A 48,805-nucleotide genomic window follows, 5' to 3' on the forward strand; every position below is an offset into this window, starting at 1 on the left:
GTAGACAGATGGTTTTATCGCCAGGAGTGCCCCGTTGCTTTCGTTGAGCCATCGTACGAATCCTCCATAATGTCTACTTCTAGGATAGGAGAAGAGTAAAGGGGGAGGCCGTTTATGAAGAAACACAAACTAAATTAGGATCAGGGATGTTCAGGGTCAACCAGCTCAACTGCAGAGTTGATGAAGGCACAGCCGCAAAAGTCAGGCTGAGAGAACCATTTTTGGAGGGCGTCGAACATGGCGAGGAGGCGTTCTTGAGGGGCCGTTGCCAACGCTTCTACCCTATGCTGAAACCAGTCACGCCAGTTGTGGTCGCGCTGCTGCAGCCAGGCGGCAATCAGGGCGTCTTTGGATTTGAAGTGGTTGTACAACGACATTTTTGCCACACCCAACTCGGCGATAATGCGGTCAATGCCGACGTTTTGCACGCCCTTTTGATAAAACAAGGTGGACGCCGCCTGCATGATGCGATCGCGCCCGACGGCTTTGAAGTTCAAGTCAACCAAACCTTTGGCAACTGTCCCAAATATATCCAAGCGCGGCAGTTCGAGCTCGCTGCTTTTGACCCCACTGCGGCCAGGCCTGTGGGTGCAGACTTTCCGGACTCGGTTCAGCGGACTAAATGGAATTCACAACATCCAGCAACAAGCAGAGATTGAATGATTGATCCCTTCGGTCGCTCGTCGCTGCTCCGCACGTCCTGCAACCTACACCCCAACCAAGCCTATCGGCTATGGTTGGAGCACTGCGACGAATCTTGGCAGAATTTCGGAGTCTGCCCATGCTTGAGCTTCATCGATACCTGCAGCACCGATCTCCAGAGCATAGGCGAGAGCTTGTGCCTTAGAGCTACTCACTCATGCACCCTCAACCGAAGTCCACGGGCGCGGGCACCGCAAGGCGCCTGCGTGGCGTTAGGCATGATGCATTGAGATACGCGCAAGAAGCTCATAGACGCGCTGACCTTCCTCTTTCTTTCGTTCCTTTGCACGATGCAATGCAGTCAGGCCCATCCACCCCCTAATTGTTGGATCCGCGCCTGCATCAACTAGCAACTGCGCCATTTGTAACGAACACCTTGCTGCAATGTCCCCAAGGGGCGTGTTGCTAATTGTCTGCTCGTGGTAAGCGTTGGCGTTTGCTCCATGGGCTAAGAGATACCTTGCGACCTTGAAGTGCTCCTTCTCCGCTGCATAGTGAAGTGGCGTCTTACCGATTTCATCAAATGCGTCGACATCAAGGCCGGCCTTGACAAGGTGCTCGACACGCGCCAAGTCGCCGCTCTGAGCGGCAAAGTGCAATTGCTCCTTCTGGTACCAATCGTCGTTCACGGTGGTCGTCGTGCCTAAGGTGGTTTCTGCACAAGAATATACCACTCGTCCCCTTGATTTAGGTTATCTTGTTCCAAAGCAAAATTTTGGAGCCCATTCTTGAGTCAAGCTGTTTCCTCACATCAACTCCTGAACCCGGACCAAATCGCCGATATCGGCCCTTAAGTAAGCATGGACCAGGATCCCATGCTAAAGCTGAAATCCTTTCTATAGAGATGTGCATCCGGCCAGGGGCTAGCCCACTCCTACAGGAAAAGATAATGAATTTTGTTTGACGAGACGATGTAGCGAACCGGCCCGATGGCTTCCACCTGTTCAGCTAATCCCTCTGTCAGCGCGACTGGAGACCATGCCCAGACCGCTAGCGATGTTTATTATAAAGTGGTCAGCTCTAGACATTATGGATGACTTTAATCGTTAGAGGAAGCTATGAGCGAGTACCAATACTATGAATTTCAAACGGTGGATCGTTTGTTGACGACTAAGGAGCAAGCCGAACTTAAGCGGCTGTCAAGTCGCGCTCAAGTTAACGCCAGTCAAGCCGTTTTTGTCTATCACTATGGTGACTTTCGCGGTGACCCAGAAAGCATCCTAACCCAGTATTTTGACGCAATGTTTTACGTCGCCAATTGGGGCACCTGGCAATTAATCTTCCGATTTCCCAGGACTGCTGTCGATTCGCAATGGTTTGAGCCTTATGAAATCCCAGATTTTATCACCGTTTCAACATCGGCGAAGTCTCTCATTTTGAATATCAATATTCATCAAGAGGAATATGGCGGCTGGGCCGAGGGAGAAGGGTGGCTTTCACGTCTGATCTCCCTGCGGGAAGAATTGATGACCGGCGATCGCCGCCTGCTGTACTTAGCTTGGCTGCGCATTGCTCCCACCCTTACAGATCATATTGAAGAAGACCTGATTGAGCCTCCGGTGCCGCCGAATCTGGGTCAGCTATCCCCTGCACTTAAGGCTTTTATTGAGTGGGTCGAACTGGATCCCGATTGGGTCGATGCTGCAGCCCAAATCAGTGAGCAACAGAAAGTAAAAGCCAAACCCAATCTAGACCGCTACTTAACCCAATTATCGAATGCGGAAAAAGATCAGTTTCTACTCAAACTTCTCCATCGAGAACCTCATGTTGATTTGGAATTGCTCAGTCGATTGCAGGAGTTAGCCGGAAAACCAGTCTCAAACTTAGAGGGGAAGCCAGGTCTGCGAGGCTTTTCTGAAATCGAGGCGATCGCACAGCAGCTCAAAACTCAACGCCAGCAAAAGCAAGCAACTATTGCTAAACGGAAACGCACTCAGTACCTTAAAGCGTTAGTATCTAAAGAGGAAGACCTCTGGAGGCAAATTTCAGCGCTAATTGAACTAAAGCAAGCGAGACCCTATGACGAAGCCACAATTCTGCTTAAAGACTTAAAGGATCTGGCCGAATCCCAAAATTCTTTGCCAAAGTTTAACAAACGATTTGAAGCCCTCAAAGCAACTTACGGTAATCGTCCAGCCTTAATGAAACGCTTCAAAACTCTCTAAATCCAAGGACTCCGCCGCCTAGGACCCCACGTCTTTGGCGATCGCGTTCAGTTCTTCTAAGCTCCATGCGCTCCATTCACCCATCTCCTTTGCCAACTGTTCAGCGACTGCTTCTCGAATAAATGCGGCTCGATCCTCCATCGCCTTCAGTTGCTGGGTTATTGACTTGGAGAACCGTACAGTCAGTGGGGATCCCAATGGCTCTTTTTCCATCGCCTTCAAGGGTCCAGGTTTATAATTTCCCTGTCGTTTTTGCCGAGATTTTCTCTCAAAATCTTGTGTATTCTTACAGTTCAAGAAAAATTCACTGTATCAGATGACGCAATTTCAACATTTCAACTACCGAGATCTCTTTGCGAACCATCTCGGGTGTTTTCCCTGTCATTTCCATCTTAAGGATGGTTTTAATATGCTTCAGATTGACCTCTGTGACTTGCCAACGGAGCTGATACAGTTCGGCTAATGCCTTCCTAGAGGGACAATTCTGGAGCGCTCTTGGATCTCCTGAAAAGATTGCGATGACTGCCGTTACCCTTGATCTATAACCCATAGCGACACTCAGCGATGCTCAGTTTGACCAGCTCTGTGCCGCAAATCCTGAAAAGTCTCACATAACAACCTTAGAGCGAGCGTGAAGCTTAACTTGTGCGACAAAGGAAAAAGTCCACAGGTTTATCCTCACCATCAAGGAATCCAAGGCGTTTTTTGAGGATTTTCAGACTCTCCCACTGGAGTTTATTGAGCATCCTGATGTCAGAAATAAAGCATGGGCGATCGCCTGTTAGTGAGGTCCTCGGGTACGACGTCCTCTGAATCATTCGGGCGTTGTGTCTGGGGCATGTCCCCGTGGGACCATTCAGGCCAATTAAAGAGTTTGGTTAAGGAATGCTCCAGGCTGGATATTAACCGCTAAAATACCGGCAGTTTTGCGGGAGTTGTGCCCATGATTCCGGGACAGATGTGGATTGAGCCGGGCCAGATTCATTTGAATGCTGGCCGTGCTACGGCGGAGGTGGAGGTGGCGAACACCGGCGATCGCCCCATTCAAGTGGGATCTCATTTTCACTTTGCTGAAGTGAATGCAGCCCTCCAGTTTGACCGCGAGGCGGCCAGGGGCATGCGTCTGGATATTCCGGCAGGAACTGCGATTCGGTTTGAACCTGGGGACCAGCGGACAGTGCCCTTGGTGGCCCTGGCTGGAAGTCGAGAGGTGTACGGTTTCAATGGCCACGTGAACGGAGCCTTAGACGCATGAGCTATCCCATGGACCGCCGGGCCTATGCCGAAACCTACGGCCCCACAGTGGGCGATCGCGTCCGTTTGGCGGATACGGACCTGGTTATTGAAGTGGAGCAGGATCTGACCACCTACGGCGATGAGGTCAAGTTTGGCGGCGGCAAAGTAATCCGGGACGGCATGGGCCAGTCGCCCATTGCCCAGGCAGACGGCGCCGTGGATACGGTGATCACCAATGCACTCATCTTGGACTGGTGGGGCATCATCAAGGCCGACATCGGGCTTCTCAACGGCAGAATCGCCGCCATTGGCAAGGCAGGGAATCCCCATACCCAGGACAACGTCAATATCATCATTGGCCCCGGAACCGAGGCAATTGCTGGGGAGGGAATGATTCTCACCGCCGGAGGCATCGATTCCCATATTCACTTTATCTGTCCCCAGCAGATTGAGGTGGCCCTGGCCTCGGGGGTGACCACCATGATTGGGGGCGGCACCGGACCTGCAGCAGGCACCAATGCCACCACCTGCACCCCGGGACCCTGGTATCTCTCCAGGATGCTGGAAGCCGCCGATGGGTTTCCCATTAATCTGGGCTTTCTGGGCAAGGGCAACAGTAGTCAGCCCCAAAGCTTAATCGAGCAGATCCAGGCGGGAGCCATGGGCCTCAAGCTGCACGAGGACTGGGGAACCACCCCTGCGGCCATTGACACCTGCCTATCGGTGGCGGAGGACTCTGATATTCAGGTGGCCATTCACACCGATACCCTCAATGAAGCAGGATTTGTGGAAGATACCATCCGAGCCTTTAGAGATCGGGCCATTCATACCTATCACACAGAAGGGGCCGGAGGCGGACATGCTCCTGACATTATCAAGGTTTGCGGGCTGGCCAATGTGTTGCCCTCCTCCACCAACCCCACCCGTCCCTACACAATGAATACCCTGGATGAGCATCTTGACATGCTCATGGTCTGTCATCATCTGGATCCGAACATTCCAGAGGATGTTTCCTTTGCTGAGTCGCGAATCCGGCGAGAGACCATTGCCGCCGAAGATATCCTGCATGACCTGGGAGCCTTTAGCATGATTGCCTCGGATTCCCAAGCCATGGGGCGCGTGGGGGAGGTGATTGTGCGCACCTGGCAAACAGCCCACAAGATGAAGAGGCAGCGAGGGCATCTTTCGCCGCCGGGGATGGCAAAAAGCCCTGCGGAAAGGAACAGCCGCAACGATAATTTTCGAGCCAAGCGCTATGTGGCAAAATACACGATTAACCCAGCGATTACCCACGGAATTGCCCAGGAGGTGGGTTCGGTTGAGGTGGGAAAGCTGGCGGACCTTTGCCTCTGGCATCCGGCCTTTTTTGGCGTCAAGCCCCAGATGGTCATCAAGGGCGGCATGATTGTGATGGCCCAAATGGGGGATGCCAACGCCAGTATTCCCACACCCCAGCCGGTACACATGCGGCCGATGTTTGCCAGCTTTGGGGGGGCGATCGCCGCGACGTCTCTTACCTTTATCTCCCAGGCAGCCCTGGAGTTGGGTGTGGGGGAGAGCTTTCAGAAGCAAGCGGTGGCGGTGTCCGGCACCCGCACCATTGGGAAACAGGATCTAAAGCTGAACCAGGCCATGCCCCAGATGGAGGTGGATCCAGAAACCTATGAGGTCAGGGCCGACGGTGAGCTGCTCACCTGTGAACCGGCCCAGGTGTTGCCCATGGCCCAACGATATTTTTTATTTTGACGGGCCGCTTGAAAGGGAGGCAGCGGGGAATTGCAGCCCTCCCCTGGACCCCAGTTAGCTCCTAGAATTGAGAGAGTGCTTCTAACTCCTTTCCACGAGGCAAGATCATGCATATTCCGGCGCGATCGGGACCAGCCCCATGCACAGCTGTTGTCCTGGGGGGAAGCATTGCAGGACTTCTGGCTGCACGGGTTCTGGTGGAGTTCTGTGATCACGTCACCCTCCTGGAGCGCGATCGCGGATCCCTGGACTCCGGGATGCGGCCTGGAGTGCCCCAAGCCCAGCATGTTCATGCATTGCTGATCAAGGGCCAGCATATTTTAGAAACCCTGTTTCCAGGACTGAGGCAGGAACTACTGCAGGCCGGAGGACACCAGCTAGACTGGATGCAAGATTGGCGCCTACTGAGTTTGTGGGGCTGGCTGGAACAGCATGAGTCGGACCTGATGGGGGTGTGCTGTAGCCGCCCACTGCTAGAGGCAACGCTTCGCCAGCGTCTATTGGCCTACGAAAACTTTCACCTGCGATCTGGTTGCACCGCCCAGGGACTCCGGATCCAGTCGCACAATCCCCGCGCCATCGCCGGGGTTGAATTTTCCCAGCGCTCAGACGCCGGCGCGCCCGCTGCGAGAGAATGGATGCCCGCCACCCTGGTGGTAGATGCCACGGGCCGTCATTCGAAGCTGCCCCAGTGGCTCAAAACCCTAGGCTATCCGGCCCCCCGGCAGACAAGGGTCAATTCCTTTCTGGGCTATGCCAGCCGCTGGTACCGAAGCCATCGCCCGCCCCAGGACTCGGCGGTGATTCTCACGGCAAAGCCGGGGGTTTCCAAGCGCGGGGGCGTGGTTTATCCCATCGAGCACCAGCGCATCCTGGTAACCCTCTCGGGCATTGGGGGGGACCATCCACCCGCAGAGGAAGCGGGCTTTCTAGCCTTTGCTCACAGCCTGCGCGCTCCGGATATCTATGAGATTATCCAGGACTCTGACCCCCTGACGCCCATTACCTGCTATCGCCGCACTGAAAACCAGTGGCGTCACTACGAAGACCTGCGATCCTTTCCCGGAGGATTAGTGACCTTGGGAGATTCGGTGTGCTGCTTCAATCCGGTCTATGGCCAGGGCATGACCGCCGCTGCCCTGGGAGCCATGGTCCTATCCAGGGCCATGCAGGCCCTGCCATCGCCCCAGGATGTTCAGCATCCCAGCTTTTCTCGGCGCTTCCAGCGCCAGCTGGCCAGCGTTCTCCAGGCTCCCTGGCTGATGGCCACAGGAGAGGATTTCCGCTGGCCGGAAACCCAGGGACGCCGTCCCGGCAAACCCGTCCAGATCCTGCAGGCCTACTTTGATCGCGCCTTTGAGTCCTCCACCTGGGACCCGCAAATGCACGAAGCCTTCATTGAGGTAGTGCATCTGGCCCGATCTCCATGGGCACTCTTGACTCCCGCGCTGCTGTGGAAATCCCTGGGACCGCGAAGGAAAGCGGGTCCCCCGTGCAACCGTTCAGAATGCGATAAAATTTAAGGCTGTCCTTAGTATGCAGTGAATCGCCATGCCCGGTGCCAACCTTGAGGCCGATCTTTGGCTAAACGAAGTCCTTACCCCCTACGATATTTATTCCCACGGCGCCAGCGCAATTCTGGCCTATCGGAAAACCCCCTATCAGGAGCTGTACATTATTGAATCGGGTTCCTATGGCAAGGGACTGATGCTCGATGGGAAATGGCAGTCCTCGACCAAGGATGAATTTATCTATCACGAGGGCATTGTGCATCCGGCGCTGATTCTGCATCAGAGGCCTCAAAAAGTCTTGATTCTGGGGGGCGCGGAAGGGGCCTCTATTCGGGAAGTGCTGCGCTGGAAAAGCATTGAACGGGTGGTAATGGTGGATATTGATGGCGAAGTGGTCCAGGCCTGTCGCGAGTTGCTCCCGGAGATGCACCAAAATGCCTTTGACGATCCCCGCGTTGAGCTGATTATTGACGATGCGCAAAATTTCATTGCAACCACGCAGGAGAAATGGGATGCGGTCATTTCCGACCTCACCGATCCCATTGAACAGGGACCTGCCTATCCCCTGTTTACCCAAGAGCATTACCAGCAGATTCAAAAAATTCTCAGTCCCCGTGGGCTCTTGACGGTCCAGTCCGGGTCCATTATTCCCAGCGATTTACCCATCCATGCGCGCCTGGCCAAAACCCTGCAGTCGGTGTTTCCCTATACGCGATCTTGCATGGGGCAAGCCCCCAGCTATGGGCTTCAGCTCTCCTACATTCTGGCCTCGAATACCGAGTTTCCCTACTATCCCAATCCTTCAGAGACGAACCGTATCTTGGCGGAGCAGACCACCGGCGGCCTGCGCTACCTGGATGGGGATTCCCTGTTGGGGTTAATGCAGACGCCCAAGCATGTGCGCGATGCGATCGCCCAAGAGTCAGAAATTTATACCCTGGCAGCACCGCCGAAGTTTCCCGGACGCGGCAATGTGCAGGAGGCCCCATGACGGATCACCCTTCTCTATCCCCCGTGAATGGGATAGTGCTAGAGACCGCTGGACTGACAGAACCGACTTCCCTGAATGTGCTCAGACAGTTACAAACGGTTCCCATCCCGACTCAAGCCCCCCCCGGTCTAGATCTCCCGGCGCAGGTGATCAACACCACCTGCCTCCAGCAGACCGCAAAAAAAACGGCTCCCATTGTGCTTTTGCATGGCTTTGACAGCTCGGTGCTGGAGTTTCGGCGTTTGCTGCCCCAGCTTCAGGATCACTCCTGCTATGCCCTGGATATGCTGGGTTTTGGCTTTACGGATCGTCCGCGGGGATGGCCCATCTCTCCGGGGACAATTCAGGCCCATCTCGATGGATTCTGGCAATCCCAAATCCAGGCCCCGATGATTCTAGTGGGCGCTTCCATGGGGGGGGCCGCTGCCATGGACTTTGCCCTGAGCTATCCGGACCGGGTGCAGCAGCTGGTGCTCCTGGATCCGGCGGGCTGGCAATCCGGCGGGTCTCAGGGACGGTTGTTAATCCCTCCCCTGGGATATTTAGCCACCTCCTTTCTGGCCAATCCCCGAGTGCGCCAAAAAATTAGCGAGCGAGCCTATTGCGATCGCACCTTGGCCAGCCAGGATGCCCAAACCTGTGCGGCACTGCATTTAAAGGCACCAGGCTGGCGGGAGGGGCTGATTTCCTTTACCCGCAACCAGGGCTATGGTTCATTTCGCGAGAAAATCCCGCAGATTACCCAGCCCACGCTGCTGCTGTGGGGCAGGCAGGATCGCATTTTAGGCACAAAGGATACCGAGACGATGGCCGCTGCGATTCCTGATTGTGACCTGGTTTGGATTGAGAACTGTGGCCATGTGCCTCATTTGGAAAAGCCCCAGGTCGTGGCGCAGCTGATTCTGGAGAAAATAGCGGGGGGGAGGCTGGAGTCTAGCATCCTCCACTGATCCTGGGCGATCGCCCAGGATCAGCGATCGCCCGGCATCGGGACCAGGGAGGTGCGATCGCCTTAGAATAATCAAGATGACTGACTTTGCAGACCGCGCTGAGCCCATGACTTCCCATCGGATTGATTCTATTGCCGCGTCCCATGCTCAGGAGCGAATTCAGGAACTGCAGCAGCTTCTGACCCAGGCCAGCTACGCTTACTATGCCCAGGATCAGCCCATCATGGAGGACGCGGTCTATGACCAGCTCTACCGGGAACTGGTGGCCCTTGAGCAGCAATATCCAGAATGGGTGACCCCCACCAGTCCCACCCAGCGGGTGGGTGAGCAACCAGCGGCGGGGTTCCGCGCTGTTGAGCACCGCATTCCCCTCTACAGTCTGGACAACGCCTTCACCCTGCAGGATCTCACTGACTGGGAGGATCGCTGGCGGCGGCTAGACGATTCCGCCGCCGCCGCCCACTACGTCGCCGAACTAAAAATCGATGGATCCGCTCTGGCGCTAACCTATGAGCGAGGAATCTTGATCCGGGGCGTGACCCGCGGCGATGGGGTGCGCGGCGAAGAGATTACTCCAAATGTCAAAACCATTCGCTCAATTCCGCTGCGCCTGAATCTTACCCATCCGCCGGATTGGGTTGAAGTTCGCGGGGAGGCCTTTATTGCCCTGGATGTGTTTGCACAAATTAACCGCGATCGCGCCCAGGCGGAGGAAGATCCCTTTGCAAATCCGCGCAATGCCGCCGCCGGGACCCTGCGCCAGCTGGACGCGCGGGTGGTTGCCCAGCGCCAGCTAGATTTTTTTGCCTATACCCTCCATTTATCCAATGGCACCCCGGACTGCCCCCTGCCCCAAAGCCAATGGGAAAGCCTGGAACGGCTGAACCAAATGGGATTTCGAGTCAATCCCCATCGTTGCCGCTGTGCCTCCTTGGCTGAGGTCAAAGACTACTACCAAATCTGGGACCAGCGGCGCCACGATCTGCCCTACATGACCGATGGGGTCGTGATTAAACTCGATTCTATGGCCCGTCAAGATCGCCTGGGCTTTACCCAGCGGTTTCCCCGCTGGGCCATCGCCTGGAAATATGCGCCGGAGGAGGCAGCCACCGTGGTCCAACAGGTGTTGTTTCAAGTGGGACGCACGGGCGCCTTAACCCCCGTTGCAGAACTGGACCCGGTGCAGTTAGCCGGAACGACCGTCGCCCGCGCCTCCCTGCACAACCGCGATCGCCTGCAAGATCTGAACCTCCATCTGGGCGATACGGTGGTGGTGCGCAAAGCCGGAGAAATTATTCCTGAGGTGGTACGCGTACTGCCCGATCTGCGATCGCCCCAGGCGCAAAAGGTTGAGATGCCCACCCACTGCCCCGTCTGTGGCCAGCCCGTGATCCAGCCCCTGGGGGAAGCGGTGACCCGCTGCGTGAACTCCACCTGTCCCGCTATCTTAAAGGGCACCCTAATGCACTGGGTGAGTCGAGAGGCGCTGGACATTGATGGCGTGGGTGAAAGGATCATTGATCAATGGCTGACCCATGGCCTGGTGACATCCATTGCCGATCTGTATGGCCTCACCCTGGAAGACCTGCTGAGCTTGGAACGCATGGGAAAAAAATCCGCCAGCAATATTTTGCAGGCCATCCAAGCCTCCAAGGATCGGCCCTGGTCACGGGTGCTCTACGGTCTAGGCATTCGCCATGTGGGCAGCGTCAATGCCAAGATCCTCAGTCAAGCCTTTCCCTCCGCCCATGCCCTGAAGGCGGCCCGGCTCGATGAAATTCGCGGCATCCACGGGATTGGAGATGAAATTGCCCAATCGGTGCTGACCTGGTTTGAGAATCCCCGCAATCAAGGGCTGGTTCAGCAACTGGAGGCGCAAGGTCTGCAGCTAGAGGCCGCCCCCGAGTCTTCGGTGCAGTCTCTGCAACCCCTGGCTGGCAAGACCCTGGTGCTGACCGGAACCTTGCCCACCCTCAAGCGCAGTGAAGCGAAGGCGGTCATTGAGGCTGCAGGGGGCAAAGTCACCGGATCCCTGAGCCCAAAAACAGATTATCTGCTGGTGGGGGCGGATGCTGGATCTAAGCTCGACAAGGCGATCGCCCTGGGGGTCCCTCAATTAACAGAAGCAGACCTGCGCGACCTCATTGCAGGGACCCCCTCTCCCCCTGATTAGCCCCCAAGCCTGGAATTGAGGCTACATGGCCTTAGCTCGCATAGGATCAGGCTTTATCGCATCAGGCTATATAAAATCAGGCCATAAACATCAGGCTGCATCGCCGCGAAGATTGCCCCTGACCTTCCCCGACCTCAGCGGCGGCGGGTTGAGTTGCCCCAGCTTAGGGAGACTAGGGCGGCGATTTGTTGTTTACGCTACCTCATTCCCCGCTGCAGTCATGGCATAGTGAAGCCTGGTCCACCCTTTGGGCCTTGGGACTGAAGCACAACTGCCAACTTTTATCCTGTGGTTTGTTTGGGGATTAAACCATGACCAGACTCTGCAATAGCGTTAACCAAAGCGAAGAAATGATCTTCTGGATCCGAGAGCTGACTCAGGTGTCCAATCAGCAAGCCGAGGTCACCCTCAAGCAGCTTCGCCGCCACCAGGAAAGCGAGTATCCCAAGAGCGCCTAGGCTCTCATTTCCATTCCCCCCTTGTCGAACAGGGCACCGCGTCGCACCATAGGAAGAAGGGTCAGCAATACCGCTGACTAGCTGTCCTTGGTGCCTTGCCCATGAGTGATGCTTGGATTAACGTGTTTGGCTGGTTACCGGCGGTCATCATCCCTCTGGCCACGGTGATTCAGATCCGGGAAATTCTGCGCAACCGTAGTGCCGCTTCTGTCAGCTGGGTCACCTGGACCCTGTTTGGGGTTGCCAATATTGGACTGTACATTTACACCGAAAAGTATTGGGATGTGCAGGCGGTGGTCGGCCTCCTGGGATCTGCCTTGCTGGATTTTGTCATTGCGGCACTGGCGGTTGCAGGCTATGGCGAGAAGCTGTCCAATTTAGAATCTTAAATCTAGCATCTAGTGGGTTAATCCTGGTCCCCTTAAAAAGCCGCCCTTGGAGAGCGGCTTTTTGAAGACGAAATCGGCGGTGGGGCTAGCTGGCTAGCTCCTTAACCTTCGCCATGATCCCCGCTGGCCCAATGCCCTGGTGGGGATACTGTTCCCACAAACCGCCACAGCCTTCCTCGTGGGTGCCCAGGTAGGCAAACTTGGGCGAAAGCCCCCGTTCCAGCAGCCAAGATCCAAAACGACTGCCCAACCCAGTGCGGCGGTTGAAGGGCTCCACCACCAGCACAAAGCCCGATTTCCCAATTTTCTGGAGGGTGTTCTCGTCCACCACGTTCAGGGTGGATTTGTTGATTAGCCCTACGTCCAGACCCTCCTGTTTCAAACGCTCCACCGCGTCTAGGGCCCGGTATAGTGCGTCCCCAAAGGCCACGATGTAGCCTGCCGTTCCTTCTCGCACCAGATCATCTTGACCGGGCTGAAATTGATAGCCGTCTCCAAACAGCTCCTTACCGGATTCATCTAAGATCATGGGCACCTTGGATCGGGTGGAGAAAATAAACCGGAGTCCTGGATCGCGGAAGACCGAATTCACACAGGCCGTCATTTGATTGGCATCGGCGGGGAAGTAAAGCCGAGTTTCGTAGCCATCATCTAGACCGTTATCGGCAAACATATTGTTGATGCCAAAGTGACAGGTGTTGTCGGCCATATCATCAATGCCCGCATGGGAAAAGTGGCAGAGCAAGTTGGATCGATTCAGCCGCGCCATGGTGATCTCCGAGATACACATTTCTAGAAAGGCGCTGAAGGTAGCAAAAATGCCCTGCTTGCCCGGATCCATCCCAAATCCTGCCGCTGCCGAGAGGTTCCCCCGCTCTTGAATCCCCCCGCTAATAAAGACCTCGGGATGGGCCTGACGGATATGCTGCAGCCCGCAAGATCCTTCCAGGTCACTGTCTACCACCAGAACGTGATCCTTGCGATCGCGCTCCTCCATGCGGTCCAGGATCGTCACCACCGCCTGACCAAAGACATTCCGGTTAGACCCAAGCTTGTCCGAGGATCCTAAATATTGATAGTCATGCTGGGGGGCCTTGGTATTTTTAAGGATTTCCGCCGCCTGGTTGTGACCTCGCTGTTCTAGATAGTGAATGGCCGCCTTGACCGAGATAACGTCATGGCCGTGGTTCGATCCTTCCAGTCCCTCAATTCCAGGGCACATGGGACGCTTGTTAATCACCGCCACAGGGCCGGGGCTATTGATGGCTTCACAGATATTGGCGTAGAGAGCATCTAGATCTTCGCCGTCGTTTTCTAGCACTTTCAGGCCATGGCCCTCCAGAGTCTGCTTGACGCTGAAGCCCGCTAAATATTGGGAGGGATGTCCCGCAATGGTGACATCATTATCATCAATAATCAGCTTGACATTGAGATATTGAGCCACCGCCAGGCGAGCGGCTTCCGCATCGTTCCCCTCTTGCTGAGATCCGTCCGATCCCAGGCAGAAAACGGTCTTGCCAGGATGGGCCAGGGCGACCCCGTTGACGTAGGGCCACATGTGCCCCAGTCGGCCTGAGCTAAACTTGACCCCTGGGGTAAGCCCCAGTTCCGGGTGTCCGGGCAGGGTGGAGTGGGCCTCCCGGTATTTCATGAGCTGATCAGCGGGAAGATCCCCCGCCAGGGCGGCCATCAGGTACTGGGTGCCTACCCGATGTCCCGCTTCATCGAAAAAGATGGGCACGAACTGATCCGGTTGGCTGTGGAAGAGGGCATCGAGGATCATCACCTCTGGAACCGTATCGTAGGGGCCCCCCGTATGTCCTCCCACCCCTCGGGCCGCACCGGTGGCCGTAAAAAAGACAATGGCATCTCGGCAAAGCTGAATATTAAATTTCAGAGCTTCGCGCTGTTCGTCGCTCAACACTGGATTGGACGGGTCGAGCCGGACGGATTTATAGGCGCTTAGATCAATGGGGAATGTGCCAACGTCAATAGTCATGGGTGTCATCCTTTTGTACAGGTTTGCGTTCCGAGACCCCAATTTGGCGACCGTCTCATCCTGCATCATGCAGCTTCTAGACCAACCGTGGGGAGCGCTGCAAGGGAGTCTTCGCTAGATTGAAGTCCGTCCAGGCAGTCGCGTGCAAATCATCCCGAAGTTCTCAGTATAAAAGGTTCCGTAGAGGTCAAAGATAATAGTCTGTTATAGCTCTGACTAGCATTCAAGGGGGGAGCTTATTGAGAACCCCTTACCCTCAGGAGTCCCAGAGCTTAATGCCACCCAAGATACCCGCTCGATTCGAAACAATTTGCACATTCTTCGGGAGGTCGAGGGTGATGCGCTTGCTTTCTCCGCCGCCAATGTAGAGCTGACGGTAGTTGAAGGTATGCTCCAGGGTGGCGATCGCTCGGGCCAGGTTGCGGTTCCAGGTCTGCTTTCCGTCTTTTTTTAGGGCTTGGCGGCCTAAACACTGCTCGTAGGTTTTCTTTTTGATGAAGGGATGGTGAGGAATTTCCAGGTTTGGCACCAGTTTGCCATCCACAAACAGGGCTGACCCAAAGCCTGTGCCCAGGGTCACAACCAGTTCGACCCCTTCCCCTTCAATCACGCCATAGCCTTGAATATCGGCATCGTTGGCCACTCGCGTCGGCTGCCCAAGCTGATCCTGCAGGCGAGTGGCCAGGTCAAGGCCTTTCCAACGCGGACTAAGATTGACAGCCGTATGGACCACGCCCGCCATCACAACCCCCGGAAAACCCACCGAGACTCGGTCAAAGTTCCCCAGACCTTGAGCAATCGTGCCAATGGCGTCGATGACGGGATCGGGTTCGGCGGGTCGCGGAGTTTCCACCCGCTGGCGATCGCTAACGGGTTGACCCTCAGGGTCTAAAATCATGCCCTTAATGCCGCTGCCCCCAATGTCGATGGACAGGGTTTTCAGAGGGGATTGATGCGCCATAGATTTGCTAACTCCCGCCCCCCTTTCAGCCCCACGGCCAATCGGGGGAAGTTCTCGCTGTCTAGTGTACTACCGGATGACCTCGCGGGCCTTTTCGTAATAGTGAATCCGGTCTTCGAGGCCGTTATATCCCCCGTTAACCCGCTTGGTAACCTCCTTGACGCTCACCTCAGGGCGATCGCACAGGGCGTTCATTTGATTGGCAGACCACCAAACTCCAGCACTGGTAAAGGGATAGGTTTTTGCCACGTAGGGGCATCCCTGCTCCATCACCTCGGGATCCTTGACCGCCTGCGCCAGCCTTTGATAGTTCGCTCGCCCCGTGAGCTGAATGACACCCGCTCCTTTAAACTTAGGTCCATCGCCGGGCTGGGTATTCCCCAGATCGGTGCGCCCCTCATAGGCTTCCCCACTGGCAATTTCTTCCAACCAGCGCAGTCCTCCGGATTCATGGGCCGTTTGGGCAAGAAAATGGCGAATGCGTTGGGGGGTGGTAATGTCGTAGGTGTCGCAGCACCGGTTTAAATCCAGCAGTTCCGCCTCAGTCAACTTAGACCCATACACGTGCATGGCCTGGGCTGCGGTGATGTGCTGCTTGACCGGGGATTGATCCGGCGTAGGATGGGCCGGTTCTGGCAGGCCCAAGTCTCCATAGGTGATAAAGTTAGCTTGCGTAATCGCCATGGATTGAACTCCAACTTACAACAAGTTACGGATTAACGAGGCACGAATTATGGGATCGCGGGCCAGCCGCTGCCATGGGGACACCGACCCCTGTTCAACATTATGAGGGCCGCGACAAGGTTAGATCAGCGTGTAGCGGCCAAAACTTGATGATTTTTATTGCTTCGCTACCCGTCTGCAGCCGCCAGGAGCAGTGGCAACACTTTGCCCCCACCCAACCACACCTCCAACCACTTCGGGTAGGCCCAAAGCCAGGTCAGGCCATTTAGGGGGCCACAGCAATCTTCCCTGAAGCGGCGCACATTTTTACCGCAACGGGCCTGAGCCCCACGGTCACGATTCAGATCTGGGCTAGGGCAACGGGGGGGTCCACTGTTTGATGTCCCACCACTCCCGCACCACGGACTGAGGGACCCTCAACCAGCGTCGCCCTTGGCTTCCGGCCACCTCAATATTCAATCGAGTCGGCCGATCGAGGGATCGCATCACTGGCGCCAGGTCATACTGTCCCACCTCCGAGGACACTGGATTAAGCTGTGGGTCCTGGGCCGTAACATCGGGTAGGATCCATTCCTGCTGCTGGTCTCGGAGGCGGAGAGCCTGGGGATGCGTTAAATCAAAGGCACCTGGAAAGGCAATCAAGCGCAAATACATTTCTGCCGTCTGGTCAGATCGCAGGCGCTTAAACACAATGGCTTGCCATGCTTGCTGTTGATCATCTTGAACCGACCGTCGCGATCGCACCATGACCTGGGTCGAGGATTCAGGATAAACATGAACCGTGGCCTGGACTGGGGCCGCCATCAGGAGGCAGCCGAGTATGCCCAGAATCAGGATCTTCAATAAGAACTTCACCGCTTTCCTCCCTTCCCTTGCGGGCGTTTTTTTCTAGATTTCCTTCGAGGTCAAGTCAAGGCCAAATCGAGGCCAGGTCGAGCCTATCGATCCTGCGCTCTTTGGGGCCAAGGCTGAGCAGAACGGGTATCTCCCTAGCATCGTTCCAGATCCGCCACCTTCAAGGAGTCAGACCTGACCCCGGCGCGATCACTCAGTTACTCGGCCCCCCGACCAATGTCCCAGCCCGCCAGAACCGGCTGAGGCTGGATGAGCGGGCTGGAGTCGGCGGCCCCCCCCGCGGATTAATGGCTTCGAGAACCCTGGTTCCCCCTCCCTCTCAGATCATGGCGTGGTGGTCAGCCAGTGGCCAGCCGAAACGCTTGCCAGAAGGTGTAAATTGCCAGCAGCACCAGCAGGCTGCGAAAGGCAAGGCCGACCAGGTGATCGGGTAATTTGGGCAACCAGCGGGTGCTCACCTGCGCTCCCAGCCAGCCACCTAGCCCCAGTATGATTCCCGGAGCAAACAAGACATTGCCATGGACAGCATGACCAATGCAGGCTGAGAGGGCAGTTAAGACGATGACCCCCAGGCTGGTTTGAATGGCCACCTTGAGGGCGTCTCCCAGCAGCAAAATTTGCAGCGGCACCAAAATGATGCCGCCCCCCACACCAAACAGTCCGGCTAGCAATCCGGCCAAGCCCCCTGTGCCAATGCGAGCAAGCATGGGGGACTGCAATGGCCGATGGGGGGGGCTACTGGACCCTCTGGCGATCGCCCGGCGGCGGAGTTGGAACAAATAGAGATTCAGCAGCAGGAGCAAACCAAAGCCCACCAGCAACCCGGCCTCTGAAAATAGTCCGGCCAAGTAGACCCCACACTGAGCTGCGCCCAGAGCTGGCAGCCCCAAGGCCATCACCGCCCAGGGCTGCAAAACTCCCATGCGCCAGTTTTGCAGTGTTCCTGACAGGGCCGTGATGGCGATCGCCAGGGTACTGGTGCCCACGGCCTGGATGGGGGATCGGCCCAAGGCCACCAGCAGCGGAACGAGAATAGTGCCGCCGCCAATGCCCAGGAACCCGGCTAGAAACCCAGCCAGAATTCCGCACAGTCCCAGAATTGCTAAGCTTACTAGATCCATTTCCTCTCCTGAGTTTTCGGACTACAACAGGACTTGAATTGAGCCCGGACGCCCCCAATCCCCTCCACTGCACCTGGGCGATGGATCTGGGCGATGGATCTGGGCGATGGACCTAGACCTGACAGGAGGGCCACAATGGGATGATCGCCATGGGATGATCGTCATCGGATGAGGACCCCCGCAGTCTAAAGTATTTCAGTATTTTTGCCAGACTTTTTAAAAGGCATGGAAAACTCAAAATAGATGCATTTTGAGGGATATTCCTGGGGATGGTGCCATGTTATCTCGGGTGTGGAGCGCTGCGTTAATTGGCATTGAAGCGCTCAAGGTTGGAGTTGAGATTGATGTTTCCGGCGGGCTTCCTGGAACAGTGATTGTTGGACTTCCCGATACCGCGGTGCAAGAATCTCGGGAACGGGTAAAGGCGGGATTACGAAATTCGGGATTTGCTTTTCCAGCCCGTCGCATTGTGGTGAACCTGATGCCCGCCGATCTGCGCAAGGAGGGACCCAGCTTTGATCTGCCCATTAGCGTCGGCATTCTCGCCGCCACCGATCAAGTGAATCCCGACCCGCTCGAACGCTTTCTGTTCCTAGGAGAAGTGTCTCTGGATGGTCGGCTTCACCCCATTAGTGGGGTATTACCGATTGCCGCAGCAGCAGCGGGGCTTGGGTTTGGCGGTGTGGTGGTCCCTAAGGCGAACGCAGCGGAGGCTGCCGTCGTGGCTGGACTTGAGGTTTATGGATTTGAAACGCTGCTAGAGGTGAGCCAATTTCTCAACCACACTCAGGATGTCCAACCCCTGGTGCTAAAGGAATCCTATTTTCAACACTCGAAGTCCATCCCGGCCAAACTCGACCTTAAGGATGTAAAGGGGCAGGCCCATGCCAAGCGCGCCTTAGAGATTGCGGCCGCCGGGGGCCACAACCTGATTTTTGTGGGTCCCCCCGGCAGTGGCAAGACCATGCTGGCCCGGCGATTGCCCGGTATCTTGCCTGATTTAGGCTTCCAGGAAGCGCTGGAGGTGACCAAGATTCATTCGGTGGCCGGACTACTCAAGGAGCGAGGCACCCTGATTCGAGATCGCCCCTTCCGCAGCCCGCACCACTCAGCCTCGGGTCCTGCCCTGGTGGGCGGTGGCAGCTATCCCCGTCCGGGGGAGATTTCCCTGGCCCATCAGGGTGTTTTATTTTTGGACGAACTAACGGAGTTCAAGCGAGATGTGCTGGATTTCCTGCGCCAGCCCCTGGAAGATGGCTTTGTCACGATTTCTCGAACGCGCCAGACCGTGGTATTTCCCGCACAGTTTACCCTGGTAGCCAGCACAAATCCCTGTCCCTGCGGCTATTTTTCTGACCCTATCCAGGCCTGTACCTGCACACCTCGGCAGCGAGAAACTTACTGGGCCAGGCTGTCAGGTCCGCTGATGGATCGCATTGACCTGCAAGTGGCCGTAGGCCGGCTGAAGCCGGAAGAGATGACCCGTCAGCGGGAGGGTGAACCCTCGGCGGCCGTGCGCGATCGCATTCTGGCCGCGCGCGAAATAGCCCGGCAACGGTTTGCGCAACAGGAGCATCTGTATAGCAACGGTCAGATGCAAAGTCGGCATTTGCGGCAGTGGTGTCAACTTGATGACGCGTCGCGATCGATCCTGGAAGCGGCCATTCAACGCCTGGGGCTCTCTGCGCGGGCGATGGACCGGATTCTGAAGGTGGCCCGCACGATCGCCGATCTCGATGGCCAGGGGCAAATTCAGTCTAATCACATTGCCGAAGCCATCCAGTACCGCACAATCGATCGTCTCCAATAAACCTTGTCAGGGCTAGGGCATCAACTATAATTCATTAGCCAGAACCCATGGGCTGATCTGGCACCTTGGAGCCTTGATCCTCAGAATAATCAGAAATCGATGACCTATGAATACCTCAGAACTCCGATCTGACTGCTTAATTGTCGGATTCCAAGCCTTGCTTTGGTTGACGCTGCTGTTTTTAAGTTGCTTTGGCTATGACTGGATTAATTTTTCGCTATTGCAGGATTGGACACCGCTATTAATCCTGTTGCTGTTGGGTCTTGCCTATCCCCTGGGCATCATTCAGCAGGCCCTCATTGGGAATTTGTTTAACCATCAACGATTGAAAAAACTGAGCCAATCTGACCCCGAGCCAAGACGATCTACTCCCTTTGACCAGCTCATTTACATTGCCACAATTCATCCTAATCTTGCCCAAAATCTGCAGCAAAATATGGCAAGGGCACACCTGACCCGAACCACGGCGGTCAATCTGGTGCTGGTTTCTCTGGTGGGATTGATCTTTTATTTAACGCAAGTGGGCTTTACCTGGCGTGGATTTACCTTCGGGGCCTTTGGGTGCCTCGTGGTTGCCTTGGCAAGCTATCGGGCGCAGGTGTCTTCCACCCACGACAATCTTGCTCAAATTCGTCGAGTGTATGCCGTTTTAAAGTCGGCAAAAGTCACCTCCTAAACAGCAATGAAACAGCCATAGCCTATGAAAATCTGTGCTTTGAGCACCAGTGGATCGCTGGCGAAATCTCCCAGGACGGAGTAAACCTTCGAGCCATTAAGCATTGGCAAAACCTGGAGCCAGCGTCTCCTCCGGTAAAAAGGGGAGGGCGGTGCCAAGGGCCAGGGTCTTAAGCAAGGGACGCTGGGCCGGGGAGAGTTGCTGCCGGGCAGCCAGGGTTTTGACCAAGCTGTGGATGTAATGGTGCAAGCTGTGGTCTTCCACGTGCTCATGGATTTCCCGAATATTCCGGCGAAATAGGCTGCGCTGTAGGGAAGCCCACAATCCCTGAGCAGGCCGTATCGGTGGTTTCCAGGTTTGGATAAGGGTATTGCCCACCTGCTCACTGTCGTGGAGCAGTATTTCTTGACCAAAATGGGCGTAGCCTCCCTGCCATCGGGTAAAGGGGGAGGTGGGAGGAAGATGGGGCACAATATCGTCATCGTGAATCACCCGAATCAGGGGGCGATCGGCTAGATCCTGGGCTCCAGCGGGATCTGTGATTTTAGGCTGACCAAAGGTGACGCATTGCTCCACTGAAAACCCCTTTTCTGCGAGAAAAAGCATCAAAATGGCTGCGATCGCGCCCCCTAGACTGTGTCCGGTCAGGCGGATTTGATAGTTGGCGCGCAAATGGGGCGCCAGGGCATGGAACACCTCCGTGGCAGCTTGGCGAAACCCTTGGTGCAAATCCACGTTTCCACAGGGATCGGCCAGGGCATGATTCTTCCCCAGGGGAGATCCGGGCCAAGGGCGATCGCGTTGAGGGGGACACTGACGCTGGGTGTAGCGTAAATTGAGCAGCCAATTGCGCAGGTTACTGGAACCGCGCACGGCAATCCATTGACGGCGGTGCTCATCGTCCACTTCCAGAACCACATTCACTTCGGAGACCGGAACCTCCTGAATCAGGAGATGACGTTGTGGCCGATGCCAACCGAGCTGTGTAGACAAGGTCCAGCCGAGTTCAGAGAGGAAATAGGCACTCTGGGCCCGAAGAGCATAGTCGAGTAGATCCTGGTAGTGAATTTTGCGTTCCATGATGTCCCACCCCGTTTCATTGCTGTCTGGAAAGGAAAGGTCGCCTATAAGCGCCTATCAATGCCCATCTTCTAGTTTGCTCAAATCCCAAGGTAGCCACTATGACTGCGATCACGACGTTGCGGTTAACTGACCGCCGCAGGCCTCAGCGGGGGGATTGCTTCTAGGTGGGGTAGCACTTGTGATCAATTTCGAGGACATTGAACCGCCGTTTCTTAGTTTTGGCGGCTCATTTCTAGGGCGGCGGTGCCTTGCCTCTGTCCCTTGGCAGCGATCGCCCCTGAGGAGGATCGCAAATGTATGACGAAAACTACACAATTTAAACTGCAATCTCCGTGAATATACTGTTATCGAAGGTTATTGAAATTCACTACAGTAAGGTCATAGAACTGTCATACCCCCCGCAACAGTTCATCAATGTCCCCGAAATGGCAACTTGTTCCGAAAGGCCAAGGCGCAAACTAGCAGACCTAAGCAACAGTGGGGTATGGATGCTGCTAATACCGAAGGGACTTTTCATCTTGTCACAACTGAATCGTCTAGGGCTTTGACCGAGGAAATCCTCTAGCATGGGAGTGTTCCTCCGCTGATTTCCCATGCGCTCAACTCAGATTCCCCATCCTGGATCTCATCCTGCCGATCAAGTGAGTCAGGTCAGGCCTTCTCTCCCCTCTGGACATCGTCCGATCGTGTTTTTTGATGGGGAATGCGTGATGTGTAATGGGTTTGTGGACCTGATGTTACGCCTAGACCCTCAGGCTAAGATTTTGCTCGCGCCCCTTCAGGGCAAGACGGCCCAACAGTATCTGCCGCCCCAGCCGTCCAACCAAAGAGAGTGGACCCTTTACTATCTCACCACCGAAGGATTATTTGATCGATCGGAGGCCGTACTGCGCATCTGCGGAGACCTGGATCACTGGATGCGGCTGTTCAGCGTTTTCCGAGTCATCCCTTTACCACTTCGAGATTCTCTCTACCGGTTTGTGGCCCAACATCGCTATGACTGGTTTGGAAAGCGCGATTCCTGTCGAAGGCCGACCCCGGAAGATCAGGCTCACTTTTTACCCTAGGGAACTGAGGAGCGACTTAGAGGGGGGGTATTGATAGTGTATTTATGCGGACGCTCTGTTCAGAGGGTTAGAGATCTTGGGTGACAATGCGCTTCATTCTGTGCTAAGGTGTAAAACATTGTCGGTTATGTCTGAGATTTCTTTCGGTTGACTCATTTGATTTCTTGCCTTGCTTGGTTCAGTAGAATAAATTTGCCTCTCCGAAATCAGCTCGCCACAGTCTTAGCTATTTGGAGACTTTTTTATGTCTATTTACGTTGGTAACTTGTCCTACGATGTGTCTCAAGACGATTTGAGACGTATCTTTGAAGATTACGGGTCTGTTGTTCGGGTTAGCCTACCCATGGATCGCGAACAAAACCGCCCTAGAGGCTTTGCCTTTGTTGATATGTCTGACAAGACAGAGGAAAGCGCAGCCATTGAAGCGTTAGATGAAGCGGAATGGATGGGTCGCACCCTGCGGGTAAACGAGGCCAAACCTCGTGAAGACAACTCCTCCAAAGCCTCCTGGAAAAACCCTCGTCAATTCTCCTTGAGTCGCTAGTTTGGGGGATCGCCGGATTAGAACCAAGCTTTTGTAATCCTGCATCTTTCCCGCATTGACTGGAGTCACCTGCTCCTATTGCATTGATTTTGATGCAACCCAACCCCGCAAAGTCCTTCTACTTTGCGGGGTTGGGCTTTTTACAGTCCAGACCCAGATCGCGATTCAGGCGATAGCCCACCGCACTCTCAACAGAATCCGTGCTGGAGCAGAACCTTGCTGGCGTTCATACCAGTATCCGCTTAACGGGAAATCCGCTCCCCTCCCGGCAATGCCCTAGAGATTCTATCCCACAGAAGAAAGTCCTGAAATCATCACGTGATCCAGGGAAACGCCCACCTCCAGGGCCACCGACTCCAGAGCCGTCGCGATCGCCATCAGGGGGGCTGAGGTTAGCGTATATCCCTGATTTTGGAGTATGACCGTGGCCTTGCGACGAATGAAGACCTTAGTCTCTGGAGCAACCTCGGTAGAAAAGTTCAGGATATAGTGCATGGTAAATCAGGCGCAATTCCGTTCACTGCAAGAGCTGTCACACTCAGCTCCCCAAGTAACATTTACTCGTTTGACTATACACACCACTCAGGTCCTATTCGGGGGCGCATCATCGCACCAAGGAAAAATCCAAACCCGCTTGAACAGATAGAACCGTGACTAGGATACCCAAACTTGGATAATTTTGATCAAGCGTCTGTCAGGCCGCGCTTCCTGAGGGGGCTAACCACTGCACCAGGCATCATACTCCTTCGTCGCGATGGCATCGGGAAAGTCATCACAATAGAGATCAAAGGCCGTGCGCTCTAAGCGTTCCAGACGCAGGTAAGCCACCTCTGCCTGCAGCTCTTCAACCGCCTTCCAAGCCTCTGCACATAAATTGGAACCATGTCCAGTTTGGGAACAGGTGGCCCTTGCCTGGTCAATGGCCACCTCCAAGGCATCATCGAGCTGCATTTTAGTATGGGTGAATCGATGGCTATATTCCAGTAAATCTGCGTAGGAAATGATTCCCAGAAGCTCTTGTTGAATCACCGGAGCCTGACGCACCTGGCTATTCACCAGCAGTCTGGCCACGTAGTCCAGCCCTAAATCGGGATTGATAGTTATGCAGGGTTTGGTCATGATCTCCAAAACGCGAATGGCCTCGGGACTTCGACCGCGGTTAATCACCTTAGAGACAATATCGGTATCGGTGAGAATGCCGTAAGCATCCTGGGGATGACGCCGATTTACCACCAGTGCCTGTAATCCCTCCTCCCGCATCAGGTCAATAGCCTCTTGAACAGTGGCAGCACTGCGGATAGTCATCACATTGGGATTCATAATGTCTGATGCGCGAAGCATAGGGCCTTACCATGACTCAACTGCCGAGGGTTTAAGAACTTGATCCATTGATAGCACAGGCGAGTTGGCTGCCTGAGCCGTTCAGGCAAACTGGCCAGTCGTATTCTTCCTTTGCATCGGGCGAGGCGGCTTTTGACACCGTCCAACCCCACTGATCTCCGACGCTTCCCCAGCGGTGAAAGCGCCAGCCGCCGCAATCAAAGGTGAGGAGATCTCCTCTCACTGGGGGAAAGCTGCCCATTAAGGCTTCGATTTGTGCGGAGGTCAAAACCCATTGACAGGCCTGAGCGCGCTCAAGGATTTCCAGATATGCAAACTGATCCCACAAAGATACTGGCGTTCGCGCTTCCATGAATTGGGGAGCAGGATCGGCGGCGGTGCAGGGCAGATCTTCTCCAAGGGACTGATCTGGCAAGGGGGAATGGGATTCTGAGGCAGTTGTCCTGACATCGCTGGCAGTACAGTGAAAGGGAAAATCGTGGTCCCGGAACCAGCGCCGACTCAGGTTCTCGGAAAGAGCCCAAAGGCGCTCGGCTAACGGCAGTTGGTCTGAATCAGCAAGCTGTTGCGCCCTTTGCTGCATACGGTTCACTAAGCCAGGATTGAGCAAGTGCCGATGAGCCTCCAGCAGATCCAGAGGATCCTCGGGGGCTGCGCGTAACACCGTGTCGATGAGCCGGTCGTAGGGCGCAGGATCCTCTGGGCGGCATCCAGTGGCCTCATCGCAAATTAACAGATGATAAAGCTGCCGCGCTAAGTTATGCAGATAAATCCCCTCCGGGTGATCTCCTTGGCGCAAGCGCTGCTGAGCGGTCTGTTCCAGAAGCTGTATCAGGTAAAAATCAATCAAATCTTCATGCTTTCTTAATACAGTCCATTCTTCTCCCTTGGGCGCCTTTGAAAGATGCTGAATTAACTTTAAATACGACTTCAACCGCTTTTGGGCCATATTTATCCTCCCATCGCCTCCGGTCTTGCCGGGGCGTCATAGCTTTACTCTAAGTCTTGAGTTTGAGGAAGTTGTGAAGTGCCTGAGACCTCGTGGTTTCAGCAGGATGTAACGAACTTTTATGGCGAGGGCTTCACAGGGGAAATAAAAGACTAGGGTAGGGATAAGTGCTAGGACAGGCCTATGAAAATTCTGGTAGTTGAGGATGATGACCTGGTGGCAAAAACGCTGCTGACCATCCTTGAGGTGCATCGTTATGCGGTAGAGATTGCGAAGGATGGGCAATCGGCCCTGGATCTTTTGGCCGTTTTTGAATACGACCTGGTGATTCTAGATATTTCCCTACCGAAGCTCAGTGGCCTGGAGGTCTGTAAGCAGGTGCGGACCCAGGGGCTCTCGATGCCTATCATGATGCTCACCGCCCGCGATAGCAGCAAGGCAAAAGCGGCAGGCTTGGACGCTGGCGCGGATGATTACGTGGTGAAACCCTTTGATCCCAGTGAACTGGTGGCGCGTGTCCGAGCCTTACTGCGGCGCACCAGTTCTGGCACTGAGCCTACCCTGGCTTGGGGAAAGGTGACCCTTGATCCTAAAAGCTGCGAAGTGCACTACGACGCTCAGCCCATTGCTCTGACACCAAAGGAATATGCCCTCCTGGAGCTATTTCTGCGCCACAATCGCCGCGTGTTTAGTTGCGGCATGATTCTAGAACATCTGTGGTCCCACGGTGAAACCCCTGGGGAGGAAGCCGTTAGAACCCATATTAAGGGGCTGCGCCATAAACTCAAGGCCGCGGGTGCGGCCTCGGACTTCATTGCCACGGTATATGGGATTGGATACCGTCTCAATCCTAGCCTGGAGACTCAAGATGGCCTACCAGACGGCCCCCCCCTAACGGATTCGACTCCGGCAACGGGAATGGATCATTGGGGCGATGTTTCGCTCCGGGGCAAGCTCCAGGCCGTCTGGGAACAGTCCCAGGTCAATATTTCCCATCAAATTGAACTGATTCAGGTGGCCATCACCAAGGCTCGTCAAAACGCGCTCTCCCACGAAAGTTGTGAAACGGCGGTGCGCAATGCCCACTCGCTGGCGGGCTCCCTGGGCACCTTTGGGTTGACCCAGGCATCGGAACTGGCCCAGCAGTTAGAGCAGCGCTTGCGGCAGCCCCCTCCTCTGAAGCCCTCTGAACTATCGGAATTATCCCAGGGGGTACAGCAACTCAAGGATCTTGTGGCACAGCGATCGCCGCAGTTCCCCAAGATGCACCAGTCTCAGCACCCTATTCTAGAGAGGACTCCTCAGCTTTCGGAGGGAAAAATCTTAGCCGTGGACGATGACCCCAGCATTCTCGCCTTGCTTCAGGTGATTCTCTCTCCCTGGGGACTGGAAGTAACCACACTATGCGATCCCAAGCAATTCTGGCAGAGCTTAGAAACGGTCCGACCCGATCTGCTGATCCTCGATATTCAAATGCCGGACATTACCGGTTTGGAACTTTGTCAAGCCGTTCGCAGGAGTGCCGTCTGGTCCCGATTACCGATTCTTTTTCTAACCTTTCACCGGGATGAGAGCGCTCTGAATCAGGTGTTTTGCGCGGGGGGAGACGATTTTGTTTCCAAGCCCATTGTGGGGCCAGAACTCGTGACTCGCATTCTCAATCGTCTGGAGCGATCCAATACCTTGCGGGGACAGATCAGTCTGTCACAGAGCCCATTGACAAAGCAACAGTCCCCCATTCCTGCCAAGGACGCTGCCCCCAGCCAAAACCCAGAGGGGCAATCCCTTCCCCCGGACAATCGAGAAATCATGAGCTTGGGGGCGGAGCAACTGTTTAAAATTCTGGACATTGCCGAAGATGCAATTCTTGGGATTAATAGCCAGCAAAACATTATTTTCTTCAATCAAGGCGCGTCCCACATCTTTGGATTTGAACCGGCTGAAATTTTGGGTAAGCCATTGGATTGGATCATTCCTGATCGCTGGGTTCAAAGACATCAACATCATGTGCGAGCCTTTGCCCAGACCCGCCAACAAACTAAGCCCATGGCCGATCGTCAGGAAATCTATGGCAAGCGTCGGGACGGAAGCGAGTTTCCGGCCGAAGCATCCATCGCCAAGATACCCAGCGAGGCTGGCATCATTTTTACAGTGATTTTGCGAGATATCAGTGAACGCAAACGGGATGAACAGCTTAAAGATGAGTTCATTTCTACCGTAAGCCATGAACTGAGAACTCCGCTAACGGCTATTCATGGATCGCTGAAAACCCTGGCCCAGGGTTTGATATCCCAGGATCCTCAGCAATCTCAAGATCTGCTTTCCATTGCGGTGAATAGTACCGACCGCATGGTGCGGCTGGTCAACGATATTTTAGATGTCGAGCGCATTGATACTGGCAAGATTCCCATGGATCGTCACCTTTGGGAGTTACGAAAACTGGTGGACCGCGCCATTCAAGAGGTCCAATTCCTGGCAGAGAAGGCCCAGGTGCAGATGGAGGTGGAGATCACATCCATGCAGGTTGAGGTGGATGGCGATCGCTTTGTTCAGGCCCTGACAAACCTGCTCAGTAATGCCATTCGATTTTCCGATCCCCAGCAAACGGTGACCCTGCGCTTAACCCAGCAGGACCAGCATCTACTCTGTGAAGTGCGCGATCAAGGTCGGGGAATCCCAAAAGATAAACTTGCACAAATCTTTGAACGATTTCGGCCCGTGGACTCCTCCGATGTCCGCGATCGCCAAGGCACAGGCCTAGGATTGGCCATTTGCCGCAGCATTATTCATCAGCATGGCGGAAAAATCTGGGTCCAAAGTCAGTTGGGCCAGGGCAGTCAATTCTTCTTTTTGCTACCCTGTAGAGCTAAAACACAATGAGAATAGCATCCCTCGTATTCAAACTTGATGTAGAGCTTGGGTTACTGCGTTGAAATGGAGCCTTTTGGATAAGCTACTCGCCAACTCAACCAAGAGCGTTACTCCCTTTTTTCCACTTTAAGCTCTCTCAAGGAACAACTTGGATGCTATTCTCATGAATCGAGACAGATTGTTCGCTGAACAGCTTTTTTACCTCTTTACTAATGGAACATTGGCTGTTTAATCTGCCAGGGAAGCTATAAGCTTCAATTACTAATATAGATCGATTTAGAAATATGGAAAGTCTATTTCATGAAAGTTTTTTGTCTTACAAGTAACGACTTGCGGTGATGTAAAGATAAATGTCTCACAGCTGATTTTCGCAGGGGTATCCCTGTTCAATTTTGCGGATGTTGGCCAGGGTAGTCTGGGCAATGGTTGCCAGGGCTTCTTGCGTAAAAAAAGCCTGATGGGCTGTGATCACCACATTCGGAAAGGATTGAAGGAGTTGAAAGGTATCATCTTGAATAATGTGGTCCGAGAGGTCTTCAAAGAACAAATTTTCCTCCTCTTCATAGACATCGGTGCCAAAATAGCCAATTTGGCCGGACTTGATGCCGGTAATAACGGCCTTGGTATCCACAAGGGCGCCCCGGCTGGTGTTGATTAACATGGCCCCCGGCTTAAGGGCTTGGAGAGTGTCTTCGTTAATCAGGTGATAGGTAGTAGGCACCAAGGGGCAGTGGAGGGAAAGAATGTCCGATTGTCCCATCACGTCTAACAAATCCAGGTAATCAATCCCCTGCTTGACGCAGCTAGGATTGGGGTGCACATCGTAAGCAATGACTCGACAGCCAAACCCCTGCATGATTTGGGCAAAGCATTGGCCAATTTGGCCGGTGCCTATCACGCCAACGGTCTTGCGGTGCAAATCAAATCCGAGCAGGCCTTGGAGGGCAAAATTATCGTCGCGAACGCGATTATAGGATCGATAAAGTTTTCGATTCAACATCAGGATCAGCCCCACGGCATGTTCCGCCACCGCATAGGGAGAATAGGCAGGCACCCGCACCACGGCAATGCCCAGATCCTTTGCAGTGTTGAGATCCACGTGATTGAAGCCGGCTGATCGCAAAGCCAACAGTTGGGTGCCGGTGTCCGCTAAACTGTGCAGAATCCTTGCTCCCAGATCGTCATTGATAAAGGCACAAATGGCGGGAAAGTCCTGGGCGAGGGTCACTGTATCGGCCGTTAATCGAGTATCAAAGTAGGTGAGGTCATGACCAAACTCCTGGTTCGCTTGATCAAAGCTGGCCTGGTCGTAGCTCTTAGCGCTAAAAAATGCAACTCTCATGGGAAAATTCAATCTGCAAGAAAATCGCTAGTATCGTAGCAATTTTGCCAGTCCCTTCAGGGGGATTCTGCCCCGAGATCCGTGGGCTGCGGGAGAGTATGGATTTTGAGAAAGTTGGTGCCGCCAGCGGTGCCCATCGGCAGGCCGCCCATAATCAGAATCTTATCGCCTGGGGCGGCAAACTGACGCTGCACCAGATCGGCTTCAATTTTTGGGAGCAGATGTTCTAGCGAACTGTTGGGAAACTGGGTAAGAACGGGACGAATTCCCCAGATGAGGCTCAGGTAGCGATAGATGTGTTCATGGGGAGTATAGGCGACGATGGGTGCTTTGGGACGCTCCTGGGAGGCGAGTCTAGCGGTGTAGCCCGTTTCCGTTAAGGCCACAATACACTGCAGATCTAGGGTATCGTCAATGGCATGGAGCGCTTCGCTAATGGCATCGGTGTCCTCAATGCGGGTGGGGGGATAGTTTGCAAACTCAATGGCGGGTTCGACGGCGATCGCAATTTTCGCCAGCATCTTGACCGCCTCAACTGGATATTTGCCAATGGCGGATTCTCCCGAGAGCATGACTGCATCCGTTCCATCAATGATGGCGTTCGCCACATCACTCGCTTCGGCGCGGGTGGGCCGGGAATGCTCAATCATGCTATCTAGCATTTGGGTGGCGGTAATCACCGGCTTTCCCCTTTCATTGCAGCGTTGAATGATCTTTTTCTGGATCAGGGGCACCTTTTCTGGATTAAGCTCGACCCCCAGATCGCCTCGCGCCACCATGATGGCATCACTAGCTTCGATGATCGCGTCGAGATTGGCGATGGCCTGGGGTTTTTCGAGTTTAGCTAGAACCGGAATTTGGGATCCCTGGGCAGTGAGTAATCTTTTCAGGTGGCGAATATCGTCGCTGTGGCGCACGAAACTCAAAGAAATTAGGTCAACCCCCTGATCAATGCCAAACCCTAAGTCTTGCTCATCTTTTGCGGTGACGGATGGGAGGCGCAGGTTAAGGGTGGGCAAGTTGACGCCCTTGCGACTTTTCAAGAGACCGCCCTTGATAACAAGACACTGCACCGCACGGCCTTGAACGGCTTCAACCCGCAGCTCCAGCAGTCCGTCATCTAGGAGAATGGGCGTTCCTGGGATGGCTTCCTCTGCCAAGTCTGGATAGTCGATGCCAACGGTGTGGGGCTGGGCGCTAAAATCGGCATTGGGCACCAGGGTGAGGGAGGTGTGAGGCTGCAGGCAAATGAAATCCTGGGGGAGCGACCCGACGCGGATTTTAGGGCCTTGTAAATCCTGCAGGATCATTAGCGGGAGATCCATCTCGGCGGCAGCAGATCGCAACCGTTGAATGCGTTGGGCATGGTCCGAGTAGTCCCCATGGGAAAAATTTAGCCGGGCCACATTCATCCCGGCGTTTAGCAGGCTGCGAATGATGGCCGGGGAATCACTGGCAGGACCGATGGTGGCAACAATTTTAGTGCGATGAATCAGCGGCTTCATGGAGTCTTCATCCAAGATTTACTGCTAGGGTACAGTGAGGCCCCAAGGGAGTTCAATTTTTCTCAAGGACGCATCGCGAGAACCACCGGAGACATCCCGAACAAGGAGATGTGTTCGTCCAGGCATGAACTCTTGCGGAAATTAGGCACATTCTTGGCGATAGACCCTGTGCCATTGGGTGCGTCCTGTGATTTTGAGAGATTCGGGGGTGAGCAGTTGTTTGATTTTGGCGATGCGGGTTTCCGATTGGCCTGATCTGGGAAACACCAGAATACTTTTGACCTCGCCATCGGTAATGAGAGGCTGAAGACAATGGAGGAGTTGATCGGTAATCGCCACACCATCGTAACTGTTGACTGGATTTGGAAGACCTGATTCAAGAGGGAGCATTCGGGCTGAATCGGGCGGTGGAGAAATTTGACTTCGCGAAGGGCTACAAGTTCTCGACACGTGTTGCAGTTGCGAGGGGTTGCCTAAAAGAAGCAGACCTGATTCAATGACGCTACACCCCACCGAACAAAGTAATAATTGCTACAAATTTCGGTTACCGTGTAGTAGTACCGTGAGAAAGTAAGTAAAGTTGTGAATCAAGGCGATTGGAATTGGAGAAGCGTCTTTGAAAAAAGTTGAGGCTATTATTCGTCCTTTTAAGCTTGAGGAAGTCAAGATTGCCTTAGTTGATTCCGGTATTTCCGGAATCACTGTTTCTGAAGTGCGTGGCTTTGGTCGACAAAGAGGATACGCTGAGCGCTTTCGCGGGTCAGAGCATACCGTAGGGCTATTGCAAAAGGTGAAGCTTGAGGTGGTGGTTGCTGATGAACAAGCGGATCTGGTGGTGGAAACTATTGTTGCGATCGCTCGCACTGGTGAGATTGGCGATGGCAAGATTTTTATTAGTCCGGTAGACCAGATTGTCCGTGTACGGACTGGTGATCAAGATTTGGCTGCAGTGTAAGTTTTGCAGCACTAGCTTGATAACGATCCCTCAAATTGAAGCTGAGAATTTGCTGGATCAATGACAGGGCCTAATTCATAGACGTTACGGTAGCCGTAGCTAAAAAGCGATGTATAGGTAGAAAGGTTCAACGATGCCGACGGGGCCTTGGTTGCAAAGGCAATGGGAGAATTTTCGAAATTATTGTTGCAATAGATCAGAATCCGCGTGTCTTTTGAAGGAATTACAGCGGCCAAATTTTCTGCAGTGAACTCTGTGAAGCTTAGAGACTTAGCGCCTTTGACGTGGAGTTGGTTATAACGCTCTACAGTTCTCGCATCCAGGATAATTGTATTTGGGTCCTTTGCCATCTCCATGAAGGTTTGTTCAGAAATCCGGCGTTGCGATCTCAATTGATGAGATTCAGTAACATGCTGCAAGAAAGTATCAGAATCAATCTGAGGGTTCTCAATCGAGTGGAAGGACTCTTGAGCAGTTGCTATCGGAACCAATGCTGCGACTATAACAAGGCTAATAGTGAAGAATTTAATCATAGATAGAGGAGGCTATTCAGACATCTGCCCTATTATAGGGAGAATTACGAATTGGTGACCCACCAAACTCCCAAAACGGGCAAAGAATTGGTAAAAGCGTTCCATGAAGAACCTTGTATCTTGAGAGGCAAGCTTGTGTAGGGTGGTTCACCCCCCGCTAGGACCTTGACCTATGGCAAGGAGAAGCCAGGGCGGACCTAGGGTTCAACAAGCCACACGCCTAAAGTATGGGGTGAAACCCAGCCGATCCCCCTCGGGTAAACCAGTATTCCCAACGACCTCCCTCGGCCTGGGACCAATTCGTGAGATTGAACTGACCACTGCCCTCAGGGGTTCCTGAAATCCTATAGACCTTAACCGCCTTGCCGTGGTGATTCCAAATCAGCGGCAAGCCTGGTTGTATCTGCTCAGGGGCCAGGCCTTGAGTTTGTAAAAAATAGGCATCCTGTCCTTGGGTAGTGCCGTTGCCAAAAACCGTAGCTATGCCGTGTTCATCGATGGCCACAAAGCTTCCTTCCTCCAGGCCGATGCCATATACCGGATGTTGATTGCCTGTGTCATGCACAATTCTGGCTAAAAATCCAAACAATCTTCCATATCGGGTTTCGGGATAATCCCGGTCCCTTCGATCCAAATGGGTATCCGTAATCACATGCTTTAGAAAGGGGACCTGAATAAAATCACTGCGATAAAGATCTTTGGTATTGTGATGAAACGGATCGTTCAAAATTTCTGAACTGATCACCCCTTCGTGGGCAGGGGCGTAGTAATAATCTCCCAAAATGGCCATGCCGGCGCTGGTGCCAGCGATAGGAATCTTTTTTCGATGAATTAAGTCATTAATAGCTGTTTCAACGGCTGATCCTTCCCAATAATCTTCATACTCGTTCTGATTTCCTCCCGCGATAAATAACGCATCAGCATCGCGGATAAGCTGAATAACCGCTGGATGATTGGCCGCTGCGCGACTGTCGATGGAGAGTTCAGCCGCAGAGTTGACAAACTCTCGATAATGGTCACAGACCCAGGCTGCTTGCGAACCCACCCCACCCAATCGCAAGACTAAATAGTCTCCCCCCCTGGCCCGGTTGAGAAACCAGCGGGTTGCTGCATCTTCTCCCAAACATCCCTCCTCTGCACCACCGATCAGCAGGATGCCAGGAATGGGATGGAGATGGGCTGGTTGTCTGGTGCCACATTCACAACGATATTCAAAGCGATCGCGATCGGGATCAAAGGCTGCAAAGGAGTGGCTTCCAGGTCTGACTCGATGTCTCATACTGGATGGAACTCGAGGCGGTGGGGTGTGGGTGTCGGTCTTGGCTTTCCATTCAGCATGATAGGCCTGCATCAACGCAATAATCGCTTGCCCAATTCTCACATAGGCTGCATCGGGGAGATTGGCCAGGGATACCCGCACCGACCATTGCGGAGCCTCAAAGCCCCCTCCTGGTAACAGCACTATGCCCTGATCCTGGGCCAGTTGGAACACAAAATCAAGGGGGTGATGGTGTTTTACCAGATAGTCTACGAAATCGGAGTCATAGCTGTCCATCGCCAGCTTTAGCAAATCGATCGTCGTGTAGTAGTGAGTGTGATCAGGGGCATGGGGGGAGACGCTTCCCAAGGCTTGGTAAAGGGCCTGCCATCGCTGGGTAACCAGGCCCTGGCAGGTGTGCTGATAGTGATCCTCGTGATCCAGTAGACAGAACAGAGAAAATAAGACCATTTGCACCTGTTGCGGGGTAGACAATCCCGCGGTGTGATTGAGGGCAACATTGCGACTGTCCGCAACCATGCGATCGATGAACTTCAGTCGCTGGGGTTCTAGGTGCAGATGGGCGTAGCGCTGGTTCAGGTGACGGGTCGTGGAAGCGGGCAGTGCTGCAATCATCCGATCAATCACATTATCGCGATGCAGGGCGATCACCCCCAATCGCCAGCCTGTTGCCCCAAAGTACTTAGAGTAGGAGTACACGGTAATCGTATTCTGCGGCAGGACCGCCATCAGGGACCGGAAGTCTTCCACAAAGGTACTGTAGACATCATCCGTAATGACAATCAGGTCGGGTCGCTCGGTGGTGACCAAATCCACCAGTTTTGCGATCGCGTTGGATTCCAGTCTCACCGAGGTGGGATTGGCGGGATTGCACAAAAAGAAGGCCTTTACCTCCTGGTCGGCTAACTTGTCGAGCTCGGTGGCCGGAATCTGCCAACCCATGGCTTCCGAGGCTTCCACGGCCAGCGATTGCAGCCGGAAGGTGTTCAGGTGGGGAATTTCCAGGTACGGGGTAAAGATCGGCGTACCCAGGGCAATTTTGTCGTGCTTGTGCAGAATCTTATTTTCCAGCAGGGAATTGAAAATGTAGCAAATGGCGGCTGTGCCTCCCTCAGTGGCAAACAGGTCGTATTGCCCCGGTGGCGGCTGATCATTGCATAGCTCTTGCACCAGATAGCGCTGAAGAACTTTTTCCGTCTGGCTCAGCACTCGCACTGGTTCCGGATAACAATCGCCCAGAATTCCCTGCACCAGTTCATAGACCCACTCATCGGGATCCAGGTTTAAATGCGTTGCTCCATAGGTTAGGCAATCGTGCAAAAAGGCGATGCCCGGCTGCTGCGATCGCGCCGCTAGAAATTGCTCCAACCGAAGGGCGATTCCTTCTCGGTGCGGGATTCCGCCCAATTGATCCTTTGTTAGAACCCGCTGGGACTCCTCCACGGCAAAAAGTCCCAGTTGAAAGAACCCAGCGCGTGGCGTGGTGGCTAACCAGTTTGGATTGCCCCGCCCTGCGTTCAGCATCATCCGTTCAGCATGACTGGTAGCAAACTGGATCAGCTGATCCTTGAGTTGAAAGGGACTCAACGTTGCATATTTTCTCCGATCTGCTTTTTTCATCCCTTGCTCATGGTGTAGCGACGTAATGACTCTATTGTCATTCAATGGGGATTGCAGGAGAAGACATAACGCAGTGCCAGAGCCTTTGATGCTGACTCTAAAAGATCACGGACATTGACAAGGATATCGGCGCGATCTATTGAGGTTGCCAAACCCCCTCCTCATCCTGAACAATCTGTCCCTGGGAAATCATTGAGGTCACGATCGGAACACAGCGATCGCACAGCAGGGGATGCTGGGGATCTTGCCCCACCTGGGTGGAATAATTCCAGCAGCGATCGCATTTTTCCCCCTCCGCCTGGATAACACCTACGGTAGCTATCTCCGCCTCGGAATGAAAGTCCAGAGTTTGAATCGGGGCAGCAGATTCCACCAACTCCACCTGAGAAGCCAGGAAGAAATAGCGCAGCTCATCAACACCATTGCTGGCTTGATCCGCGCGGGGATTAAATCTAGCCAGCAGCGCCTTGATCTGAGGATTGGGAACAGACAGCAGCACCTTGGCTTCCAGAGAAGCGCCAATCTGCTTACTGCTACGGGCCACCTCCATAACCTTATTCACCTCTTGCCGCACCTGGCGAAGCTGAGACCAGATCTGGGCTAGATCCGGCTGACTCCACTGGGCGTCCATTGTTAACCAGCCGGATTCAAACACAGATGCCGCCTCCGTCTCATAGGGGAGCGCTTGCCAGATATCCTCAGCCATATGAGAAAGCACCGGGGCAATGGCGCGGGCCAGATTTTCCAGAGCGATGGCCAGAATCGTCTGGCAGCTGCGCCGCCGCTGGGCGTTGGCTGCACTGATATAAAGGCGATCCTTCGCAATATCCAGATAAAAATTGGACAGATCCACCACGCAGAAGTTTTGCACAGTCTGAAAGAACCGGAAAAACTGATAACTCTTAAAGGCATCGGTAACTTCGCCAAACACCTCCGTCATCCGGTGCAGCATGTAGCGATCTAGCTCCGGCAACTCTGAATAGGGCACTGCGTCGATGGCGGGATTAAAATCGTGCAGGTTGCCAATCAAAAACCGGGCTGTATTGCGAATCTTGCGATAGACATCGGCCATCTGTCGCAGGATATTTTTTCCCAGAGGCACATCGGAGGCGTAGTCCACCGAAGACACCCACAGCCGCAGCACATCGGCTCCGTAGGCGGGATCTTCCTTCTGGTTTTTTCCACCCTCGATCACAATGGCCGGATCCACCACGTTCCCCAGAGACTTACTCATTTTGCGCCCCTGCTCGTCGAGAACAAACCCGTGGGTGAGCACCTGTTTATAGGGCGCCACCCCCTCTGCCGCCACACTGGTGAGCAAGCTGGACTGGAACCAGCCGCGATGCTGGTCTGAGCCTTCCAGGTAAAGATCAGCCGGGTAGCGCAGATTGTGGCGCTGTTGGACCACGGCAGCCCAGGAGGAACCGGAATCAAACCAGACATCCATGGTGTCGGTGCCTTTGAGATAGTTTTTTCCGTCGCTGCGGTAGGGTTCCGGCAACAAGTCTGCCACAGACATCTCCCACCAGGCATCAGATCCCTTTTCGGCAATGATTGTCTTGATGTGCTTCAAGGTTGCTTCATTGAGCAGCGGTTCGCCGGTTTCCGCTTCGTAGAACACAGGAATGGGCACGCCCCAATTTCGCTGACGCGAGATGCACCAATCCGAACGCTCTGAAACCATGGCCGTAATCCGGTTTTCCCCTTGTGCTGGCACCCAACTCACCTGAGCGATGGCCTCTAGAACCGCCGATCGGAATCCATCCACAGAGGCAAACCACTGCTCGGTGGCCCGGAGAATCACCGGCTTTTTGGTACGCCAGTCGTAGGGATATTTGTGGGCATAAGCCTCTTGCTTGAGAAGGGATCCAGCCGCCTGCAAGGCCTGGATCACCGCTTCGTTGCCACCATTGAGAACGTCTAGTCCTTCAAAGGGACCGGCCTCGGCTGTAAAGCGCCCCTCTCCATTCACCGGCGAGAGAACCGCCAGCCCGTAGTGCTGTCCTACCTGATAGTCTTCCTGCCCGTGCCCAGGGGCCGTGTGCACTAAGCCTGTACCCGATTCTGTGGTGACATAAGCGCCCATCACCAATGGCCCTTCCCGGTCAAACAGGGGATGGCGGTAGGTGGAATGCTCCAGAGCTTTCCCCGGCAGCGTGGCCTTCACTATTAACGGCGTTTCAAAGGTCCGTTGCAAAGTCTCAACGAGATCTGCCGCCACCAGCCAATAGTCCTGGTTAGCCGTTTCCACCACAGCATAGGTAAGATCCGGATTCAGACTCACTGCCAAATTCCCCGGAATGGTCCAGGGGGTGGTCGTCCAGATCGCCACCTTCAATCCCGGCATAAACTGGGCCAGAGTTGCCTGGGCATCGGGGGACAGGGACGCGATGGCAAAACTGACATAGATGCTCTGAGAAGTATGGCCTTCGGGATATTCCAGTTCCGCTTCAGCCAGGGCCGTTTGAGAACTGGGACTCCAGTAAACGGGTTTATGACCGCGGTAGATATAGCCCTTGAGGACCATCTTGCCAAAGACATCAATTTGGGCCGCTTCATACTCGGGCTGCAGGGTCAGATAGGGGTTCTCCCAATCTCCCCAAACGCCGTAGCGTTGGAATCCAGATCGCTGGCGATCGACCGTTTTTAGCGCAAAATCTCGAGCCTTCCAGCGGAGCTTTAAGGGCGTCAGATTTTGGCGCTGATCGGGTTTAAGGGTTTGCAGCACCTTCAGCTCAATGGGCAAGCCGTGGCAATCCCAGCCCGGCACGTAGCGAACCTTGCGTCCCTGCAGAATTTGGAACTTATTGATGATGTCCTTCAGAATCTTATTCAGGGCATGACCAATGTGCAGGTCCCCGTTGGCGTAGGGAGGACCATCATGCAAGACAAATACATCCCCCGGATTTTCCTGGGACAGCGTTTCGTAAATCTGCTCCTCAGCCCAGAATTTCTGCAGTTCAGGTTCGCGTTTGACGGCATTGGCCCGCATGTCAAACCTGGTGCGAGGGAGATTAACGGTCTTTTTATACTGTCCAGATTGAGTCACAGGTTTGGGAGAGGAAAAAGTTTGACATCCCTGATCTTAACCGAGCGATCGCAATCCGACTGCGAAAAGCCCGAGGTGAAGTCTATGTCTAGTTCACTGGTGATCCAGCCCACTGGTGATCTAGTCCACTGGATCTGGAGGCCAGTTACTGGTTTCCAGTTCCCCAGGGTCCCCAGTCTCTGGAGCAGGCCCTGCGGTGTTCCCCCCATGATTCACCATATCCGCGCGATCTTCAGTCTCCAGATCCGGGGCTTGGGGGTCTTCTTGGTGAACCACTCCCTCCACCTCTGCGGGGGCAGGAGCCTCTGGAATATCCACGTTCACGCGCTCCTCGGGAGACTGAATCACCGTCGCATCCGCAGGGGGTTCTGCGCCATCAGCTTGGGCCGTTGGACTTACCTCGGTCTGCACAGGCTCTGCGTCCCCCGCTTCAGGAGACTCCGCTGATCCTCCCTCAATCTCTGGGGGGTCCTCCATCGCGGTGGTCACGGTCTCGGACTCCGCGGCCGTTTCTGAATCTACCGCAACCGCTTCCCCTGGAGGGGGGGCTACCTCAGCAGTCTTCTCCGCCGCCTGGACCGTTTCCTCCTCCACTTCCCAGTCCTCTTCTGATTCGACGGATTGTTCGTCGGAGACGACAGCACCCGTCACATCCACGGTGGAGGGGGCAGATCGGCCTGGTTTAGAATTCAGCCGATCTAGAACATCAAGCACCTTGGTCTTAATTCCACCCAGGGATCCTTCGCCCCCGGTCTCACCGGCTGCAGACTCCAGGCCCAACTGATTGCTGAGCGCCGTGGTCAGCTTTTCCCAGAGGGGCACGAGAAGGTCCACGATTTTCTGGAGCCATTCTGGCACTGGTGTTTTCTTATCCTCAGGCGTGAGTTCCCGACGCTGGGTCATGGTTTGCCATCCCAACCAAACCAGCATGGACACGCCAGCGGTTTGCCCCAGCAGCAGTCCCCCTCCAATCTTGCCAGAATAGACCCAAAGGATCAGGGCATAAAAGAGTCCGACCCCGACCCAAATGAGATCGTTTTTGCGACTGAGTTCTGGAAAAATCATCCCCGCCAGAAAAATGGCCAAGCTTCCCAGGGCGATCGTCCAAACCAAGAGCAGAGTGAGCATGAAAGGACTCCTCATCCATGCGCGAAACGGCAGCAGTTCTCCACAAGACAGAACTACCCCTACTCTACTGGGTATTGAGCCTAGGAATAAATCACTAGAAAAAAATTAGTTACAAACCAACCGGTCCCACAGGATCACCCAGGGGCAGGAATCGGCCTGGGGTGCTCTCGCATCAAGCGTTGCACTTGCTCGGCATGGTAGGAGCTGCGAGTTAAGGGAGAAGCGACCACCTGCAAAAAGCCCAATTCCGTACCGTAGGCATGCCAGGCGGCAAACTGTTCTGGCGTAATAAAGGTTTCAACTCCTAAATGTTTGGCCGTGGGCTGGAGGTATTGGCCAATGGTCAAAATATCGCAATCCACTGCCCGCAGATCGGCCATTACCGCTCGTACCTCCGCATCGGTTTCCCCCAGCCCCACCATGATCCCGGATTTGGTATAGACCCAGGGCGCGATCGCTCGGGTCTGTCTCAGCAGATCAAGCGATCGCTGATAGTCTCCCTGAGGGCGGGTGCGCCGATAGAGCCGGGGGACAGTTTCCGTATTGTGATTCAGGACTTCGGGCTGAGCCGATAAAATCACCCGCAGAGCCTCCCAGTTGGCGCACAGGTCGGGGATCAGGACCTCAATGGTGGTTTTAGGGGAAACCTGACGCACGTTCTGAATGCAGCGCACAAACTGGGACGCCCCACCATCCTCTAAGTCATCTCGATTCACGGAGGTAATCACCACATGGTTTAATCCCATTCGGCGCACCGCTTCAGCCAGGCGCAGCGGTTCTGTGGGATCAAGGGCTTGAGGTTTCTTCTCAAAATCAATGTCGCAGTAGGGGCAGGCCCGAGTGCAGGCTGGCCCCATAATCAAAAACGTCGCCGTGCCGTGGTGAAAGCATTCCCCAATATTAGGGCAGGAGGCCTCTTCACAAACCGTATTGAGATGGAGATCGCGCAGGATATCCTTGACTTGCCCCACCCGTTCCCACTGAGGCGCTTTAACTCGTAACCAATCTGGCTTAACAACCACAGGGATTTATTGAGATAGATTCACCGCTTGATTGTACCAACTCCCGTCCCTGCCGTCAGAAACGACGGCGCCTCTGTTTCCCCATGGCCAAAGTCTCAATCTTCTAGCTACGATGCTTTAGGCTAGTGATTTATCGTTGTTTGACCCTTTTCTAACGCTGGGAATGTTGCCGCCGTTGAAACAGAAATTGCGAGTTGCTCAGATTTGCCCCCTCTGGGAGCAGGTCCCCCCGAAAGGTTACGGGGGAATCGAAATGATTGTCCACCTCCTGACGGAAGCGCTCATTCATCGAGGGCATCGTGTGACGCTGTTTGCGTCTGGAGACTCCCATACCCATGGCAATCTGGTTGCCCCTTGTGATTATGCCCTGCGCCATGATCCTCAAGCCCGAGGCGATAACCTCTGGCGGCTGAACCGTAAGCACGTTGCTCTAGAACAGATCCAGCTTAAGCGACTATACGAACAGGCCGGGGAGTTTGATGTGATTCACTCCCATTTGGAGATGAGTGCCCTGCCCTTTGCCGCCCGATCCACCACCCCAACCCTCCACACATTACACATGGACCTGATTCCAGAAACGTGTCAGATCCTCAGCCAGTATGGCCAACAGGCCTTCGTTTCCGTCAGTGATGCCCAGCGAAAACCTTGTCCCACGCTTAACTACGTAGGCACGGTCCATAACGCGATTGACTTAGAGGCGCTCCCCTTCTTCGCAAAGCCACAATCGCCGGAGTATCTGGCTTTTCTGGGGCGAATTTCCCCGGAAAAAGGCATTCACCACGCCATTGCCATTGCCCAGCAGATCCAGATTCCGCTCCGCATTGCCGGAAAGTTTGGCCAGGAGGATGCAGACTTTTTTGAGTCGGTCATCAAACCCGAAATTGATGGCCAGCACATTCAGTATCTGGGCGAGATCACCCAGGCCGAGAAGATCGCGCTCCTGGGACAGGCCAGCGTCACCCTATTTCCAATTACCTGGAATGAACCGTTTGGAATTGTGATGATTGAGTCCATGGCCTGCGGTACCCCCGTCCTGGGAATGCGCATGGGGGCGGTGCCAGAGGTGATTCAGCCGGGCGTCTCTGGCCTAATCTGTGACAGCGTTGAGGAGATGGCACGCCAGGTCGAGATCGTCCGTCAGTTCGATCGGTGGCGTTGCCGGGAGGCGGTCAAGGCCCGATTTAGCGTCGAGAGAATGGTGGATGCCTACGAAGCCTGCTATGCCAGGGTGCTGGGCTTAGATCCCTCAGATCCCACCTGAGGAGACCAAAAATTTTAAGCAAAGCATGGTAAACCTCTACACCCTGTCCTATACTGATTAAACCCGATCAAACAGCCTAAACCGTTTGACCCGGATTCAGTCATAGGCGGATGTGGTGGAATTGGTAGACACGCACGCTTGAGGGGCGTGTGGCTTATGCCTTGCGAGTTCGATTCTCGCCATCCGCATCAAATAAAGACCCTTGTTCCAAGTCTGTGCAGGGGTCTTTGTTTGTATCTGTTTCATTCCCGAAGATGCCATGCCGGACAATTTCAGAAGCCCTGACTATGCCTGGTCGCTGTGGCCGCTCCTCCCCCTTTACCCCTACGGACAGCGGCGCACCCTAAGGCGAGAGGTGGTCCCTAGACAAATTTGGGTTTTTGAGCAAATCCAGGGCATTTTTTACGTGGTTACCCCGGTCCGAATGACGGTGATCCGGCTTCAAGCCGGGGGGCTCCTAGTGTATGCTCCGGTGGCCCCAACGCGGGAATGTCGTCGGCTGCTAGCGGATCTGGAGGCGGAGCACGGCGCGGTCAAGTACATCATTCTGCCCACGGCTTCTGGGCTAGAGCACAAGGTATTTGTGGGGCCGTTTGCTCGACAATGTCCAGAGGCCACGGTGTATGTAACTCCAGCGCAGTGGAGTTTTCCGCTGAATTTGCCCCTGAACTGGCTGGGATTTCCAAAACAGCGGACTCAGGTTCTCCCCAGCCAAAGCCATAGGGCACCCTTTGGGGAGGAGTTTGACTATGAGATTTTGCAAGATGTGGATTTGCGGCTGGGTTATTTCCAGGAAGTGGCGTTATTTCACCGCGCCACCCAATCGCTTCTGGTCACCGACAGCATTGTCTCCATTCCCACTCAGCCCCCCGAGGTGGTGCAACTCAATCCCTATCCGCTGCTGTTTCACGCCAAACAAACGGCTGCAGATCCCATCCGCGATACCCCAGCCCATCGGGTTCGCGGCTGGCAGCGCATTGCCTTGTTTTCGTTTTACTTCCGTCCCCATGCCCTGCAGGTCAAGGGGGTCTGGCAAACGCTGCGGGAGTCCTGGAGCGCTAGCGATCGCTCTGCTAAGGCCTATTTTGGACTCTATCCCTTCGACTGGCAGGAAACCTGGCAAGAATCCTTTGAACGCCTCAGCGGAGGCGGTCGAATTCTCGTGGCTCCCATTTTGCAAACGCTGATTCTAAACCGATCTCCCGCCCAAACCCTGGTCTGGGTTAACCGCATTGCCCAATGGCCCATTTTGCGGATCATTCCCTGTCACCTGGACGCTCCGATCGCCGCAACGGGATCGCAGTTTCAGCAGGCGTTTTCCTTCCTGCGCAAGGACGCCAACATAGCCGATCCCAAGCTACCCGGCGCGTCATTGCCAGCGGCAGATATCCAGTTTTTACAAAATCTGGACCAGGGACTTCTGCGCAGCGGCATTACGCCCCCCGCCCAGGAGAAACTCTAGACCTGGACCCATGGCGGATTTGCAATCAACGCTGTTGAATCTAGAGGGCAAAAGTTACAAGGCCTACCGCGGGCTGAATTCGGTCTACCCGGTGGCAAATTTGCAGCTTTACTTTGACTCCATTCAAGGCGATCCCTTCGCCAGCCCTAGCCAATGCCGGGTCGTCCTAGCACAGTCCGCTGCCGGATTTCCACCGCATCTGTACGACAACCGCGTGCGCGAAATTGCGCTGCGAGACTACCTCACGCGCCGCTGCGCACACCTTGCCCAGAGGGCTTCGCGTCCTGCAGGGTCTGGCAAAAGCGGTCAGTTTTTCGTAAGTCAACCCAGCCAGGTCATTTTGGACCGATCGGCCTTGCTCATTAACACCCACCAGGTAGAACTGCGGCTGCGGGTGGGTCTACCGGCCTACGGTCGGCGCATTGCCGGATCGGCGGCAGCAGAGTTGCTGTGCCATCGCCTCCCGGACTGGATTCATCAAGCCCTCACCTACGCAGATCTAGATGGACCAGCCATCGCCGATCACCTGGCTTGCGCCGAGGACGCCGAAGCCCTGCGATCGCAGCTGGCAGCCCAAAATCTGGTGGCGTTCGTTGCCGATGGCGCCATCTTACCCCGTGAATCTGGCGTCAGCGATCGCCCCTTGCAAGGGCAGTCCATTCCCTTTCGCGCTCCGCCACAGTTCCGCACCACCCTACACTGTCCCCATCGCGGATCCGTGACCGGAATGGCCATTCCAGCGGGCGTGACCCTGATTGTGGGCGGAGGCTATCATGGAAAGTCCACGCTGCTGCAAGCCATCCAGGCCGGAGTTTACAATCATATTCTAGGAGATGGACGTGAATATGTGGTTAGCTGCCCCTCAGCCATTAAAATTCGGGCTGAGGAAGGACGATCTGTCCAGGGGGTTGACCTATCGCCATTTATTAATGACTTGCCCCTGGGACAATCCACAACAGCCTTCTGCACTGAGAATGCCAGCGGCAGCACGTCCCAAGCCGCTAACATCATTGAAGCGGTGGAGGCCGGGGCCCAGGTGCTGCTCTTAGATGAAGACACCTCGGCCACTAATTTTATGATCCGCGATCGCCGGATGCAGGCCCTGATCACAAAAGATAAAGAGCCCATCACACCCTTCATTGATCAGGTGCGACGCCTCTACGAACAGAGCCAGATCTCCACGGTGTTGGTGATGGGAGGCAGCGGCGATTACTTTGACGTGGCGGACCACGTCATTGCCATGGATCAATTTCAGCCCCGCGACTGTACTCAAGCGGCCCGGAGGATCGCGGCCCAATATCCCACAGATCGCACGCAGGAGGCCACCAGCACCATGAGCGATGTTTCTCAGCGAGTGGTTGCGCCGCAGCCCTGGTTTCGGGGACAAGGCGATCGCCCTCCCAAGGTGAAGGTGCAGGGGCTCAGCCAGCTGCAAATCGGCGATCAAACCCTGGATGTATCGGCCCAGGAACATCTGGTGGAAACCGGACAATTGCGAACGATCGCCCAGAGTCTGCTGATCTTAGATCTGCACCATCAGGAGCGATCTGGCACGTTTTTGATGGTACTCCAAGCTCTGAAGGACACTCTAAACGCCGAGAACTGGGACGCCTTAACGCACATTCCCAGTGGGGAACTGGCGGCGGTGCGCCCCCTGGATGTGGCCTTGGTCCTCAACCGCCTGAGAAGCTTGCGGGTACAGTCGGAGAGAAATCTCGGGTAATTTAGGCTCGACCCCCTTCACCGGCAGATCAAGATAATGCTCTCCGTTCGCTGTCAATGGCTGTCAAGATAGTTCTTTCAAGATAGTTCTTTCAAGATGCTTCTTTCAAGATAAATTCCCCTTTAAGGCCCGCACCAGATCATGGCGGGTTAAAATCCCCACCAGCCTTTTTTGATCGTCCACCACCGGGAGACGGTTCACCTTTTTGCTCAGCATTGTGTTAGAAGCCTCGCTCAGACTCTGCTCCGGCATCACCGTAATCACCTTATCCGTCATCACGTCACTCACCAGCATTCCCAGGGACTTTTTAATGTGCTGATGAAACTGAGAAGGAGACTCAAAGTAAATTACGCCTCCCAGCAAGGACAGAAACAGCGGCGGCTTCATGGGAGACTCGCGCACCAGAAGATCGCCTTCTGAGATGATTCCCACCAGCTTCCCAGACTCGTCAGCAACCGGAAGACCACTAATCCCCTTTTCCTCCATCAGCTTGACGGCCTCCTCGACCGTCGCTGCCGGAGCAATCGTGATGGGACTGGGGGTCATGAAGTCTTTCACCTTGGCATCGGTCGACATCATCAAAAATCCTTGGAAAAAGCGGAGAAACTAGGGAACGAAAGCAGGGACTAGAGGGCAACCTTCGCCCTCAGACAAAGATCGGGCCGCAGGTTCTGGGCCTGACGCAGGTACACATGGTGGATGGGCCGATCCGGGTCGGGGGTATTGAACTGGATCAGGCAACGAATACAGCGCTCCAGGCCACCTTCCACGTACATGTGCTGAACATCCAGCAGCGGCACCTGATCCCAATGTTCACGCTCGCGGGCGATCGCCGCCGGGAAAACTTGATCGAGATCGCGAGTCACAGAAAAGGTAACATGGACAATTTCGGATAGGTCTAGGGAATTTTGGGCTTCGATTTCATCAAGCAACTCCGTCACCGCATCCCGAATGGCAGCGGTTGAATTGACGGTGCAGGTAGTGGCTCCACGAATTGAACGAACTCTCCACGACACAGTTAAACCCTCCATTGTTAGACATCATCATCCCTCAGTTTGGTGAAATCCCCCGCAAGATGTAAGTAAATTTGACATCTTGCCCCCATCCTGAGCCGCGAGTGCTTTTCCTCCTAGGGACGATACATCCACAGGGGCAGCCCACTGGTGGCCACCTCAAACTCTACCCAGGACCGGATCTGGGGCGGAATGGGCCCAATGGCGCGACTCCCCAGGGGCAACACCTTTTTCCAGAAGGGTTTTTCCTCTTCAATGGTGACGCACTCCGCCTTCTTGGGATCCAGGCCAGCCAGCTCAGCCAGCCATTTGCGGGCATCTTCCTCAGTGCCCAGGCGATCCACCAGTCCCAACTCAAGGGCTTGCTGTCCCGTAAAAACACGACCATCGGCGAAGGTTCTGACGGTTTCCACGGAAAGATTGCGCGCCTCTGCCACCGTTTGCACAAACTGCCCATAGCTGGTGTCAATCAGCTCCTGCAAAATCGTCTGCTCGGGCTCGGTCAGCTCCCGGTCAAAGGCCAAAATGTCTTTGTAAGGTCCAGACTTAATCACCTTAAAGGAAACTCCCACGCGCTCCAGCAGCTTTTCCAGGTTATTGCCTCGTAAGATGACGCCGATGCTCCCCGTAATGGTGCCGGGGTTCGCCATGATGTGATGGGCACCCATCCCAATGTAAACGCCCCCGGAGGCAGAGATATTCCCAAAGCTGGCGACAATCTTCACCTTCTCCTGGATCCGCTTGAGCGCCTCGTAGATCTCCTGGGAGTCGCCCACGGTGCCGCCGGGGCTATCCACCCGCAGCAGTAGGGCTGGAAATCCTTTTTCTTCAATGGTTTCAATGGCTTCCAAGACATGATCTCGCGTCGCCCCCGCGATCGCCCCTTTCACTTCAATTTTGGCAATTTGTTTTTTTGCGCCGGATTTAAATGGCCAGATCATGAACAGTTTTTCAGTATGAAGATGGGTGATAAGCACTTAACGCTGGGGTCTCTCCAGGTTAAGCTTTCCGTAATTTAGCATTAGTTGTTCCTAAGCCGCCCGCAGGAAAGGGTTGACGCGGTCCAAGAGGGAGACTGCTATAGTATTAAGAAATATAAACATTCTGAGATTCTTCAAGTTAGGGTTTAACAAACTGCATGGTTTCGGACTCCTCTGTTGCTCATTTTTTACGCCATCGTCTCTTGATCCTCTCTCCATTTTTCTTGTGGGGAACTGCCATGGTGGCGATGAAGGGGGTGATTCCGGAAACCTCGCCGCTATTTTTAGCTGCCATGCGCATCCTGCCTGCGGGTGGACTGGTGCTTTTAGCGGCGCTGGGGATGGGCCGCCCGCAGCCCAAGGGATGGAGGGCCTGGGGATGGATCACGCTGTTTGCGCTGGTGGACGGCACCCTATTTCAGGGATTTTTAGCCCAGGGGCTCCTGCGCACGGGCGCGGGCCTGGGGTCAGTCATGATTGATTCGCAGCCCTTGGTGGTTGCCTTGCTGGCTTGGATCCTCTACGGAGAGCGCGTCGGTGCCCTGGGATGGTTGGGGCTCTTAATTGGCGTGACGGGGATTAGCTTCATTGGCTTTTCCAAGGTCGAGGTGGCAAATTTGAGCTGGGCAACCCTCTCAGGCGGATCTCTAGCAGATTTTGGCGCATGGCTTTTGCAGGGATTGAACCAGGGAGAGGTGCTGATGCTGCTTGCGGCCCTATCGATGGCGGTGGGAACCGTGATGATTCGCAAGGTCTGTCAGTATGCAGATGCCCTTTCGGCGACGGGCTGGCATATGATCCTCGGAGGCTTGCCATTGCTGATCGGATCCTGGGGATGGGAAGATCACCCCATGCAATCTTTAACCCTAGGACACTGGGGCGCCATCGCCTATGCCTCGGTGTTTGGCAGTGCGATCGCCTACGGGCTTTTCTTCTTCTTTGCTTCGACAGGAAATCTGACAAGCTTAAGCTCCTTAACCTTTCTTACCCCTGTGTTTGCCCTTGGATTCGGGAATCTCTTCCTAGGAGAGGTGTTGAGCCAGTTTCAAATGATGGGCGTCTTCCTGACCCTGGTCAGCATTTTTCTGGTCAATCAACGAGAGCAGCTGTCTGACAGGATCATGAATCCCGTGAGGGACTGGATCAGGGGAGTTCAGGGCTGGGGAGGCTGGATCTCCAGAGCAGAAAAGACACCGCCCCTTCAGGTCACGGTTTCCTCACCGAAGTCCTATGGCCAATCCTCGGATCCAAACCCAGAATTAAAAGGGCTGGATTAGGGGGACACTGTGGAGCATCATTAAAAATAAGCTAAGATATGGCTTACGGGATGTAGCGCAGCTTGGTAGCGCACTTCGTTCGGGACGAAGGGGTCGCAGGTTCGAATCCTGTCATCCCGATTGCTGCAAAACTCTATAACTGGTGAGGCTTTCAGGGTTTAACGTAAATCCTTGAAGGCCATTTCTGTTGTCAATAAGCAAGAAAAATAGGGCCGTTTGAGGCTTTACGTCCTTTGAAGTTTGTATCAAGGATGTATCGGCCATGAAAATCACCATTGAAAATTTGGTAGTCCTAAACCTGTAAGGATGCATTGTAATGATGGATGAAGTACCAGATAGCGCCAATATGGTTCTCCAGCTTCTTAGAGAACGAG

42 protein-coding genes, 2 tRNA genes, 2 pseudogenes and 1 riboswitch are annotated in these 48,805 nt (G+C 54.5%); of the genes and pseudogenes, 22 read left to right on the top strand and 24 right to left on the bottom strand.

Annotated elements, in window-relative coordinates:
* Positions 1 to 140 precede the first annotated feature (140 nt).
* Positions 141 to 536 (bottom strand): TetR/AcrR family transcriptional regulator, encoded by a 396-nt coding sequence (locus QQ91_RS06870; RefSeq protein ID WP_250833281.1) that lies wholly within the window; start codon positions 534 to 536, stop codon positions 141 to 143.
* 378 nt (positions 537 to 914) lie between these two features.
* On the bottom strand, positions 915 to 1,331 hold the full coding sequence (locus QQ91_RS06875) for an ankyrin repeat domain-containing protein (RefSeq protein ID WP_166281392.1): 417 nt from the start codon (positions 1,329 to 1,331) through the stop codon (positions 915 to 917).
* A gap of 429 nt (positions 1,332 to 1,760) precedes the next feature.
* Between QQ91_RS06875 and QQ91_RS06880 the strand changes: the two genes are divergently transcribed.
* Positions 1,761 to 2,867 carry a hypothetical protein gene (locus QQ91_RS06880; RefSeq protein ID WP_166281394.1) on the top strand — a complete coding sequence of 369 codons (1,107 nt, stop codon included), beginning with the start codon at positions 1,761 to 1,763 and terminating at the stop codon, positions 2,865 to 2,867.
* Positions 2,868 to 2,885: 18 nt separating this feature from the next.
* Here the strand turns inward: QQ91_RS06880 and QQ91_RS06885 are convergent, their stop codons facing one another.
* A complete protein-coding gene (locus QQ91_RS06885) occupies positions 2,886 to 3,080 on the bottom strand; it encodes a hypothetical protein (RefSeq protein ID WP_201277374.1) in 195 nt (64 codons plus the stop codon).
* Positions 3,081 to 3,810: 730 nt separating this feature from the next.
* On the opposite strand from QQ91_RS06885, the gene QQ91_RS06890 reads away from it, so the two are divergent.
* The 8 genes from QQ91_RS06890 (at position 3,811) to QQ91_RS06925 (ending at position 12,321) form a co-directional block, all read left to right on the top strand.
* Positions 3,811 to 4,122 carry an urease subunit beta gene (locus tag QQ91_RS06890; RefSeq protein WP_166281398.1) on the top strand — a complete coding sequence of 104 codons (312 nt, stop codon included), beginning with the start codon at positions 3,811 to 3,813 and terminating at the stop codon, positions 4,120 to 4,122.
* The gene (gene ureC, locus QQ91_RS06895) at positions 4,119 to 5,849 is read left to right on the top strand and encodes an urease subunit alpha (RefSeq protein WP_166281400.1); all 1,731 of its coding nucleotides are present in this window, start codon (positions 4,119 to 4,121) and stop codon (positions 5,847 to 5,849) included. The genes QQ91_RS06890 and ureC overlap by 4 nt, the downstream gene beginning before the upstream one ends.
* Before the next feature lie 107 nt (positions 5,850 to 5,956).
* On the top strand, positions 5,957 to 7,372 hold the full coding sequence (locus tag QQ91_RS06900) for an FAD-dependent oxidoreductase (RefSeq protein ID WP_166281402.1): 1,416 nt from the start codon (positions 5,957 to 5,959) through the stop codon (positions 7,370 to 7,372).
* A 28-nt stretch (positions 7,373 to 7,400) separates the two neighbouring features.
* Positions 7,401 to 8,351 (top strand): spermine/spermidine synthase domain-containing protein, encoded by a 951-nt coding sequence (locus QQ91_RS06905; RefSeq protein ID WP_166281404.1) that lies wholly within the window; start codon positions 7,401 to 7,403, stop codon positions 8,349 to 8,351.
* On the top strand, positions 8,348 to 9,301 hold the full coding sequence (locus tag QQ91_RS06910) for an alpha/beta hydrolase (protein WP_166281406.1): 954 nt from the start codon (positions 8,348 to 8,350) through the stop codon (positions 9,299 to 9,301). The genes QQ91_RS06905 and QQ91_RS06910 overlap by 4 nt, the downstream gene beginning before the upstream one ends.
* 106 nt (positions 9,302 to 9,407) lie before the next feature.
* Entirely contained in the window at positions 9,408 to 11,474 is a 2,067-nt protein-coding gene (gene ligA, locus QQ91_RS06915) for an NAD-dependent DNA ligase LigA (protein WP_201277377.1), read from the top strand.
* Between the two features lie 311 nt (positions 11,475 to 11,785).
* Positions 11,786 to 11,932: a hypothetical protein gene (locus QQ91_RS06920; protein ID WP_166281408.1), complete on the top strand. Its 147-nt coding sequence runs from the start codon at positions 11,786 to 11,788 to the stop codon at positions 11,930 to 11,932.
* A gap of 101 nt (positions 11,933 to 12,033) precedes the next feature.
* Entirely contained in the window at positions 12,034 to 12,321 is a 288-nt protein-coding gene (locus tag QQ91_RS06925) for a hypothetical protein (RefSeq protein WP_166281410.1), read from the top strand.
* A gap of 85 nt (positions 12,322 to 12,406) precedes the next feature.
* On the opposite strand, the gene QQ91_RS06930 is transcribed toward QQ91_RS06925, so the two are convergent.
* The 5 genes from QQ91_RS06930 to QQ91_RS06950 form a co-directional block, all read right to left on the bottom strand.
* Entirely contained in the window at positions 12,407 to 14,320 is a 1,914-nt protein-coding gene (locus QQ91_RS06930) for a thiamine pyrophosphate-binding protein (RefSeq protein WP_166281412.1), read from the bottom strand.
* A 256-nt stretch (positions 14,321 to 14,576) separates the two neighbouring features.
* Positions 14,577 to 15,281 (bottom strand): ROK family protein, encoded by a 705-nt coding sequence (locus tag QQ91_RS06935; protein WP_166281414.1) that lies wholly within the window; start codon positions 15,279 to 15,281, stop codon positions 14,577 to 14,579.
* Between the two features lie 69 nt (positions 15,282 to 15,350).
* Positions 15,351 to 15,965, bottom strand: a complete 615-nt coding sequence (locus QQ91_RS06940; RefSeq protein WP_166281416.1) for a glycoside hydrolase family 19 protein — start codon at positions 15,963 to 15,965, stop codon at positions 15,351 to 15,353.
* Between the two features lie 351 nt (positions 15,966 to 16,316).
* Positions 16,317 to 16,820: a DUF3122 domain-containing protein gene (locus QQ91_RS06945; protein WP_166281418.1), complete on the bottom strand. Its 504-nt coding sequence runs from the start codon at positions 16,818 to 16,820 to the stop codon at positions 16,317 to 16,319.
* Positions 16,821 to 17,158: 338 nt separating this feature from the next.
* Positions 17,159 to 17,941, bottom strand: coding sequence for a sulfite exporter TauE/SafE family protein (locus tag QQ91_RS06950; RefSeq protein WP_166281420.1), 783 nt, complete (start codon positions 17,939 to 17,941; stop codon positions 17,159 to 17,161).
* A 277-nt stretch (positions 17,942 to 18,218) separates the two neighbouring features.
* Here QQ91_RS06950 and QQ91_RS06955 point away from each other — a divergent pair, with 277 nt between their 5' ends.
* Together QQ91_RS06955 and QQ91_RS06960 are read left to right on the top strand one after the other, a co-directional pair.
* Complete coding sequence (locus QQ91_RS06955) at positions 18,219 to 19,751, top strand: YifB family Mg chelatase-like AAA ATPase (RefSeq protein ID WP_166281422.1); 1,533 nt, start codon at positions 18,219 to 18,221, stop codon at positions 19,749 to 19,751.
* A 106-nt stretch (positions 19,752 to 19,857) separates the two neighbouring features.
* Positions 19,858 to 20,427 (top strand): hypothetical protein, encoded by a 570-nt coding sequence (locus QQ91_RS06960; RefSeq protein ID WP_166281424.1) that lies wholly within the window; start codon positions 19,858 to 19,860, stop codon positions 20,425 to 20,427.
* Positions 20,428 to 20,523: 96 nt separating this feature from the next.
* On the opposite strand, the gene QQ91_RS06965 is transcribed toward QQ91_RS06960, so the two are convergent.
* Entirely contained in the window at positions 20,524 to 21,507 is a 984-nt protein-coding gene (locus tag QQ91_RS06965) for a lipase family protein (protein ID WP_166281426.1), read from the bottom strand.
* A 420-nt stretch (positions 21,508 to 21,927) separates the two neighbouring features.
* A riboswitch (cyclic di-GMP riboswitch) is annotated at positions 21,928 to 22,015 on the top strand.
* 88 nt (positions 22,016 to 22,103) lie between these two features.
* On the opposite strand from QQ91_RS06965, the gene QQ91_RS06970 reads away from it, so the two are divergent.
* Positions 22,104 to 22,577 carry a thiol-disulfide oxidoreductase DCC family protein gene (locus QQ91_RS06970; protein WP_166281428.1) on the top strand — a complete coding sequence of 158 codons (474 nt, stop codon included), beginning with the start codon at positions 22,104 to 22,106 and terminating at the stop codon, positions 22,575 to 22,577.
* Between the two features lie 244 nt (positions 22,578 to 22,821).
* A complete protein-coding gene (rbp, locus tag QQ91_RS06975) occupies positions 22,822 to 23,121 on the top strand; it encodes an RNA-binding regulator (RefSeq protein ID WP_166281430.1) in 300 nt (99 codons plus the stop codon).
* A 285-nt stretch (positions 23,122 to 23,406) separates the two neighbouring features.
* Here rbp and QQ91_RS06980 read toward each other — a convergent pair whose 3' ends face one another.
* The 3 genes from QQ91_RS06980 to QQ91_RS06990 all read right to left on the bottom strand — a co-directional run bounded on the left by QQ91_RS06980 (position 23,407) and on the right by QQ91_RS06990 (position 25,411).
* Positions 23,407 to 23,616 (bottom strand): hypothetical protein, encoded by a 210-nt coding sequence (locus QQ91_RS06980; RefSeq protein ID WP_166281432.1) that lies wholly within the window; start codon positions 23,614 to 23,616, stop codon positions 23,407 to 23,409.
* 222 nt (positions 23,617 to 23,838) lie between these two features.
* A complete protein-coding gene (locus QQ91_RS06985) occupies positions 23,839 to 24,462 on the bottom strand; it encodes a CBS domain-containing protein (RefSeq protein ID WP_166281434.1) in 624 nt (207 codons plus the stop codon).
* Between the two features lie 31 nt (positions 24,463 to 24,493).
* Positions 24,494 to 25,411: a hypothetical protein gene (locus tag QQ91_RS06990; RefSeq protein ID WP_166281436.1), complete on the bottom strand. Its 918-nt coding sequence runs from the start codon at positions 25,409 to 25,411 to the stop codon at positions 24,494 to 24,496.
* A gap of 183 nt (positions 25,412 to 25,594) precedes the next feature.
* Between QQ91_RS06990 and QQ91_RS06995 the strand changes: the two genes are divergently transcribed.
* Positions 25,595 to 28,291 carry a response regulator gene (locus QQ91_RS06995; protein ID WP_166281438.1) on the top strand — a complete coding sequence of 899 codons (2,697 nt, stop codon included), beginning with the start codon at positions 25,595 to 25,597 and terminating at the stop codon, positions 28,289 to 28,291.
* Between the two features lie 346 nt (positions 28,292 to 28,637).
* Here the strand turns inward: QQ91_RS06995 and QQ91_RS07000 are convergent, their stop codons facing one another.
* The 3 genes from QQ91_RS07000 to QQ91_RS07010 all read right to left on the bottom strand — a co-directional run bounded on the left by QQ91_RS07000 (position 28,638) and on the right by QQ91_RS07010 (position 31,519).
* A complete protein-coding gene (locus tag QQ91_RS07000; protein ID WP_166281440.1) occupies positions 28,638 to 29,624 on the bottom strand; it encodes a 2-hydroxyacid dehydrogenase in 987 nt (328 codons plus the stop codon).
* Between the two features lie 56 nt (positions 29,625 to 29,680).
* Entirely contained in the window at positions 29,681 to 31,129 is a 1,449-nt protein-coding gene (gene pyk / locus QQ91_RS07005; RefSeq protein WP_166281442.1) for a pyruvate kinase, read from the bottom strand.
* Between the two features lie 141 nt (positions 31,130 to 31,270).
* Positions 31,271 to 31,519 (bottom strand): hypothetical protein, encoded by a 249-nt coding sequence (locus QQ91_RS07010; RefSeq protein ID WP_201277375.1) that lies wholly within the window; start codon positions 31,517 to 31,519, stop codon positions 31,271 to 31,273.
* Here QQ91_RS07010 and QQ91_RS21715 point away from each other — a divergent pair.
* Both QQ91_RS21715 and QQ91_RS07020 read left to right on the top strand, forming a co-directional pair.
* Positions 31,498 to 31,578: pseudogene (locus QQ91_RS21715) on the top strand (sigma factor); the annotation flags it as partial. The gene QQ91_RS07010 and the pseudogene QQ91_RS21715 sit on opposite strands and share 22 nt — an antisense overlap.
* A gap of 167 nt (positions 31,579 to 31,745) precedes the next feature.
* Positions 31,746 to 32,084 (top strand): P-II family nitrogen regulator, encoded by a 339-nt coding sequence (locus QQ91_RS07020; RefSeq protein ID WP_166281444.1) that lies wholly within the window; start codon positions 31,746 to 31,748, stop codon positions 32,082 to 32,084.
* Between the two features lie 11 nt (positions 32,085 to 32,095).
* On the opposite strand, the gene QQ91_RS07025 is transcribed toward QQ91_RS07020, so the two are convergent.
* The 5 genes from QQ91_RS07025 to lipA all read right to left on the bottom strand — a co-directional run bounded on the left by QQ91_RS07025 (position 32,096) and on the right by lipA (position 40,715).
* Positions 32,096 to 32,617, bottom strand: a complete 522-nt coding sequence (locus QQ91_RS07025) for a rhodanese-like domain-containing protein (RefSeq protein ID WP_166281446.1) — start codon at positions 32,615 to 32,617, stop codon at positions 32,096 to 32,098.
* Positions 32,618 to 32,837: 220 nt separating this feature from the next.
* Entirely contained in the window at positions 32,838 to 35,516 is a 2,679-nt protein-coding gene (locus QQ91_RS07030; RefSeq protein ID WP_201277376.1) for a bifunctional aspartate transaminase/aspartate 4-decarboxylase, read from the bottom strand.
* 136 nt (positions 35,517 to 35,652) lie between these two features.
* Positions 35,653 to 38,565, bottom strand: a complete 2,913-nt coding sequence (gene ileS, locus QQ91_RS07035; RefSeq protein ID WP_166281448.1) for an isoleucine--tRNA ligase — start codon at positions 38,563 to 38,565, stop codon at positions 35,653 to 35,655.
* A gap of 120 nt (positions 38,566 to 38,685) precedes the next feature.
* Positions 38,686 to 39,693 (bottom strand): Ycf66 family protein, encoded by a 1,008-nt coding sequence (locus tag QQ91_RS07040; RefSeq protein ID WP_166281450.1) that lies wholly within the window; start codon positions 39,691 to 39,693, stop codon positions 38,686 to 38,688.
* A 134-nt stretch (positions 39,694 to 39,827) separates the two neighbouring features.
* Positions 39,828 to 40,715 carry a lipoyl synthase gene (lipA, locus tag QQ91_RS07045; RefSeq protein ID WP_166281452.1) on the bottom strand — a complete coding sequence of 296 codons (888 nt, stop codon included), beginning with the start codon at positions 40,713 to 40,715 and terminating at the stop codon, positions 39,828 to 39,830.
* Between the two features lie 163 nt (positions 40,716 to 40,878).
* On the opposite strand from lipA, the gene QQ91_RS07050 reads away from it, so the two are divergent.
* The 4 genes from QQ91_RS07050 (at position 40,879) to QQ91_RS07065 (ending at position 45,161) form a co-directional block, all read left to right on the top strand.
* Complete coding sequence (locus QQ91_RS07050) at positions 40,879 to 41,976, top strand: glycosyltransferase family 4 protein (RefSeq protein WP_284707163.1); 1,098 nt, start codon at positions 40,879 to 40,881, stop codon at positions 41,974 to 41,976.
* 106 nt (positions 41,977 to 42,082) lie between these two features.
* Positions 42,083 to 42,164 (top strand) — tRNA-Leu (locus QQ91_RS07055).
* A gap of 71 nt (positions 42,165 to 42,235) precedes the next feature.
* The gene (locus tag QQ91_RS07060) at positions 42,236 to 43,438 is read left to right on the top strand and encodes a DUF4336 domain-containing protein (RefSeq protein ID WP_166281453.1); all 1,203 of its coding nucleotides are present in this window, start codon (positions 42,236 to 42,238) and stop codon (positions 43,436 to 43,438) included.
* Between the two features lie 10 nt (positions 43,439 to 43,448).
* Positions 43,449 to 45,161 carry an ABC-ATPase domain-containing protein gene (locus QQ91_RS07065; RefSeq protein ID WP_166281455.1) on the top strand — a complete coding sequence of 571 codons (1,713 nt, stop codon included), beginning with the start codon at positions 43,449 to 43,451 and terminating at the stop codon, positions 45,159 to 45,161.
* Positions 45,162 to 45,266: 105 nt separating this feature from the next.
* Here the strand turns inward: QQ91_RS07065 and QQ91_RS07070 are convergent, their stop codons facing one another.
* From QQ91_RS07070 to sppA, 3 genes are all read right to left on the bottom strand, one after another.
* The gene (locus tag QQ91_RS07070; RefSeq protein WP_166281457.1) at positions 45,267 to 45,740 is read right to left on the bottom strand and encodes a CBS domain-containing protein; all 474 of its coding nucleotides are present in this window, start codon (positions 45,738 to 45,740) and stop codon (positions 45,267 to 45,269) included.
* 47 nt (positions 45,741 to 45,787) lie between these two features.
* The gene (aroH, locus tag QQ91_RS07075; protein WP_250833282.1) at positions 45,788 to 46,177 is read right to left on the bottom strand and encodes a chorismate mutase; all 390 of its coding nucleotides are present in this window, start codon (positions 46,175 to 46,177) and stop codon (positions 45,788 to 45,790) included.
* 113 nt (positions 46,178 to 46,290) lie between these two features.
* Positions 46,291 to 47,115 carry a signal peptide peptidase SppA gene (gene sppA, locus QQ91_RS07080; RefSeq protein ID WP_166281461.1) on the bottom strand — a complete coding sequence of 275 codons (825 nt, stop codon included), beginning with the start codon at positions 47,113 to 47,115 and terminating at the stop codon, positions 46,291 to 46,293.
* A gap of 197 nt (positions 47,116 to 47,312) precedes the next feature.
* On the opposite strand from sppA, the gene QQ91_RS07085 reads away from it, so the two are divergent.
* Together QQ91_RS07085 and QQ91_RS07090 are read left to right on the top strand one after the other, a co-directional pair.
* Positions 47,313 to 48,431 carry a DMT family transporter gene (locus tag QQ91_RS07085; RefSeq protein ID WP_166281463.1) on the top strand — a complete coding sequence of 373 codons (1,119 nt, stop codon included), beginning with the start codon at positions 47,313 to 47,315 and terminating at the stop codon, positions 48,429 to 48,431.
* 46 nt (positions 48,432 to 48,477) lie between these two features.
* A tRNA-Pro gene (locus QQ91_RS07090) sits at positions 48,478 to 48,551 on the top strand.
* Between the two features lie 172 nt (positions 48,552 to 48,723).
* Here the strand turns inward: QQ91_RS07090 and QQ91_RS07095 are convergent.
* Positions 48,724 to 48,805, bottom strand: a pseudogene (locus tag QQ91_RS07095) (IS1 family transposase); the annotation flags it as partial.

This window comes from Lyngbya confervoides BDU141951 (assembly GCF_000817775.3).
In the GTDB taxonomy this organism is placed as follows: Bacteria; Cyanobacteriota; Cyanobacteriia; order Thermosynechococcales; family Thermosynechococcaceae; genus Lyngbya; species Lyngbya confervoides.

What these genes read in the sequence shown, in the direction of transcription:
- ligA (WP_201277377.1), top strand. Translation starts at nt 9,408, where the DNA reads ATGACTTCCCATCGGATTGATTCTATTGCCGCGTCCCATGCTCAGGAG.
- QQ91_RS06960 (WP_166281424.1), top strand. Translation starts at nt 19,858, where the DNA reads ATGAATACCTCAGAACTCCGATCTGACTGCTTAATTGTCGGATTCCAA.
- QQ91_RS06910 (WP_166281406.1), top strand. Translation starts at nt 8,348, where the DNA reads ATGACGGATCACCCTTCTCTATCCCCCGTGAATGGGATAGTGCTAGAG.
- QQ91_RS07025 (WP_166281446.1), bottom strand. Translation starts at nt 32,617, where the DNA reads ATGATTAAATTCTTCACTATTAGCCTTGTTATAGTCGCAGCATTGGTT.
- QQ91_RS06965 (WP_166281426.1), bottom strand. Translation starts at nt 21,507, where the DNA reads ATGGAACGCAAAATTCACTACCAGGATCTACTCGACTATGCTCTTCGG.
- pyk (WP_166281442.1), bottom strand. Translation starts at nt 31,129, where the DNA reads ATGAAGCCGCTGATTCATCGCACTAAAATTGTTGCCACCATCGGTCCT.
- QQ91_RS07050 (WP_284707163.1), top strand. Translation starts at nt 40,879, where the DNA reads ATGTTGCCGCCGTTGAAACAGAAATTGCGAGTTGCTCAGATTTGCCCC.
- QQ91_RS06995 (WP_166281438.1), top strand. Translation starts at nt 25,595, where the DNA reads ATGAAAATTCTGGTAGTTGAGGATGATGACCTGGTGGCAAAAACGCTG.
- QQ91_RS06940 (WP_166281416.1), bottom strand. Translation starts at nt 15,965, where the DNA reads ATGGCGATTACGCAAGCTAACTTTATCACCTATGGAGACTTGGGCCTG.
- sppA (WP_166281461.1), bottom strand. Translation starts at nt 47,115, where the DNA reads ATGATCTGGCCATTTAAATCCGGCGCAAAAAAACAAATTGCCAAAATT.
- QQ91_RS06990 (WP_166281436.1), bottom strand. Translation starts at nt 25,411, where the DNA reads ATGGCCCAAAAGCGGTTGAAGTCGTATTTAAAGTTAATTCAGCATCTT.
- QQ91_RS06970 (WP_166281428.1), top strand. Translation starts at nt 22,104, where the DNA reads ATGCGCTCAACTCAGATTCCCCATCCTGGATCTCATCCTGCCGATCAA.
- QQ91_RS07010 (WP_201277375.1), bottom strand. Translation starts at nt 31,519, where the DNA reads ATGCTCCCTCTTGAATCAGGTCTTCCAAATCCAGTCAACAGTTACGAT.
- QQ91_RS06890 (WP_166281398.1), top strand. Translation starts at nt 3,811, where the DNA reads ATGATTCCGGGACAGATGTGGATTGAGCCGGGCCAGATTCATTTGAAT.
- QQ91_RS06880 (WP_166281394.1), top strand. Translation starts at nt 1,761, where the DNA reads ATGAGCGAGTACCAATACTATGAATTTCAAACGGTGGATCGTTTGTTG.
- QQ91_RS06955 (WP_166281422.1), top strand. Translation starts at nt 18,219, where the DNA reads ATGTTATCTCGGGTGTGGAGCGCTGCGTTAATTGGCATTGAAGCGCTC.
- QQ91_RS06930 (WP_166281412.1), bottom strand. Translation starts at nt 14,320, where the DNA reads ATGACTATTGACGTTGGCACATTCCCCATTGATCTAAGCGCCTATAAA.
- ureC (WP_166281400.1), top strand. Translation starts at nt 4,119, where the DNA reads ATGAGCTATCCCATGGACCGCCGGGCCTATGCCGAAACCTACGGCCCC.
- QQ91_RS07070 (WP_166281457.1), bottom strand. Translation starts at nt 45,740, where the DNA reads ATGATGTCGACCGATGCCAAGGTGAAAGACTTCATGACCCCCAGTCCC.
- QQ91_RS07030 (WP_201277376.1), bottom strand. Translation starts at nt 35,516, where the DNA reads ATGAAAAAAGCAGATCGGAGAAAATATGCAACGTTGAGTCCCTTTCAA.
- QQ91_RS06905 (WP_166281404.1), top strand. Translation starts at nt 7,401, where the DNA reads ATGCCCGGTGCCAACCTTGAGGCCGATCTTTGGCTAAACGAAGTCCTT.
- QQ91_RS06935 (WP_166281414.1), bottom strand. Translation starts at nt 15,281, where the DNA reads ATGGCGCATCAATCCCCTCTGAAAACCCTGTCCATCGACATTGGGGGC.
- QQ91_RS06950 (WP_166281420.1), bottom strand. Translation starts at nt 17,941, where the DNA reads ATGGATCTAGTAAGCTTAGCAATTCTGGGACTGTGCGGAATTCTGGCT.
- QQ91_RS07085 (WP_166281463.1), top strand. Translation starts at nt 47,313, where the DNA reads ATGGTTTCGGACTCCTCTGTTGCTCATTTTTTACGCCATCGTCTCTTG.
- QQ91_RS07065 (WP_166281455.1), top strand. Translation starts at nt 43,449, where the DNA reads ATGGCGGATTTGCAATCAACGCTGTTGAATCTAGAGGGCAAAAGTTAC.
- QQ91_RS07060 (WP_166281453.1), top strand. Translation starts at nt 42,236, where the DNA reads ATGCCGGACAATTTCAGAAGCCCTGACTATGCCTGGTCGCTGTGGCCG.
- rbp (WP_166281430.1), top strand. Translation starts at nt 22,822, where the DNA reads ATGTCTATTTACGTTGGTAACTTGTCCTACGATGTGTCTCAAGACGAT.
- QQ91_RS06920 (WP_166281408.1), top strand. Translation starts at nt 11,786, where the DNA reads ATGACCAGACTCTGCAATAGCGTTAACCAAAGCGAAGAAATGATCTTC.
- QQ91_RS06900 (WP_166281402.1), top strand. Translation starts at nt 5,957, where the DNA reads ATGCATATTCCGGCGCGATCGGGACCAGCCCCATGCACAGCTGTTGTC.
- QQ91_RS07040 (WP_166281450.1), bottom strand. Translation starts at nt 39,693, where the DNA reads ATGCTCACTCTGCTCTTGGTTTGGACGATCGCCCTGGGAAGCTTGGCC.
- QQ91_RS06985 (WP_166281434.1), bottom strand. Translation starts at nt 24,462, where the DNA reads ATGCTTCGCGCATCAGACATTATGAATCCCAATGTGATGACTATCCGC.
- QQ91_RS07000 (WP_166281440.1), bottom strand. Translation starts at nt 29,624, where the DNA reads ATGAGAGTTGCATTTTTTAGCGCTAAGAGCTACGACCAGGCCAGCTTT.
- QQ91_RS06980 (WP_166281432.1), bottom strand. Translation starts at nt 23,616, where the DNA reads ATGCACTATATCCTGAACTTTTCTACCGAGGTTGCTCCAGAGACTAAG.
- QQ91_RS06885 (WP_201277374.1), bottom strand. Translation starts at nt 3,080, where the DNA reads ATGGAAAAAGAGCCATTGGGATCCCCACTGACTGTACGGTTCTCCAAG.
- QQ91_RS06925 (WP_166281410.1), top strand. Translation starts at nt 12,034, where the DNA reads ATGAGTGATGCTTGGATTAACGTGTTTGGCTGGTTACCGGCGGTCATC.